The sequence below is a fragment of the Algibacter amylolyticus genome, from assembly GCF_014202225.1.
Lineage (GTDB): Bacteria > Bacteroidota > Bacteroidia > Flavobacteriales > Flavobacteriaceae > Algibacter_B > Algibacter_B amylolyticus.
On sequence record NZ_JACHGE010000003.1, the window covers coordinates 115,343 to 173,013 of the forward strand.

Here is a 57,671-nt window from a genome sequence, read left to right on the forward strand (position 1 = left end):
CCACGGTAGATAAACTTATTGTTGCTGCTAACGGTTATAAGCGCACCATATTCGAGGTGATGAAAAACATTGATAAAACCAATGTAAGCATTAATGCAGGAACAAAAACAAAGCTTAAAAACTTTGTAACGCTGGTAGAAAGTTTTCAAGTTCTTAATCAATCGGCTGATGTTTTTGAGCTTGCAGAACATGTTACCAGAACCACAGGAATCATTAAAGAATTCAATAAAGATGGCACGCCAGAAGGTGTTGCTAAAATGGAAAATATTGAAGAGCTTTTAAATGGTATGAAAGATTTTGTGGAAGGCCAGAAAGAAATTGCCGATACCACAGGATCTTTAGCAGAGTTTTTAGAAGACGTGGCTTTAGCCACTGATGCTGATGGCGATAAAGGTGATCCAGATCACGTGGCTTTAATGACCATTCACTTGGCAAAAGGACTAGAATTCTCCAATGTATTTGTAGTTGGTTTAGAAGAAGATTTATTCCCTAGTGCCATGAGTGGTAATACGCGTGCCGAATTAGAGGAAGAACGCCGTCTTTTTTATGTAGCTGTTACAAGAGCCGAAAAACAAGCGTATTTAACTTATGCCTTATCAAGATACCGTTGGGGTAAATTAGTAGATTCTGAACCTAGTCGTTTTATTTCAGAAATCGATGAGCAGTATTTAGAAATTGTAACGCCTATTGAAGAACGCCGTTTTAACCCGATGCTTTCTGCCGATATTTTTGGAGATGCAGAACCAAATATTAAGGCTAATCCAAATAAAATAAGATATAAACCAGCTAAAAAGCCCGTATTTAAAAAGGCTAATGCTGCTAAAAAAGAACCTGAGAAATTCCAAGTAACAACACCTAAAAACTTAAAGCCTGTTGCTAAAAGTGCGGGAGAAGCGAACTTGTTCGACAGTAAATTAACAGTAGGAAACCTTGTAAAACATTTACGTTTTGGCGTTGGTGAAGTTAAAAAAATTGAAGGTGTAGGCGCCGATACTAAAGCTGAAATTAATTTCCAACATGGAGGTGTTAAAAAGTTGTTGTTGCGTTTCGCAAAACTGGAAATTATTGGATAGGGTTTAGTTTTCAGTATACAGTTTTCAGTCTTTAGTTTGTAGTTGGCAGTTTTAAGTGTGCAGTTTACAGTCAGAAATTTTAGATCTTCGGTCAACCGTCTTCGGTCAACCGTCTTCGGTCAACGGTCTTCGGTCAACCGTCTTCGGTCAACGGTCTTCGGTCTTCCGTTTTCTGACTTCGGTCTTCCGGCTTCGGTCAATCAACTTTTGTCAATCAACTTCTTTCTTCCGACTTCTAACTTCCTTACATTTTCAAAAAAAAAAAACAGCGCAAGTTTATTTTAAATAAAGCATCTAAAACCTAATAAACAAATAATAAATACCTGTATGAAAATTTTTCTTTTATTACTATGTGCTTTAAGTTTTAGTGAGTCGCAAGCGCAACCTGGTGGTGGCGGTGGTCGTGGTGGTCGTACTATGGGAGGAGGTCAAGGTCAAGACCAAAGTGAACGCCAACGACCAAAAATGGTGGAGTTTAATGCCTCAAACATTGTTGGGACTTTTAATTATGATGATAATGAAGCGGTCGATAAAATTAAACTAAAAAGTAAAAAAGAAGCCGCCTTAATTTTAGATGTTCGTCAGGCTATAATGACATATAACCAAGCGGTAAATGAGATTGCGCTTAATAATAAGGATAATTTCGATACGCTAAATGTGTATATGAATGCACTCATGAAATCATCAAGACCACAAAGAGGTCAGCAAAGAGGTTCTGGTGATTATGGTATGCAGGAAGATAATCAAGATAACCCAATGCGACAAGCCAAAAGGCTAGCAGAAGAAAAAATGGAACCTGCTAAAAAAGGAATTCAAGAGGAAGAAGAAAAGCTTAATACAAAGCTAGAAGGCATATTAAATGAAAAGCAATTTAAAAAATGGCTTAAATATCAAATAGCTGTTAAAAAAGATTTAGAGCCACAAGCCGAATCAGAAAACAACAATAATAGGTCTCTTGGTGGCGGACAAGGAGGTTCGTCTCGAGGCGGTGGGCGAATGGGCTATTAAACCTAATTATAAAAGCACGATTTAAGTTTTAAATCGTGCTTTTTTTATATGTCTTATCTTTAGGGTTTAAATTATTTAAGGAATCACTTTAGCATACCAAAATAATATTTAAATTGTATACGTAAATTCACGAGATAAAAAATGGCTACTTTTCTAAAAATATATAATGAAAACCCAAATCCCAAAGCAATTGCGCAAGTTGTAGATGTTTTAAAAAAGGGTGGTTTAATTATTTACCCAACCGATACCGTTTATGGTTTAGGCTGCGATATTACTAACATTAAAGCCTTAGAGAAAGTAGCGAGAATTAAAGGTGTAAAACTCGAAAAATCTAATTTCTCATTCATTTGTCACGATTTAAGTAATTTAAGCGATTACGTAAAACAAATAGATACTTCCGTTTTTAAAATCTTAAAACGTGCACTTCCAGGAGCGTATACCTTTATTCTTCCAGGTTCAAAAACGTTACCAAATCCATTCAAGAAAAAGAAAACCGTTGGTATTCGTGTGCCTAACAATAATATAGCCCTAGAAATTGTAAAGCTATTAGGAAACCCAATTATTTCAACATCCATTCGCGACGACGATGAAGTTTTAGAGTACACTACAGATCCCGAATTAATTCTAGAAAAATGGGATAACCTAGTCGATTTGGTAATCGATGGTGGTTATGGCGATAATGAACCCTCAACGGTTATCGATTTATCAGAAGGCGAACCTATAGTAATTAGAGAAGGTAAGGGCAGCTTAGAGATTTTTTAAATCACCATATCAAACTAAATGTCAGTTCGAGTGATCTTGAATTTTTTCGAGATTGTATCGAGAACCGCTTTAAAACTAGTATTTCAATTCAAAATAAAACGCCATCTAGTTTTAAAAGATAGCTCACAAATTATCATAAATCAATTTATAAAGACTAAATGTCAGTTCGAGTGATCTCGAATTTTTTCGAGATTGTATCGAGAACCACTTTAAAATCAGTATTTCAATTCAAAATAAAACGCCATCTATTTCTTTAAAACTAGCATAACAAATTAATTTAAATTTCCAAACCGCAAAAATCAGAAATTAGCCCATGAATATATCAGAGATTAACAGCGATATACCCATTTTTGCTTCCGATACTATTATATTCGGTGTCCTTTGCATTACGCTAGCACTCATATTTCACACCTCCAGTTTACCAAGGTTTTCAAAGTTTTATAAAATTGTACCAGCGCTATTACTGTGTTACTTTTTACCATCGGTATTAAGTTCTGTAGGGTTAATAGCCGATAAATGGATAGACGTTACAGCAACAATAAAGCACTTACAAGCTCTTTATGGCAATCTAGAAGGAGTCAGCAATTTACACGACCTAAAAGTTTATATCGCCGCAAACCAAATAGATACTTCGGTGTATGCCCAGTTTATAGATGGTAGCAAGTTGTATTATGTGTCGTCGCGGTTTTTGTTACCCGCAGCCTTGGTGTTATTAACCATGAGTATCGATTTAAAAGGTGTTTTTAAATTAGGCTCCAAAGCCTTAATCATGTTTTTAACCGCAACCTTTGGGGTAATGATTGGTGGTCCGTTGGCTATTTTATTTTTTAGTTATGTAGCTCCAGATATTTTAATAGATGTAGAAGGCACCGAGCTATGGAAAGGACTATCAACCGTAGCTGGAAGCTGGATTGGTGGTGGCGCCAATCAACTCGCCATGAAAGAGCAGTGGGAGGTAAGCGACAGCCTGTTTAGTATCATGGCTGTAGTAGATGTTTTGGTGGCCGAAGTTTGGATGGCATTCCTATTATTAGGCGTTGCCAAATCCGATAAAATAGACGCTTATTTTAAAGCCGACAACTCCTCTATAACCGCATTAAAAAATAAAATGGAAACCTTTAGTTTAGAAACTGCAAGAATTCCATCCTTTAACGATTTAATAATCCTTTTAGGTATTGGTTTCGGTGTAACCTCATTAAGCCATTTTGTGGGCGATAATTTAAGCGTTTGGGTAATAGAAAACGCCCCGTTTTTGGTCGATTTCGGACTAGGTAGTGCCTTTTTCTGGTTAATAATTACCGCAACAACCGTTGGTGTTCTACTATCTTTTACCAAAATAAAAAGTTACGAAGGCGCAGGCGCAAGTAAAATAGGCACCGTGTTTATTTACATTTTGGTAGCCTCTATTGGTATGAAAATGAATTTAAATGCCATAGTAGAAAACATAAGCCTATTCGCCATTGGTTTCGTTTGGATGCTTATACATGTTGGTTTACTATTTGTAGTCGCTAAAATTATAAAAGCCCCATATTTCTTTTTGGCAGTAGGCTCTAAAGCTAATATTGGTGGTGCAGCTTCGGCACCTGTGGTGGCAGGAGCTTTTCATCCGTCGTTAGCACCTGTAGGTGTTTTGTTGGCGGTTTTAGGCTATGCTTTAGGCACGTATGCCGCATTTGCATGTGCTTTAATGATGAAGTGGGTAAGTTAGTTTTTTGAGTGCTATTTGGGCGCCTGTCTTAAGAGTAGTCGAAAGGTTACCACACCCTTCGTCTGCGCTCAGGGAAGGCGGTCAGGCTTTCACTACTCAATCCCTCCTATGTCGGGGATTTCAAACATGCCGTTCAATCCCTAACGCGGACTTTGTTAATAAGCACAGACCTTTCAGTTTAGCACGAACGCCCTATGTTTTTTATACATTGTTACCTACTGCCTTTTTCTATTCGGGTAACTCTTCACATTTAATGCCATTGTCGTTTAAAATTTCAATGGTCTTTTTTACAATATTAACTTGGCTATCAATCCGTAAAATATTGTCACAATCTTCAAGGTCAAAGTTCCAATTGGAATCTGCTAATAATTTGTTTAAATGTGGTGTTAGTAGTTTGATTGTTTTTTTAGAACTTATTGATGTTTTAAATACAAATACCATTATTATCTTTTTTTATCTGTTTATGTTGCGAAGGATTTTATAATCAATGTAGAAAGTGCCAAATGGAATAAAACAAGCGATAAGGATTTTCCAAGTTGTTTCTTTGAATTTCCACTGTTGTTCGATACTTACTTTTAAAGCATTTATTAAAAACAGTAAAAATAATGCACCGTGAATAGGCCCAAGAGATTTTGAAAGTGAAGAATTGTCATAATAATATTTTATTGGAACAGCTACAAAAACCAAAACAAGTAATGAAAATCCTTCTAAGAAAGCAAGAAGTCGTAAACGTCCGATTGTTGTTGTAAAATACTTTTTCATAATTAAAATTGTCTAAAATTAGGTCTACTTGATAGTGGTGAAAATGTCCAAGGAATTACAATAAAAATGATTAATAAAGCAATGGAATACCAAAGAAGCATTGTTTTAAATTTTTCTTTATCTGTTGGTTTTCTTTTTGCTTTTGCAGAACCAATTGTCAATACAACAATAGAAGTCAACATTAGAAAAATGTGTATTAAACCATAGAATGTCAAGTCCAAATTTTGTAAACCTATTTTGGTTTCTTTCCAAAAGTATTTTATTATCGGACTTTGTGTATAAAGTAATATACCAACCATTAACTGAATGTGTGCCATGGTTGCTGTCCAATGTCGAAAAGCATTATCTACTTTTGAAAATGATTTGTTTTTTGAGTATCCAATAAATGCTCTATAAATGGAATAAACCAAAAAAGCTAGAACAAACCAACGGATTAATGAGTGAATAGATAATAATGTTAAATACATTTTACATTGTGGTTTTTTAATTTTAATGTAAAAGTAAATAAAAACATACTAATTAGTATGTTTTTAAATAAAAAATTATTTTAAGCTATTGAGGTAATTTTTAAGTTGCTTTAAATAAGATAGATATGGTTTTTTACTGTTTTCTAATTTCCCAAAATTTCGTATACCCCAATAACCTGACATAATAAACATTGTTACCTGTTTTGCATTAACATTATTACGTACAAATTTGTTTTCCTTTCCTTTTTCAATGATAGCTGTCATTACTTTTATCCATTCTTGTGTTAGCTCGTTTAAAGCAATATTAAAGTCAGTATTCCAAGGAGTCATCTCTTGTGTAAAGTTTGATGCTGGACAACCATACTCAACTTTTAAAAACTCATTTTTCATTAAAAGGTTATCCATTAGATAATAAATAGCCTCCAATGGGTTTTCTTCTTTTTGTAGCGGTTGAATAAAATTGTTTGTAAATCTTGGTTTCAGAATTTCATTGATAATGGCAACTCCCATCTTGTCTTTGGTTTTAAAATGGTAATAAAAAGCTCCTTTTGTTACTTGTGTTGTAGCAATAATGTCATCAATACTTGTTGTTTGATAACTCTTAGTATAAATCAGTTCAAATGCTTTTTGTAGTATTGTCAGTCGTGTTGATTCTGCCTTTTTCATATAAGATACTATTCAGTATTTTTTATACAAAGAAACAATAAAATAGTTTTTGTTCAAAATTTCAATCTATTCGGCTATTTTCAGGTTGTAGGTAATGCAAAGATAAGTTTCCGTTTCAATGAAATTTATCGATTGTTAAACGAATTTAGGTGATTTTTCTGACAAATTCAAGTAGTATGCTAAAGCGATTATATAAATTTGATATTGAGTTTATAAGTTGCGTTAAGGATTGAACGGCATGTTTGAGCTCGCCGACATAGGAGGAAGCGAGTAGTGAAAGCCTGACCCTTTAGGGTGCGCCTTTCGACTTCGCTCAAGACAGGCTCCAAAAAAAATCTAAACAGTGGTGAGATTCACGTTTTCCCGGCCATAAAAAAAGCCCAATCTTTCGATTGAGCTTTTGGTATATATTTGTGAGCGGTATTAGTTGTTACCTGCTTCTAGGTTTTTCATTTCCTTTTCAATCATGTCGTAAAACTGATCGATTTTTGGAAGTATAACAACACGTGTACGTCTGTTTTTTGCTCTGTTTGCAGCAGTATCGTTATCGGCTAATGGCACGTAAGAACTACGACCTGCAGCGATTAACTGTCCTGGGTTAACATCTAACTCTTGTAATACTCTAATGATAGAAGTAGAACGTTTTACACTTAAATCCCAGTTATCTACTAACACACCTTTACTGTATGATTGGCTGTCTGTATGACCTTCGATCATAGCTTCGAAATCTGGTTTGCTGTTAATTACCTTAGCTACTTTTGCTAACACACCTTTTGCTTGAGAGGTTACATTGTAGCTTCCTGATTGGAATAATAATTTATCGGCGATAGAGATAAATACCACACCTTTTTCAACATTTACTTCAATATCTGGATCGTTAATTCCAACTTCACGCTTTAAGCTAGTTACTAAAGCTAATGTTACACTGTCTTTTCTAGAGATAGCGTCTTGTAAACGTGTAATTTTTAAATCTCTTTCTTGTAAAGACTCTAAAGATTTTTCAAGGTTTGTTGCGCCTTTAGATGTTAATTCTGTTAAATCTTGAGAACTTTTAATTAAAGCTGTATTGTTCTTTTTTAAATCGTCAAGCTGATCTTTCATAGCCTCTACACGTGCTGTAGCTGATGCTCTGTCCTCTAAACAAGAGTTAAGTTTTACAGTTGCTGAGTTAAGTAAGTCTTGAGTTTCTTTTTGTTTTGCTTCAAGGTCTGTGAACAATTTTTTTGATACACATGAACTTAATAAAAGCATTGCAGATGCACTTAGTAATAAAATTTTTCTCATGATTATTTTAAGGATTAATTTCTATAATTAACTACAAAAATATACAAAATTCGGTGGTTTTTAACATTTTAACAAAACTTTTGCTAATAGTCTTATAAACTGCGGTATTCTGTTTTTTTACATACGAAGTAATCGTACACAATAGATGTTGTAGAATAGTACTTTGTTTTGGTTTTTATGGCTTTTCGTTGCTTTAGTACTCGTGGTAATTGCTTGTAATAACTAAAGTGTGCTTTTAATATGGCTAGCATGTGTAACGGTTTTAATTGCAATAAAAACTTAATGGCTGCTGCACCATCTAATATAAGACGCACAAATATTTTACCAAATACAAAGCCATTGGCATTTTTGGTTAAGGTAATTAAGCTATTCCGGAAGTTTAAAAAGGTTTTCCTGGGGTTTGTACTTTTAAGCGTTGCTCCGCCTACATGATATATTGTAGATTGCCCAACATATTTTATGGTATGACCTAGGTTTTTTGCGCGCCAGCATAAATCGATTTCTTCCATGTGAGCGAAAAAATACTCATCAAGTCCATTTAATTGTTGGTAAACGTTGCTTCTTATAAATAAACAGGCGCCTGTTGCCCAAAATATTTCGGTAGTATCGTTATACTGTCCATGGTCTTTTTCGATGGTATCAAAAATACGACCTCTACAATACGGATAGCCATATTTATCTATAAAGCCTCCTGCAGCACCAGCATATTCAAAATACGCCTTGTTATTAAAATCTAATATTTTTGGCTGAATTATACTTGTATTAGCCTCGGTTTTAAAGGTGTTTATAATAGGTGTAAGCCAATTTGGAGTAACCTCGATATCGCTGTTTAGTAAGCAATAAACATCTGCCTTTACATGTTTTAATGCGTCGTTGTAGCCTTTGGCATATCCGCCATTGGTTTGGTTTTGTATTAGTGCTATATTGGGGTAATTGGTTTTTACAAAGGCAATGGAATTGTCGGTCGAGGCATTGTCTGCTACATAAATATCGGCACCTTGACTATGCTGTATTACCGATGGTAAAAACTGTTGTAATAGTTTTTGTCCGTTCCAGTTTAGTATAACGATTGCAATTTTCATGATTGGTATTCTGGAATATCTTTTAAAAATTGATAGCGTTCATTTTCAAAATCCATTTGGCAATAATAATGATTTAATCCGTTTGTTACCATTAAAAACGTGGCATTTAACTCTAGGTTATAACGTGCAATTTGATCGAAAGTAGATTGATTGATGCTTATTTTAGGGGCTTTACATTCTACAATTAAATGAATGCTGCCATTGGGATTATAAACCACAATATCGTAACGTTTTTTTAAATCGTTAATGATTATTTCTTTCTCAACATTTATTAGCGATAGCGGGTAGCCTTTTTCTTGTACTAAAAACTGAATGCAATGTTGGCGCACCCATTCTTCGGGCTGTAAAACGATAAATTTTTTGCGTATAGGATCGAAAATAGAAACTTTATTTTCGCTATTTTTGAAACGGAATTGATATGTAGGGAAATTTAAATTTTGCACCTCACAAATTTATCATTATTAAGTCACTTGTAGTGATTTTAATAAAAAATTTTAAAGACACTTTGGACGAAGTAAAACAGCTAGTTACCGATATTAAAAACAAAAACCTTAAGCCCATTTATTTTTTAATGGGTGAAGAGGCTTATTATATTGATAAAATTTCCGATTTTATTGAAAGCTCTGTACTAAGTGAAGAGGAGCGTGGTTTTAACCAAATGGTATTATATGGTAGAGATGTTACCATAGATGATATTGTTGGGCAAGCTAAACGTTTTCCTATGATGGCAGAGTACCAAGTGGTTATTGTTAAGGAAGCTCAAGATTTATCGCGCCATATTGAAAAACTAGCAGCCTATGCTAAAAATCCGCAACCCTCTACAGTACTTGTAATTAATTACAAATACAAAAAGATTGATAAGCGTAAAGGGTTATATAAAGCACTTAAACCGGATTGTGTGGTTTATGAAAGTAAAAAGCTTTATGACAACCAGGTACCCGATTGGATTAGGCGTGTATTATCGCCAAAAAACTATACCATTTCACCTAAAGCGGCGCATATGCTTGTTGAGTTTTTAGGGACCGATTTAAGTAAAATTAATAACGAGCTAGAAAAGCTTCAAATTATTTTAGCCGAAGGCACCCAAATTTCGCCAGATCATATTGAAGAAAATATAGGGATTAGTAAAGACTATAATAATTTTGAATTACGAAAGGCTATTGGCGAACGTAATGTGCTTAAAGCGCACAAAATAGTTAATTATTTTGGTGAAAACCCAAAGGATAACCCCATGGTGGTAACGGTTTCGTTATTGTTTAGTTATTTTTCGCAACTGCTTCATTTTCATGGGTTGAAAGATAAGTCGCCTAGAAGTGTGGCTTCTGCATTAAAGGTGAATCCTTATTTTGTAAACGATTATATTACTGCTGCTAGAAATTTTCCGATGCGAAAAGTTAGTGCCGTAGTATCGACGTTACGAGAGTTTGATGTAAAGGGTAAAGGTGTAGGATCTAACGCTGTGCCACAAGGCGATTTGCTTAAAGAGCTTTTGGTTAGAATACTTTCTTAAAAGGGTTTTGGAATTTTTTAAATTGAGTTACTAAAATTTTAATGGTACTAGAATGTGCGCTAGGGATAGTAGTGGATAGCCCACAGCCCGACGTAGGAGGTGCGAGGACTTGTAACGAATAGCCCGACCCTTGTGGTAGCGCCCAAATTATTCTATTATTTTATAAATAAACAGAAATTGTTAGCACAAGCATAGTAAAAATAAGTAGGATAATTACCAATGGTATAACGAATTTTAGCCATTTATTATAACCTACTTTTACGATGGCTAAAGATGCCAATATTAATCCTGTTGGGTTTATAAATGCGAATAAGCCCATGCCGTATTGGTAAGCGTTTACTATCATTTCTCTGCCTATACCAACGCCATCGGCAAGCGGCGATAGGATAGGCATAGTTAATACGGCCATTCCTGAAGATGATGGTATAAAAAAGGATAACCCTCCATAAATATAGAGCATAGCGTTAATAAAAACGCCTTTATTCATGCCGTTTGTGGTGTTGCTGGCGTAATATAAAAGGGTGTCGCTAATTTGGCCGTCGTTCATTATAATAGTGATGCCTCGTGCTATACCAATAATAATAGCTACACCTAGTAAATCGCCGGCGCCTTTTACAAAAACATCGACAAAGGTGTGTTCTTTTATTTTACCAATGATGCCTATGGCTATGGCGCCCACTAAAAAGGTAACGGTCATTTCTACAAACCACCAATCTAATTGCGATACACCATAAATCATGACTACAAAACAAGACATAAAAATGATTAGGATTAGGCGTAACCGAAAGGTTAATTTTATGGATGCATTGGTGCTGTTTCCGAAGTGCTTTTCGATGGCTTCCTTTTGATCGTAAATTATAGATTTTGTGGGGTCTTTTTTAACACGTTGTGCATACCTTATTATATATAGAATACAGATTAAGGTGCCTAAAAACAGCATGATAAAACGTCCTGTAATACCGGTGGTCCAATTAATTCCTGCCGCATCTGATGCTATAATTGCAGAAAACGGGTTTGTAGTGGAACACATGGTGCCAATACAAGAGCCTATATAAATACAGGCAAGCGGCACCATAGCATCGTATTTAGCGGCTAAAAATATGGGAATAAGTATGGGGTAAAAGGCTATGGTCTCTTCGGCTAAACCAAAGGTGGTTCCGCCAACGGCAATTAAGCTTGTTACCAATATAATAAGGATAAACTCATAACCTTTTAAGGTGTTGGCTAGCCATGATATACCAGCATCGAAAGCACTTGTGTAATTTATTATACCTATTAGACCACCTATAATTAGGACTAGAAAAATAATATCGGCACCTTCAATTATTCCCTTTATGGGCGATTTAATAAAAGGTATAATACCTTGAGGTTTGGCTTCAACTTGTTGGTATGTATTAGGAATGCTTATAGGTTTCCAAATATCGCCCGATGTAAATTTTTCTAATGGAATTTTTATACCAAGGGTGTTTAAGGTTTCTTGAGTAGCATCTAACTGCGTGATTTGCTCCAAACTTGTTTGCGTAAATTTGTTGCTAGATGAATTATAGGACAAGGAATCATATTTTCCAGAAGGCACAAACCAAGTTAAAATAGCTACTAATCCAGCTATAATGATTAATATGGTTTGGGCGGTTGGGAATTTAATTTTTTTCAAGGCTATAAATTTTTAATTAAACGAAAGATAGTACTATTTTAGTTTTTATTAAATATTAACTGAGAAATGAACATTGCAATCCACAAAAGTTGGCAACCTTATTTAAAAGAAGAATTTAGTAAACCTTATTTTTTGGACTTAATGCGTTTTGTTGAAACGGAATACAAAAACACGATATGCTATCCGCCAAAAGATCAAATTTTTAATGCTTTTAATTATTGTCATTTTGATGATGTAAAAGTGGTTATTCTTGGTCAAGATCCTTATCATGGCGAAGGGCAAGCTAATGGCTTATGTTTTTCTGTAAATGATGGTGTGGCGCATCCGCCGTCTTTAAAAAATATATTTAAAGAGCTCGAAACCAATTTAGATATACCGTATCCGGAAAGCGGAAACTTAATGCGTTGGGCAAACCAAGGGGTTTTATTATTGAATGCAACCTTAACCGTTAGAGCTCATGAAGCAGGAAGCCATCAGAAAAAAGGATGGGAGACTTTTACCGATACTGTAATAAAAACAATAAGCGATAAAAAGGAAAATATTGTGTTTTTGCTTTGGGGCGGATATGCGAAAAAGAAAATAAAATTAATTGATGTGGAAAAACATGAGGTGTTTACTTCTGGGCATCCATCGCCATTAAGTGCTAATAGAGGTTATTGGTTTGGTAATAAACATTTTTATTACACCAATACACATTTGGATAAAAGTGGGTTAGATCGAATTATTTGGTAAACAATTGGTTTTCGTTTTCTCTTTTATTTTTATACAAAATGTGTAAAAGAAAAAAGAATGCCAGTATTATTGAGGCAAATAATATAACTATAGATATAATGTTTAACATAATTTTTTGTGTTATAAGTTAGACACGAAAAATATATTTTGGTCACATATAACAAGTACAATTTTTTAACGCATACAATAAAAATTGTCTGTGTAGAAAGTTATTGAGCTGTTAGGTTGACGTTTAGAGTATTGCTAATGCTATATATCCATGTATTGTATAGCATAAATGTTTTTATGACTTTTATAAATAAGTGGTAAACATTAAAACATTAACTACCAGTAGCACCAAGGGTTTGAGTAGTAGGAGCAACGGTTAATCGGGTTCTTAATACAACAGGTTTTTTGTCTATTTTATTTTTTTTAATAGTCTTGTTACAACTTAGTTTAAGTAGCACAAGATTAAAGATTACAAGTCCAGTAAAAATTAGAGTAGTTGTTAGTAACATTGGCATTTAAGATTTTTAGTGAGACCCTAAGTTTATTTTTTGGTCACAATTACAATTAAAAAGCTTTATTGCTAACTAATTAAGATATATCTAATTATATGAGTTATAAAGGGTTAATAAAGGATATATAGAAGAGGCTTTTAGTCTCAATTTTTCCCTTTACGATGCGTTGAAATATTATAAAACGAAAGTATTGGAGTGAAAATAACGAGTAATAGAATAAAAAGTAATTAAAATATAAAGATTGATGTTAGTGAAAAGACAAAATTAACACCATAAAATAGCGTAAAGTGCTCTCGTTTAATTGTTAACGAGCTATTTAAAAAACAAAATACTTAGGGCCTTTAGAAGGTGAAAAGTGATAAAAACAAAACAGGCAATAAAATAAAAATATTTTATTGCCGTTGGTATATCAATCGCAAAAAATACTAGTATTAACTACCAGTAGCTGCAAGTGTTTGCGTAGTAGGAGCAACGGTTAAGCGTGTTCTTAAAACAACAGGTTTTTTGTCAACTTTTTGAGCTTTAATAGTCTTGTTACAACTTAATTTAAGTAGTAACAGATTAAAGATTACAAGACCAGAAAGAATTAGAGTAATTGTTAGTAACATAGGCATACAAGATTTAGAGTCCGACAATTTACATATTAATCCGCTAAACAGCAAGCAATTGTCAGTAAAATAATAATTTGTTTGTTGTTCGATACAAAATTAACAAATGTTTAGCATCTATCAATACTTAGTTGTACGTATTTTAGTATTTTTAAGATATAGTCAATTTCTTAAGTAAAAAATTGAGTTATCGTTATTTTGAGGTACTTTTTTTTGGTGACAATTCAATAAAACGCTTAAATAATATAACCATCTAAAAATCAACATATTCGCTATTTTTGTGCTATTTTTTTTAAATCGAAAGGGTGTTTTGCTTAAATAAATTTATTTTTGGGTAAAATTATAGTTAATTATGAATCAACCGGAATGGGTCGTAGCCAAAGAATACCAGGACATCACTTATAAAAAGTGTAATGGTGTTGCTAGAATAGCGTTTAATAGACCAAATGTTCGAAATGCATTTCGACCAAAAACAACAAGCGAATTATATGACGCTTTTTATGATGCAAACGAAGATGTTAATATTGGAGTTGTGTTATTATCTGCCGAAGGACCATCAACAAAAGATGGTGTGTATTCATTTTGTAGTGGAGGCGATCAAAAGGCAAGAGGAAAACAAGGTTATGTAGGGGAAGATGGGTATCATCGTTTAAATATACTAGAGGTTCAACGTTTAATTCGTTTTATGCCTATGGCTGTTATAGCTGTAGTTCCTGGTTGGGCTGTAGGTGGCGGACACAGTTTACATGTGGTTTGCGATTTAACTCTTGCAAGTAAAGAGCATGCTATTTTTAAACAAACCGATGCCGATGTAACAAGTTTTGATGGTGGATATGGATCGGCCTATTTAGCAAAAATGGTAGGGCAGAAAAAAGCAAGAGAGATATTTTTCTTAGGTCGTAACTACTCGGCTCAAGAAGCTTTTGAAATGGGAATGGTTAATGCTGTAGTACCTCATGATGAGCTAGAATCTACAGCATACGAATGGGCTCAAGAAATTCTTGGAAAATCGCCAACATCCATTAAAATGCTTAAGTTCGCTATGAATTTAACCGATGATGGTATGGTAGGGCAACAAGTTTTTGCTGGTGAAGCTACACGTTTAGTTTATATGACCGATGAAGCCAAAGAGGGCAGAAATGCCTTTCTAGAAAAACGTAAGCCTAATTTTGATAAAAAATGGATTCCTTAAATGGGAAATTTTTCGACTTGGATTTCTGCAATGCGGTTACGGACATTGCCACTTTCTATTGCCGGTATTATAATAGCAGGGTGTTTAGCCCATTATAATGGTGTTTTTAAATGGAATATTTTTATACTTGCTATTCTTACAACTTTAAGTTTTCAAATATTATCTAATCTTGCTAACGATTATGGTGATGGTATAAAAGGAACAGATAATGAAGATAGAATTGGTCCAGTTCGGGCTATTCAATCTGGGAATATAACTCCCGAAGAACTTTTTAATGGTATTAAATTAAATATTTTAATATCTATTATTCTAGCTTTTGCGCTTATCTTTTCGGCATTTGGAGTTAAACATTTTTTGCTAACCATATTCTTTTTTGGGTTAGCTATTGTCTCTGTTGTCGCTGCAATTCGTTATACCGTAGGTAATAGCGCTTATGGTTACAAGGGATTAGGAGACATTTTTGTTTTTGTTTTTTTTGGGTTAATTAGCGTTATCGGAGCTTATGTTTTATTTGCAAAACAAGTAGATCACGTTACCTTTTTACCCGCATTTACAATAGGTTTATTGAGTACAGGTGTATTAAACCTGAATAATATGCGAGATAGATTGTCTGATGCTAAGGCTAATAAAATTACGCTTGCGGTTAAATTGGGAGAGAAAAAAGTTAAACGCTACCATAACGTTTTGGTTTTAGGTGCCATTATCCTATCTGGGTTATTCGGGATACTGTATTATACATCTCCGTATAATTTAATTTTCATGATTACCTATGTGCCATTATTACTTCATTTAAAACGCGTTAATGCGAATAAGGAACCCAAACTTTTAGACCCAGAATTAAAAATACTAGCCTTAACAACAGTGTTATTAGCAATTTTATTAGGAATAGGACATTTACTTCCATTTTAGTATATTTAGTACTCATAAACTTATAATTTATTTTTAATGAAAATCACATTCTACGGTCATGCTAGTTTAGGAATTCAAATAAAGGATATCAACATTCTTGTAGATCCTTTTATTAGTCCCAACGAAAAAGCATCTCAAATAGATATTAATACGCTTAAAGCGGATTATATTTTGGTTACACATGCACATCAAGATCATATTGTAGATGTTGAAGCTATTGCAAAACGTACGGGCGCAGTTGTTATTTCAAACTATGAAATTGTTAATTATTTCGGTGCACTTGGTATCGATGGACATCCTATGAACCATGGTGGTAAATGGGATTTTGAGTTTGGTACCGTTAAGTACGTAAATGCCATACACACCTCGTCGTTTCCAGATGGAAGTTACGGTGGTCAACCTGGTGGATTTGTAATTGAAGGTGAGCATAAGAATATTTATATAGCCGGCGATACAGCCTTAACTTTCGATATGAAATTAATTCCGCTTCAAACCAAGTTAGATTTAGCAATTTTACCAATAGGCGATAATTTTACTATGGGTGTAGATGATGCTATTATAGCCAGCGATTTTATAGATTGTGATAAAGTAATGGGATATCATTATGATACTTTCGGTTACATTGAAATAGACCATGAAGTGGCAAAACGAAAATTCTTTGAAAGGGATAAAGATTTAATGCTTTTGGAAATTGGAGATTTTATTGAACTATAAATGATAAAAGCAACGTACAGCTCATACATTTTAAATTTTAAACAGGCTAGTGGCACGTCTCGAGGTGTTTTAAAAACTAAAGAAACTTGGTTTATAATATTAAATTCCGAGAATAAAAAGGGGATAGGTGAGTGTGGATTATTTAGAGGTTTATCCATTGATGATACTGCAGATTACGAAGACAAACTAAAATGGGTTTGTAATAATATTGCTTTGGGTCTAGACGAACTATTGATGCGTTTAAAGGAATTTCCAAGCATTCAATTTGGATTAGAAACCGCTTTTAAATCTTTAGAAAGTGATGATTCATTTAATTTAATACCTTCAGAATTTACTCGTGGTAACGATGCTATCCCTATAAATGGTTTAATTTGGATGGGATCTGAAGCTTTTATGAAACAGCAAATTAGGGATAAAATTGATGCGGGTTTCAGTTGTATTAAAATGAAAATTGGAGCTATTGATTTTATTTCAGAAATAAATCTTTTAAAATCTATTCGAAAACAATTTTCTTCAAAAGATATTGAATTGCGTGTGGATGCTAACGGCGCTTTTCATCCTTCTGAAGCTTTAGAGAAATTAAAAGTGTTATCAGATTTAGATTTACATTCTATTGAGCAACCAATAAAACAAGGGCAAATGGAGCAAATGGCTATACTTTGCGATAAAACACCTTTGCCAATTGCTTTAGATGAAGAATTAATTGGTGTGTTTTCTGTAACAAAAAAGCAAGAATTGCTACAAATGATTAAACCACAATATATTATTTTAAAACCAAGTTTGGTTGGTGGTTTTTCTGGGAGTAACGATTGGATTAATTTTGCAGAAAAACAACAAATAGGATGGTGGATAACAAGTGCTTTAGAGAGTAATATAGGTTTAAATGCAATTGCGCAATACACCTATTCAAAACACAGTAATATGCCACAGGGTTTAGGTACTGGCGGTTTATTTACTAATAATTTTGAAAGCCCTTTACAAGTAAAAAACGGTACATTGCAGTACAGTAATTTAAAACAGTGGAAATTTAATTTATAATATGGATTACATACAACAAACTTATAAAGGCTTACACGATTTTTGGCGTTATATAATTGGCGCATTTATTATATTTTTTGCGTGGCAATTAATAGGAATGATTCCTTTAGGAATTGCTTTAGCCGTTAAAATATTTGGAGATGCCTCAGTAGGTATGCCAACCGATATTCCTGAAATGAGCAAAGTTCTAGGGAGTAATTTGTTTTTGTTTCTTATGCTGTTGTCTTTTGCTGTTGGGCTTGTGGGTGTGTTTTTATCATCTAAGTTTTTACATAAGCAGTCCATAACGAGTTTAACTACAGCCCGAAAAAAAATAGATTGGAAACGCTTCTGGTTCATATTTATAGTATGGGGTGTCGTGTCTAGTGGCTTCGTGTTATTTGATTATTTTATGAGTCCGGAGGATTATCAGCTTAACTTTAATTTGCAACCTTTCTTAATTCTTGCAGTAATCGCTATTTTATTTATACCGTTGCAAACGAGTTTTGAAGAGTATTTTTTTAGAGGCTATTTAATGCAAGGTTTAGGGGTGCTTTTTAAAAACAAATGGGCGCCTTTATTAATTACATCTATAGGTTTTGGGTTAATGCATATTGCTAACCCAGAAGTAGAAAAATTAGGGCCAGTTATTATGGTATATTACATTGGAACAGGATTGTTTTTAGGTATCATAACACTTATGGACGATGGTTTAGAGTTGGCTTTAGGCTTTCATGCAGCTAATAACTTGTTTACTGCGTTATTGGTTACTGCCGATTGGACAGCGCTACAAACACATTCTATATTAAAAGATTTATCAGATCCATCAGAAATGGCTTTAGCAGAAATATTTGTTCCTGTTTTTGTTGTGTTTCCTATATTACTTTTTGTACTTTCCAAAAAATATAATTGGACTAATTGGAAAGATAAACTTTTAGGCCAAGTGGTAGAACCACCAAAAGAAGATTATAAAATTTTAGATTAAAAAATATGACACCGAATTACAAGAATGTACATTTAAAATTTAAGTTAGATAATTTAAATTATAAGTATGACGACCTTATGGAAGTAGCTTATAGCTATGTTAAGGAAGGATTACCATACCAACAAGAACTAGGAGAGTTTTTATTAGATTGGTTAGACGATAAAGATCATGTTATTGTAAAAACATCTGGATCTACAGGAAAACCTAAAAAAATTGAAATTAAAAAACAGGCTATGGTGAATTCGGCCATAGCAACCGGCGATTATTTTAATTTAAAACCGGGCGATAAAATTTTACATTGTTTACCATCAAACTTTATTGCTGGTAAAATGACTATTGTAAGAGCTATTGTTTTAGGTCTAGAACTAGATATGGTACAACCTGCAGCTTTACCGTTAATTGATTACGAAAAGGATTATACGTTCTGCGCTTTTACACCTATGCAGCTTAAAAACTTTGCTAAGTATTTAAAAAACATTAAAACAGTAATAGTTGGTGGTGGTCGAGTTTCTCAGGCTGTGGCACAACTTGTACAAGATAAAAAGCCCAATGTATATGAAACTTACGGCATGACAGAAACTGTATCTCATATCGCTGTTAAAAAATTAAATAATTTTACAGGCGCTAAAGATGAAGCCTTTTTTACAACGCTTCCAGGTATTAAAGTCTCTAAAGATAAAAGAGGATGCTTAACAATTAATGCACCTAAATTATCTGATGAAGTCATTGTAACTAACGATATTGTCGATATTATTTCAGACACTAGTTTTGAGTGGTTAGGGCGTTTTGATAATGTAATTAATTCTGGAGGTATTAAGTTATATCCAGAGCAAATTGAAAGTAAACTTCAAGATAAAATACTAGGTGAATTTTTTATTGCGTCAAGAGAAGATGATACTTTAGGCGATAAACTGATTTTAGTTGTTGAAGGAGAAAAAAGGGATATTGATAATGCCATTTTTAACGGCTTAGATAAATATGAAAAGCCAAAAGAAATTCATTTTGTATCTAAATTTAAAGAAACTAAATCTGGTAAAATTAATCGTAATAAAACTTTAGAATCTATACAGTTGGTTTAAGTAAATCTTAGCTTTATTGTAATTATTAAAAATTAAACCCATGAGTTTTATTCAACGTGTATTGTCTACCGTTACAGGCATTTTTGTGTTTTTAATTATTTGCTTTCTGTGCTTAGTCGTGTTAGGAGCTATTTTAGGTTCTGGATCCGATGATTTAGTAAAGGTAAAGTCTAATTCGGTTTTAGAATTAACTTTAGACTTTCCTATTAAAGATTATGGAGGCAAAATAGAATTTAAAGAATATCCCTTTTTAAACGAAAGTAGTAAAAAAGGACTTTTTAATATTATTGATGCTATAGATTATGCAGCAACAGACCCTAATATAAAAGGTATTTCAATTGATAATAATTTTATTAATGCAGGAATTTCTCAAACTAAAGCACTTCGGGGTGCTTTATTAAAGTTTAAGGAGTCTGGTAAATTTGTGGTGGCTTATGGCGATATGTATTCTCAAAAAGATTATTACTTAAGCTCAGTAGCCGATACCATTTATGTTAATCCTGCTGGGATGCTAGAATTTAAAGGTTTATCTACAGAGCAATTATATTTCAAAGATTTCCAAGAAAAAACAGGGTTTAAAATGGAAATTGTTAGACATGGAAAGTATAAAAGTGCCGTAGAACCTTTTCTAGAAAATGAAATGAGCGATAATAATAGAGTTCAAATCGAAGCCTATTTAAAGTCACTTTGGTTAGAAATAAGAAAAGATATTTCAATTAGCCGAAACATTTCTGTAGAACGTTTAAATACTATAGCAGATAGTTTGTTGGCTAGAAATCCAGAACTTGCTAAATCATCTAATTTAATAGATAAAGTAGCGTATCATGATGAATATATTAATGCTATGAAATTTGCCATAGGTTTAGATTCTAAAAAAGAGCTAAATAGAATTTCAATGGAAGACTATTCCGAGTATGCATCACGACATATGGGCGGAAAGTATAATAAGAATAAAATAGCAGTCATTTATGCTGAAGGCGATATTATTTATGGTGAAGGCGACGAAAATACTGTTGGTCAAGGTACCATGGAAAAGTCGCTACTAGAAGCCAGAACCAACCCAAATATTAAAGCTGTCGTTTTACGCGTTAATTCTCCAGGAGGAAGCGCGTTGGCGAGCGAACTTATTTGGCGAGAAATAGAATTAACTAAAAAAGTAAAACCTGTTATAGTATCAATGGGTAATTACGCTGCTTCTGGTGGTTATTATATTGCTAGTAATGCACATAAAATTATAGCAGAACCAACCACAATTACAGGTAGTATTGGTGTTTTTGGTATGTTGCCTAACGGAAAGCAGCTAGCAGAAAATATGGGCATTAATGCAGAACAAGTCATTACAAACCAAAACGCATTAACTTATAGTTTTTTTGAACCTTTAAGCGATAAACAACGAAAATACATAAAAGAAGGCGTTGTAAACGTTTACGAATTGTTTACTAATAGAGTAGCGCAAGGCAGAAAATTAACTAAGGCGCAAGTTGAAGAAATTGCACAGGGTCGAGTGTGGACAGGTGTAGATGCCTTAAAAATTGGGTTAGTTGATGAATTAGGAGGCTTAGATTTAGCATTAAAGTACGCGGCAGAAGCAGCAGAACTTCAAGAGTATTCAATAAGAGAGTTTCCTGTTTTTGAAAAAGACTTAGATAAAATGCTTGAAGATTTTGGCATAGTAAAAGCTAAAGAAACCATTTTAAACGAAGAACTAGGAGAGGAGAATTACAAAATTTTAAAAGAAATAAAATCAATGTCGCAGAAAAATGGCGTTCAGTTGTTATTCCCTTACAGTACAAATATTAAATAAATTCGGCCTTATAAAAAGGACTTTAAAGTAATTAAAAAGAGGTTTTCTATTAAGGAAGCCTCTTTTTTCGTTTAAAAACATATCATTTTTTAGAGTTATAAAATCGTTTTACATCTTTAGTTAATATAGATTTCTGTAGGTTGTTATTAATAGGTATCTCCATAGAAAAAACAGCTGAACTGCAGATAAATACCATTCGTCTACACTTAAGTTTTATTCATCTAATTGTATTTTAAAAGGACTTTTTCATACCTAATTTTGCCTTGAATTTAATAAATAAGTGTATTTCAACGATTAAATGTGACTTTTATCTGTGTGATGAGTCTTATTATTAGAAACGAATTTTTAATCAAATTATATAAGTGCAGTTAAAAACTAAAATATTATCATTAACATTAATCTTTATAGCCTTTCCGCTTTTAATGATCTCTCAAGTTAAAGTAGGTGATAATCCTTCTTTAATTAATTCAAATTCTATTCTAGAATTAGAAAGCAATAGCAAAGTTCTTGTTATTACGAGATTAAATGAAAGCGAAATAAATGCCTTAACACCTTTAGAAGGCGCATTGGTTTATAATACAGATGCCCAATGTGTTTTTGCTTTCGATGGTTTAATTTGGAAAAATTTATGCGATGAGCCAAATATTAGCGTTAGTGCAACCGGTCCATTAAATAATAAAATAGGTGATTTTTGGTTTAACAATGCTACAAATTTGGTAAGTATTTGGAATGGTAGTCAATGGCTTCCTATAAATATTAATCCACGTCGCGGCAGTGGTGCTCCTAATACGTCAATAGTAAACCCTTTAGCTGGAGATATCTATGTGGATCAAAATACAGGCGAAATTTACTCTTACAATGGTAGCGTTTGGGTATCGGTTAATAAAGACGTTAATGCCAACAACGGTATTTCTATAAACAGTAATACTCTGCAGCTAGGTGGTGCTTTAATAACACCAACTGTAATTACAACCAATGCTTTAAACACATTGGCTATTGAAGGGCTTCAGGATGTGAATTTTAGTAATTCATCAAATAGTATCGTAGTTGTAGATAATACTTCGGGAGTACTTAAAAAAGTATCTACTTCAAACCTTGTAAGGCAGCAACAAGTTATTGTAATGGCCAATAACGGTCAATCTCAATTTACAACGCCTTCAGAATTCACAGTAGTTGATGAGCTGGAAGTTTACAGAAATGGAGCTCGAATAACATTTGCTAGAGTAAATAGTACGACCATTGAAGTAGAACCAGAAGCCACATGTTATGATGGCGATGAAATAAGAATAGTTCAATTAAAATTAAACCCCATAAATAGTAATTAATAAACAAAGTAAAATGAAAAACAAATTTTTAAAATTAGGATTAGCATTAATAGCTGTAATGACATTTAGCTTAAGTAATGCTCAGCAAATAACAGGAGATGTTGGAGCTACTGAAAAAGTAGGAAAGTCTTCAGTTCTTAATGGTACAATACGTGTAATTGATAATAAGGGTACCAAAAAGTATTTACAAGTTAAAAATGGTTTAACACTTTTAACTGATGCTACACCAGATGGTGGTATTGTATCTACATGGCAACTAGGTGGCACACTTACTGATGATACAAACATTGCTACAGGTGATAAAGAGTTTAAAATTACATTAGATACAGGAGGTACTTTTGTCCTTGATGGTGTTTTACAAGAAACTGGAGTTGCAGCAACAGCAGGAACACTAGGTACATCTGGGTACACTATTTTAGTAAGAGATGAAGCAACAGGCGAAACAAGAAAAATATTAGCGACTGATCTGGTTCAAGCTGGACAATTAACAGCAACTGCAACTGCCGATGGTACTGCACCCACTTTAGCCGATGTTTCTATACCTGCTGTTTACCAGAAAGTATGGGTGTACAGAAACGGAGCTAAACTTTTAGCAAATGTAGATTATACGGTTGCTGCCGGAGCGGTTACTTTAGTGCCAAATGCTACTGCACCAAACGATTGGGCTATTTATGCTGATGATGTTTTCGAAGTTCAATGGATTAACTAAAATAAACCATGACAATTTCCCTAATGAATAAAAATTTTCTAATACTAACTTTGGCGTTGATTGTTTCAATAGCAATTAACGCCCAAGAAGTTAGGGTTATTGATAACAAAGGAACTCTTGAAACCATTAGAAACAATCAAGTTACCACGGCTGCAATTGCACCTGTAAACGCTCTTGAAGGTGATGTTTGGTTTGATACCAGTGGAACAACCAGTGTTACTAAAACATTTGACGGTACAAATTGGGTTTCAAATTCAGTAAATGTTTATAATGGCTTTTTTATTGTAACTGGAAGCGGTGTTACTACTGTGTCTGCTATACCGTTTCAGCCAAGTCAAGTAAGTTTTGTGGCGCATGCTAATGTTGAATCTTTAGATATCAATGAAGATAATGGCGTGGGTAATAATGCTAGAGGTATTAGTAACTCTCAAGGTAGTATGAATGGATTTGCCAGACTTAATAACGATAGTTCCATAACCCAACAAGTTATTTTTAGTGGTACTCACGGAAACTCTATTAACGATATATCAAGATTTTCTAGCAGTTCTAATTGTTTAGGGTTACGCTATGGAGATCAAAATGGAAGTAATTTAGGTGTTGTTACTGGCGCATTTACAGGTTTTACAACAGATGGTTTTACAATTAACGTTACTTATACAAACGGAGTAATAACTGCAAATAGCACAAATCCTGTTGTAAATGTTCAGCCAGCAGATGTTCAAGCCGAAGATGTTGTAGTACTATTTACGGCCTACAGATAAAAAATAATGAAGTTTATAATTTATATATGTTTAATGTTTGTAGGGAATTGCTATGCACAAGTAGCATTTCAAAACTATGGCAATGTCCAAATGCATGAAAATGCCGAGGTTGGATTTCATATAGATCTTGTAAACGATGGTACTTTTAACGAAAACCTTGGAATAGCAGGTTTTTATAGTGAAGATTATTCGCTATCTATATCCGGAACGGAAATTCCTCGATTTCATGATATGGAAGTAGATGTTGTTAATCATTTGTTTTTAGATATTAACACAGAAATTGTAAATAGCGTAAGTTATATTGTTGGCGATGTTATTACGCCTAGAGATAACCCAAACGTGTCATTAGATTATCTTACAGATTCTTTTTATGTATTGGAAGATGATGAAAGAAATACCGATGGTTATGCATCTTATCAAGGCGATTTAACCTTTAGTTTTCCTATTGGAGATCGCGATAAACTCCGACCTTTAATTACCACAAATACAGTTCCTAACACAACAGTAAAGGCGGCTTATTTTGATGAGGATCCTAATACGCCTTCTACATTTACAACTAGTTTTAACACAAATAGTTTAGAATCTATAGTTGGTGTTGTAAGTAATTTAGAGTTTTGGGACTTTAATGGCCCCGATAATTCTGTGGTTACCTTAACTTGGGATTCTGAAAGTGAAATTGATAATCTTGCAGAAGATTTAAGGGCTTTAAGAATAGTAGGTTGGCATATTCAAGATGAAGAGTGGAAAGACTTAGGAAATTCTGGTTTTTCTGGAACAACATCAGAAGGGACAATAAACTCTATTGTTTTCAATCCCTCCGAATATGAAGTACTCACTTTTGGAGCATTAATAACCGAAGATGATATCGATATTGCAAACCTAGTATCACCAAATGGCGATGGCATTAACGAAGTTTTCTACATTGAAGGTATCGAAGCCTTTGAAAATGAGTTAATCATCTTTAATAGATGGGGTTCTGTAGTTTATCAAGTGGATAATTATAAAAACAATTGGAGCGGTCTTGCTAACGTTAATAACGTTATAAAACGCCATAAAAAAGTTCCAACAGGTACTTATTATTATGTGCTTAAGCTAAAAGACTCCAACAAAAGTTCTGCAGGTTGGTTGTATATTACCTACTAATTACACTTGTATTATTCCTAAATTAAATGGTTTCTCAATAGGAGCGTGGTTTGCAGCTTCAATACCCATACTAATCCATGTTCTTGTATCTAAAGGATCTATAATTGCATCGGTCCAAAGTCTAGCCGCAGCATAATACGGAGACACCTGGTTGTCGTAGCGCTCTTTTATTTTATTATAAAGCTCGTCTTCCTTTTCTTTAGTAATTTTTTCACCTTGTTTTTCAAGTGATGCTTTTTCAATTTGTAATAACACTTTAGCAGCCGAATTACCACTCATTACAGCAAGTTCTGCACTTGGCCACGCAAAAATTAATCTTGGATCATAAGCTTTTCCGCACATAGCGTAATTACCAGCGCCATAACTATTACCTATTATAACTGTAAATTTAGGAACTACAGAGTTACTAACAGCATTTACCATTTTAGCACCATCTTTTATAATACCTGAGTGCTCGCTTTTACTACCAACCATAAAGCCTGTAACATCTTGTAAAAAGACTAAAGGTATTTTCTTTTGGTTACAATTGGCAATAAAACGTGTTGCCTTATCGGCAGAATCATTATAAATCACTCCGCCAAATTGCATTTCGGTAGGTTTCGTTTTAGAGCCTGTCGTTTTTACTAGTTTACGCTGGTTGGCAATAATACCAACAGCCCAACCATCAATTCTAGCATAGCATGTTATTATGGTTTGTCCGTAGCCAGCTTTATATTCGTCGTATTCCGAGTTATCAACCAAACGTTTAATAATTTCAAACATATCATACTGGTCGGCACGACTTTTTGGAAGAATCCCATAAATATCTTGAGGTTTTTCTTTTGGCTTTTTTGAATCCTTTCGGTTAAAACCAGCCTTATCGTAATCGCCAATTTTATCAATAATATTCTTAATGGTATCTAAAGCATCGGCATCATCTTTGGCTTTATAATCGGTAACTCCAGACACTTCACAATGTGTTGTTGCGCCTCCTAAAGTTTCATTGTCTATAGTTTCGCCAATAGCGGCTTTTACTAAGTAACTACCAGCTAGAAATATACTTCCTGTTTTATCTACAATTAAAGCTTCGTCGCTCATAATAGGCAGGTAAGCACCACCAGCAACGCAACTACCCATTACGGCAGCTATTTGAGTTATACCCATACTACTCATTAAGGCGTTATTTCTAAATATACGTCCAAAGTGTTCTTTGTCTGGAAATATGTCATCTTGTAGCGGAAGGTAAACACCTGCTGAATCCACTAAGTAAATGATAGGTAATTTGTTTTCAATAGCCAGTTCTTGCGCCCGTAAATTCTTCTTTCCAGTAATAGGAAACCAAGCACCTGCCTTAACCGTGGCATCATTAGCAACTACAATACATTGTTTTCCTTTTACATATCCAATCCTTACGACAACACCACCAGACGGACAACCACCATGTTCTTTATACATGTCTTCGCCTGCAAAAGCGCCTATTTCAATGGATTTAGCCTTAGGATCCAACAAGTAATCAACTCGCTCTCTAGCCGTCATTTTACCCTTGCTTTTATGTTTTTCAATACGCGATGCACCACCGCCAAGACTTACTTTTGCTAGCCTTCTTTTAAGTTCAGATACTAATAGTTTATTATGATCTTCGTTCTTATTGAAGTTGATATCCATACATGATTTTATTTGACACGAATTTACAAAACCTATTTTGGTATTTAAAGTGAATATTTTGTTAAATAATATTACATGGAAATATATTCCTAGGAAAATAAATATTTTAAACCTATCTTTGTATTATAATTAACAAATTGATTAATGAATAAAAATAAAATTATCTATTACATAGCCACAGTAGTGCTATCTATTGTAGTGCTATTTTCTGTAAGCATGTACTTTTTTAAACATGACATGATTAAGGGCGCTTTTACAAGTTTGGGGTATCCAACATACTTAATTTATCCTTACGCTATTTTAAAATTATTAGGATTGGTAGCGGTTTGGACACCAAGTTTTAAAATACTTAAAGAATGGGCGTATGCAGGGTTCTTTTACGCTTTTGTTTTAGCTTTTTTTGCCCATGTTATGGTAGAAGATGGCGCACAAGGAACAGCGTTGGTAGCAATTATTGCACTAGCCATTTCTTATATATTTAATAGACTAAAAAATAAACCATTAATAAAAACAGATAAATAATGAAAAATATACTAGTATTTGCCGGGAGTAACAGTAAAAACTCAATAAACAAGCAACTGGCCGAATTTACAGCAGGTTTGGTTGATAATGTAAAAACAACAGTATTAGATTTAAACGATTTCAATTTACCATTATACGGTATAGATTATGAAATTGAGTATGGAATTCCAGAAAACGCTCATAAGTTTTTAGAAGCTATTAAATCTTCCGATGGCATAATATTGTCTTTAGCCGAGCATAACGGCGCTTATTCAACCGTGTTTAAAAACCTGTTCGATTGGATGTCTAGAATAAATGGTAAATTATGGAGCGAGAAACCTATGCTTTTAATGGCTACATCTCCAGGCGCTAGAGGAGGTGCAACAGTTTTGGAAATCGCTAAAGGTCGTTTTCCTTTTATGGGCGGTCGTATTGTATCAGATTTCAGTTTTCCTTCTTTTAACGATAATTTTTCAGAAGGATCTATTACAAATCAAGATTTACACACAGCACTTAAAAATAAAGTAGCATTGTTTCAAAACGCATTATAAAATAGGATATGGGAGATTTATCAAAAGAAATTAATTCGAAGTTTGCCAATAATAAGGTAAAGGCTTTGCTGAATATTATTTATACAGCAAATTTGATTTCAACCCGTCAAAATGAGTTTTTTAAGCCTTTTGGAATTTCGCCTCAGCAGTATAATATTTTAAGAATTTTAAAGGGCGCTAAAGGTCCATTAAAAGTTCAAACTATAAAGGAAAGAATGTTAGAGCGTTCTCCAAATGCCACACGATTAATGGATAAGTTGTGCGCAAAGGGTTATATAGAGCGTTGCGCTTCTAAGGAGGATAGGCGTGTGGTTAAAATTACAATTACTAAGGCTGGATTAGATTTTTTAGAAACCATTCCTATACATTCTCATAGTGAATTTTTAAAAAATTTAACCGAAGAAGAAGCAGAACAGCTAAGTAATTTATTAGATAAAATGAGATAATTAAAAACAGTTTACAATGAAAACAGTAATTCATAAAGCAGAAAGTAGAGGATTTGCAAATCATGGTTGGTTACAAGCTAATCATTCATTTAGTTTTGCCAGTTATTTTGATAAGGAAAAAGTGCAATTTGGTGCTTTGCGTGTGCTTAATGATGATGTTATTGCGCCTAAAATGGGGTTTGGTACACATCCGCATAACAATATGGAAATTATTACTATTCCTTTATCTGGCGTGCTTAAACATAGAGATTCTATGCATAATGAATGGCAAGCTGTTTTACCAGGTGAAGTTCAAATTATGTCGGCAGGAATAGGCGTTGAACACTCTGAAATTAACGGGTCTAACACCGAGCATTTAAGTTTGTTTCAAATATGGGTTATTCCTAATAAAGAGGACGTTACTCCGCGATACGACCAAAAAACCTTTGACGCAGAAGGAAGAAAAAATAAGCTTCAGACTTTAGTGAGTTCGATAAATGAAACTCATGAAGGAAGTTTAAAAATTCATCAAGATGCTTTAATTTCTAGAATAGACCTAGATAAAGGTGAAACGTTCGAATATCAACTAAAAAGTGAAAATCATGGTGTTTATGTTATGACCATTTTTGGCAAGCATTCAATTAATGAAAATGAGCTTAATACTAGAGATGCTATGGGTATATCTGATACTTCTATTTTTAAAATTGAAACTATAGAAGACTCAGGGCTTTTATTTATTGAAGTTCCTATTAATTAATAAAATTTTATTAAAAGTTAAAAAGCATCCAATTTGGATGCTTTTTTTATTTAAAACTACGATATTTGCTTTTCAACTAACCAATTATAAATACGAAAAGATTATGGCGATGAATAAAAACACAGTTTTAGCTTGGGCTACATGGATAATGATTTCAATGGGGCTTTTGCTAATGGGACTAGGCGCATTTAGGTACGACGACGTTGCAGGATGGGGCTTTGGTGCTGTAGGTTTAGGCTTTTTTGCTGTGGCATGGGTGTTTAATGCATTAAAAGGTCGTGTATAGCGATGTTATTAAATTAATTAATTATTACAAATTACAATGAGTGACGATAAGAAAGTAATTTTTTCAATGTCTGGTTTAACCAAGACATTCCCTGGTGCCAATACACCAGTTTTAAAAAATATTTATTTAAGCTTTTTTTATGGAGCTAAAATTGGAATTTTAGGTCTTAATGGTTCTGGTAAATCAACCTTACTTAAAATTATTGCAGGTGTAGATAAAAATTTTCAAGGCGATGTAACCTTTTTGCAAGATTACTCGGTTGGTTATTTGGAACAAGAACCACAATTGGACGACGATAAAACGGTTATGGAAGTGGTTCGTGAAGGTGCAGCCGAAACCGTTGCTATTCTTGATGAATATAATAAAATTAACAACCAATTTGGTTTGGAAGAAGTATATTCTAACCCAGATAAAATGGAAAAGTTAATGGCTAGACAAGCCGAATTGCAAGATCAAATTGATGCTGCAGGGGCGTGGGAGTTAGATACCAAATTAGAAATTGCTATGGATGCGTTACGTACTCCAGATGGCGATAAAAAAATAGGAGTACTTTCTGGAGGTGAAAAGCGCCGTGTGGCTTTATGTCGTTTACTTTTAAAAGAACCAGATGTATTACTTTTAGATGAGCCTACCAATCACTTAGACGCAGAATCGGTACATTGGTTAGAGCATCATTTAGCACAGTATAAAGGAACTGTTATTGCTGTAACGCACGATAGATACTTTTTAGATAATGTTGCTGGATGGATTTTAGAGTTAGATAGAGGTGAAGGTATCCCATGGAAAGGGAATTACTCATCTTGGTTAGACCAAAAATCTAAACGTATGGCACAAGAAAGTAAAACAGCTTCTAAACGTCAAAAAACGTTAGAACGTGAGCTAGATTGGGTACGTCAAGGAGCCAAAGGACGTCAAACCAAGCAAAAAGCACGTTTAAAAAATTACGATAAGTTAATGAGTCAAGATCAAAAACAACTTGATGAAAAACTTGAAATATACATACCAAACGGACCGCGTTTAGGAACCAATGTAATTGAGGCCAAAGGAGTTGCCAAAGGGTATGATGATAAATTATTATACGACGATTTAAACTTTAATTTACCACAAGCAGGAATTGTTGGTGTTATTGGACCAAATGGTGCTGGTAAAACCACAATTTTTAGAATGATAATGGGAGAGGAAACGCCAGATAAAGGTGAGTTTACCGTTGGTGAAACAGCAAAACTAGCTTATGTGGATCAAAAGCATTCTAATATAGATCCAGAGAAAACCATTTGGCAAAACTTTAGTGATGAGCAAGAGTTGGTTATGATGGGAGGAAAAGAAGTAAATTCTAGAGCCTATTTAAGCAGATTTAACTTCTCTGGCGGCGAGCAAAATAAAAAAGTAAAATTACTTTCTGGTGGAGAACGTAACCGTTTGCATTTAGCTATGACGCTTAAAGAAGAAGGTAACGTATTACTTTTAGATGAGCCAACAAATGATCTTGATGTTAATACGTTAAGAGCTTTAGAAGAAGGTTTAGAAAACTTTGCAGGTTGTGCTGTAGTTATTAGTCACGACCGTTGGTTTTTAGATAGAATATGTACTCATATTTTAGCTTTTGAAGGCGATAGTCAGGTATATTTCTTCGAAGGTAGTTTTTCTGATTATGAAGAAAACAAAAAGAAACGTCTTGGTGGCGATTTAATGCCGAAGCGTATTAAATACAGAAAATTAGTAAGATAATTTTATTAGAAATATAAAAAAGGCTCACGTTTACGTGAGCCTTTTTTGTTTTGTAAATCCAACTAGTTTAATCTATCCAAATAGATTTAGTATTGGTAAATTCTCGAATTCCATAACCAGAAAGTTCTCTACCATAACCACTAGTTTTTATACCTCCAAAAGGCATTCTAGGATCCGAAACCACTAATTTATTTACAAAACTGTTTCCAGCTTCTAATTGTAGAGCTACTTTTTCGCCTCTAATATTATTTTTGGTTATAACACCAGAACCTAACCCGAATTTCGAATTATTTGCAAGTTCTATGGCATGTTTTTCGTCTTTTGCTTTTATTACAGATGCCACAGGGCCAAATAATTCTTCATCAAAAGCTTCCATGCCTGATTCTAGATTGGATATAATGGTGGCTGGGTAATAGGCACCGGTTCTGTCTGGTATGGTTCCTCCAAGTATTAATTTTCCGCCTTGGCTAATTGTTTTTTCTACTTGTTTGTGCAATTCGTCTCTTAAATCTACTCGTGCTAACGGACCGTAATAGGTATCTTCATCTGTTGGATCTCCCATTTTAGCCGCGTTCATTTTTTCTTTAAATAATTCTAGAAAATCGTTGTAAATAGCGTCTAAAACAATAAATCGTTTGGCTGCAATACAAGTTTGGCCATTGTTCTGTAATCGGCCATAAGTAGCTAAATCTGTAGCTTCTTCTAAATCGGCATCATCTAATATAATGTAAGCATCGCTACCACCTAATTCTAATACAGATTTCTTTAAGTTTTTACCTGCAATTGCTGCTACCGATTGTCCTGCAGGCGCACTTCCTGTTAAGGTTACTGCAACAATGTGCTTGTTTTCTATAATAGATTCAACATGATCTGAACTTACATTTAAATTACTAAAAATTGCTTTTGGAAATCCGGCTTCCTGTAATGCATTTTCTAGAGCAAAGGCGCAACCTTGTACATTCGAGGCGTGTTTTAAAACAGCTGTATTTCCTGCCATTAATGCAGGAGCTAAGAACCGTATAACCTGATAAAACGGAAAATTCCATGGCATAATGGCTAAAATAACGCCTATAGGTTGAAATGTGACGTAGCTTTTGCTAGCTTCGGTTTTAACGGGTTCATTGGCTAATAATGCTTCGGTATGTTCTGCATAGTAACGACAAATTTTAGCGCATTTTTCTATTTCTTTTCTAGCTTGTTCTATAGGTTTTCCCATTTCTTGGGTGGCCAACTGCGCATATTCTTCATGGCGTTTATCAAATACCTCGGCAAGTTTAGTCATGAGGTTACTACGCTCTGTAAACGATGTTTTTTTCCATGATTTAAATGCGGTACCGGCTTTTTCTAAGTGCTCTTCAGTTTCAGATACTGTTAAACGATTATATGTTTTTATAGGGGTTTCTGTAGCTGGATTTATTGTGGTTATTGTGCTCATTATTTTATGTTTTTTGAAAATTCTTTAAGTATTACATTCAGTATTTCATGGTTTAGCGAATAATCTACAGCTAAATCAATGACTTGAACGCCCTTGGCTGTTAATGCTTCTTCTAAATTAGAAGTAAATTCTTTAACCGATTTTGGCTGATAGCCTGTGGCTCCAAAGCTTTCAGCATATTTAACAAAATCAGGGTTTTTATAGTCTAATCCGTATTTAGGAAATCCTTCACCTTCTTGTTTCCATTGTATCATGCCGTAAGCATTGTCATTTAAAATAATAACAACCAAATCCAATTGTAATCTTACAGCAGTTTCAAGTTCTTGCGAGTTCATCATAAAACCGCCATCGCCATTAATTGAAATTACTTTTTTATCGGGATACAATTCTTTTGCCATTATAGCAGAAGGTAATCCTGCGCCCATAGTTGCTAAAGCATTATCTAAAATAAGACTATTTTGAACATATGCCGGATAATTTCTAGCAAACCAAATTTTATAAATACCATTATCTAAGGTCACAATGCCATCGTCTGGTAACGCATGTCTAACCAATTTTACTAAGCGTTGCGGTAAAATAGGGAAGCGGTCGTCATCTTCATATTTCATTAAATGTGCAGATACATTATCTCTAACCTTAAAAAACACTTCGTTATCCCACGATTTAGCATCTGGTTTTAAAGCTTCGGCAAGATTTTTAACGCTACCAGCAATATCACCAATAACATTATAATGCGGAAAATAAAGTTGATCTATTTCTGCTGCAAAATAGTTAACATGAATAACGTTTTGGTTGCTTGAATTTTCCATTATAAATGGTGGTTTTTCTATAGTATCATGACCAACATTAATTATTAAATCGGCTTTATGGATGGCTTCATGCAGAAAATCATCATCAGAAAGTGCAGCGGTACCTAAGTAAAGTGGATTACGCTCATCAATAATACCTTTTCCCATTTGTGTGTTAAAAAACGGAATTTGTAAGCTGTTAACAAAATGAGTTAATGCTTTACTTGCCCGTTTTCTGTTGGCACCAGCGCCAATAAGTAATAAGGGCATTTTCGCATTTCTTACCATGTTGGCGGCATGATTTATAACGGCTTTTCCAGCATAAGGAATTTTATAATCAACAACATCAAATATTTTAGGGTCTGTAACATCTTCTTGGGCAACATCTTCGGGCAACTCAATATGTACGGCTCCAGGGCGTTCTTCACCAGAAACTCTAAACGCCTCTCTAATTATGGCAGGAATGTGCTCGCCATAAGTAATTTGTTTTGTGTATTTGGTTAAAGGCTGCATCATTTCTACAACATCAATAATTTGAAACTTACCTTGTTTACTACTTTTAATAGGTTTTTGTCCGGTAATCATTACCATGGGCATTGCGCCTAATTGTCCGTAAGCAGCTGTGGTTACTAAATTGGTGGCTCCAGGGCCTAAGGTTGATAAACATACCCCAGGTTTTCCTGTTAATCGCCCATAAGTGGCTGCCATAAAACCGGCTCCTTGTTCGTGCCTAGTTAATACAAATTTTATTTTATCAGAGGTTCTAATAGATTCTAATATATCTAGATTTTCTTCACCAGGAAGGCCAAAAATATATTCTACACCTTCGTTTTCTAGTGCTTTAATAAACAAATCTGATGCTTTCATAAATCATTCTTTTTTTGCGTTCAATCAAAACTAAAGCAAAAGAAATTTTAAAGTTGACTTAATAAATAGAAACTTTAATGCATTTAGAAATTATAGCATTTTATTTAAGTAATAAAGTATAAGGGAATAGAAGGAAAAATGAATATGAAGGGTGTAAGAAGGCGTTTATTTTTGTTTATAAATATGGTCTGTACCCATTTTATAATCCAAATTAACCTCAATATTTTTAATGTTTTCAAAATTATCATTAAAGGTCTTTAACTCTTTTTTAATAGAGGCTTCATGTTCATTAACATATAAAAAACGCTTAGCCATTAATGCTATTAAAATAACAATAATTACAAAAATGGTAGTTAAAATATAAAAAAGCATTGCATATTAAGTTTTTAGTTACCGCCGTACATATGGCCATCGGTAAAATCTTTATACGAGTCGTCGGTATTCTCAGAACTCCTAGTACTCATAGCTTCTAAACGCTCATTTTCCTTTTTTAATTTATAAGATTTTCGCACACCAAGAAGTAAAAGTATTCCGAAAAATACCGTAATTACAACAAGTAGCATAACTATACTAGACTCACTAATTAAAGAGAAGGCTGCAAAATTGGTAAGTTTAATTTTTAGTAGCATTGTAATGCATCGAAAGCGTTAGGGTATTAACAAATATACTCTATTCTATTAAAATGTACGATATTTTTTATTAACTGTAACATTTTCATAACTTGGTATACTTATAAATAGAGCAAGAATAAAAAAAGTAATTTAAGGTGTTATAAATAGTTATTTACCCTTTTAAATTCAGAATTTTTAACGAAATTGCTTACTTAATACTAATGTTCAACCTAAAACACAAAATATAACATGTCTGATGATTTTGATTTATTAGAAACCAATTCAAACGAAAAAACCGAAAAAGTAGATGTTAATTGGGGGAAAGCCATTGACACAATGAAATCTAAATTGTCTCAAGAGGACGATCCAGAATCCAGGCAGAAAATATTAAATGCCACTTTGGACGATGTGGTACATATGGCCGAGAAAGACAGAACAACACTTTTAGATGCTATAAAAGACTTAACCGACTATCAAGATGAAGTTGGTATTATGTTCGAGAAATTTTCGGCATTAAATCCAACCGAGCAAAAGGTTATCGACGATGCACAAAAAGCCTTAGAGCGTGCACGAATAGAATTAGAGGATGCTAAAAACAAACCAGATACGTGGTGGAATAACCTTTGGGGGCGTAAAAGCAAAATTAAAAAAGAAGAAGCAGAGTTTGCCATAGCCGAAAAAACTAGAGCAGGAGCCGATAATAAGGCAAAAGCCATGTTTCAAGAACGTATAGAAAGTGCCGATGTACAAACGCTATTAAGCGAGTTATCATATAAATCGCAAGCAGCGGTTACCCGTTTAAAAAACCGTGAGGTAGAAATTAAAGAGGTAGAAGAAAAGCTTAAAGATGCCATTGTCGAGGCTTCAAAAAATCACACAAAAGCCTTAGCTAAAAAGAAAGAAGTAGAAGCAAAGCTGGAGGAAAACTACGCCTTATTAAAACAGTCGCGTCAAGCACTAGAGGATATCGCCGATAAACAATCTACCGAGTATTCCGAGGCTATTGGTAAAATGACGGCCCTAGAGCAAAAAGTAGAAGAATTAGAAGGTCTTAAAAACGCCTATACCACCTTAGCGGCAAGTAAAGATAGTTTTGTGCACAAACACAATTTAACCATAAAAGTACTTACATCTTTACGCAGTAATTTACAAACCCATCGTGCAAAATTAAAGTCGGATACCGAGGAGCGTCTTAAGTATTACGATGGTTACGTGGTGGCTTTAAAAGCACGTACCGATCAAGAATTTGCTGCAATTTTAGAGCATTTAGGTGTAAAAACAGACGAGCATATTGGCGAAACCCTAGCATCAATGCATACAGCAAGTGCTAAAGCACGTCAAGACATGATGGATAACATTCCGGTACACGAAAAAGTTATGCAAGGCGTTTACAGCAGTTATGCCGAGGCTTTACAAGAAATTCGTGCTAAAGATGGCGAAATCCAAAAGAATTTTGCAGAGCGTTACGGCATCGATATGAAAGAAATTTTCGAAGATTATTACAATGCCGAAAACACAACACCAAAAGGCGACGATGGTGGAGAACCAGCAGGAAAACCAACACCAAAACCAGAAACTAACGACGACGATTTATTAAGTTAATGTATAATTTCGAGTCCTGTCGGTTTTTATCCGTATGGCATCAAAAATATAAGGGCGTTACCCCGCGAAAAAGCGGGGTCAGGCTTTCACTACTCGCTCTCTGCGAGGAGCTCAAACATACCGTTCAATCCTTAACGCATACCCGACTAGCTTCAGGTTTGCAGCAAGCATTGTTAATTTTTTAATTAGTTATTTTTAATTAAAACATGTCCATTAACCATATAGTAACACCGTTAGATTCGGCTATTTTAGATTCAAAAGAGCAATACGTTTTTTACCATAAAATGGTAGATTTCGCTTTTAAAGAATTAATAGTGGCCGTTCAAAGAGAACAAATATGTAGCAAAATAGAAGTTCAGCTTTTTAAGCAATACTGCGATTTGCTGTTATATTCCATTGAGGCTATGCGTGTTAAATACATGTACGACGACGAGGATAATATGAAGGTAGATTTAACAGATTCTGGACTACCTAACTATTTAGAATTCCGTTACCTGTTTAACGATTTAGAGTTACGCGATGAGTATTTAGGCAAATTAACACCAGTAGAAACCCTTAAAGAGGAGTTTTTAGATACGCTAATGCGTAAAAAAGAGCCCATTAGTAAAAGTAAACTCTTTCAAGCATCATCTATAGTTTACTATACTTCGGTTAACAAACAGTATATATTTAACAAGTTTGTACAAGGTAAAATCTTAGAAATTCAAGATCAAGAGAACGCTAGCTTTTTAGTAAGCTGGAGTTTTTACGATGTGTCGCATAACCGACCTTTTATTTGTTTCATGTATTTTAATTACGATGGTAAAAAGGTTAACGATTATCGCGAAGATATTTATGAGGTTTTAAAAACAGTTGCCGATAGAGATATGTCTTTAGATACCATGGCATATACCATAGATAGAAAATTACCTAAAGTATCGCCAAAGCTAATTAAACGTATAGATTTAGGACCATTGCATAATGTATTTGCTAAAGACGAGCACAAAGTAACACACGCTATTTTAGAGAGTATTGGTAAAAAAGAAATCCCTTTAGAGTCGTATGCCTTTTCGTTACGCGTTAATGAAGTGGCATCAAAAAGTGAATTTAAAGAAGGTAGTTTTTTTAGCAAACAAACCTTACAACGTTGGGACGAGGTTTTTAAACAAAAGTACATTTTAGCGCCACATCGTATTATTCAAATGCTGTATAATAAAACACCAGAAATGATGAATAATTTGGCTAAAGCACCTATAGAAGTTGCGGGACTAAAAATAAAATAAAAAGAGTTTACAGTCGCAGTGTCAGTTTTCAGTACTGCGATATAAATAATAAAAATAAACAGTTTAAGATAAAGTAAGCAGAGTTGCATAAGTACTGTTAACTGTTACTGAATACTGCCAACCGAATACTAAATAATTGTCCATAACAGTGAGCACTGAAGACTGCAACTGAGGACTGAAGACTAAAATAAAATGGAGCACAATTCAACATTTCCAATAAAATTAACCGAACTCGATATGCTTCGCGATGAAGCTTCATCATACTTAAAAAGTATACAGTGGGAGCAAGGGTCTCGTGCAAAAAACAGAGATAAAGATGCAAAAGATGAATCTATTTTACTGTATTTATCTAGAGCTAATAATGGCAGTTCTACGAGTATAACTTCGGTTTCAAAAACCATTTTGGCGTTAAAAAAGCGTTTGTTGCCCGATTCTGTGGCGCTTCCTATTTATTTAAACCAAACGTTATATGCTGTTCAAGAAGGTATAACCTTAGGCATTTGGATTAAAGATAGCTATTACGATGCATCAGGATTATCTAGTTTAAACGAAAACAAATCGGCTCTAGATAATAACGGAAAACGTGAGTACGAAAGCAAAATGCATACCGCTACGGCGTTTATGCTATTTGCAACGGCTTATAAAATATTAAACGATTTAAAACCACATGCTTCCGACGATTTAAGCGTCATGAAACAGAAATTTGCTGGAATACCAGAATTGTCTTTAATGTCGCCGTTAAAAGGAATATCGTGTAGTTTATTTTACTTTGATAAATACCTAGACCACCCTGAAATTATAAAGTCCGATAAAGATGTTATTGATTTTACAGTGGTTTATTTTGAAGCTTTAATTGACGAAATTCAGTTAAGAAAAAGCAGTTTAGAGTACACCGAAACCATTGAAGATAGAACCTATAAACTTGAAAAATCTGAATTTGCTATTTCTGGTTGGAATAATGTGTTTCAAGGTACCGCAAAAAGTATTGAGTTTAATAAAATTAAGTTCGAGCAAATAGTAGGTAATCGAGATGCAAAGCATTTTGCGCGTCGTTTAACAGAGCGTATGTTGAGTTACGATTTTACTGCCAAAAAGAATCCGTTTCAAGAGCTTGGTGGTTTTATGCCAGTGTTTATGGGGTATGGAATTCCAGGAACAGGAAAAAGTATGTTAATTGCTGCTATTGCTACTAGACTTAAAGAGCATTGCGATACTTTAGATATCCCGTTTTTATTTCATCCCATGCCAGATACCTTAATTTCGACATTTCAAGGCGGGTCTGCCGAAAAAATGGTAGAATGGATGAAACCCATGCAAGATCCAACAAAATTAATTTTCGCACCTATTGACGATGCCGAAAATAACTTGCAAGAACGTACTGCTCAAGGTGTTTCGGCAGGTGTTAAAGAAGTTATTGGTGTGTTTTTAAGATATACCGAAGGTGCTTATGCTGTTAATTACGGTAACAGTTCTATAGGCTTATTTACTAACCTACCAGAAATGTTGGACAAAGCGGTAATTTCTCGTGTACAAGGACGATTCAAAATTGATGGGGCAAGAACAGAACACGATTTTTTAGATCAAGATCACATTTGGTGGCGTAAATTGGACGATACTATGCCAGACTTTGTGAACATGCAAGGTCCAGAAAACTATGCCTATTTACAAGATCAAGGTTTAGCTAAAAACATGGGCGATATTTTAAGCAATGTCGATAAGCCAACAGAAGCACGCGTTCACGACGTTTATAGTAAAGTAGAAAAGCAGTTTAAAACCAATCAGCATTTATTTTATGCTAATTTGTATAAGGAAATGCAGGCTGTGTTTCCGTTCTTTTCTTCACGAGATGTACGTAATATTCAATCGGCAATTTCATTACGATTAACCGATTTCGATTTGGAAGAAGATTGGTTTGAGAACCCAGAAATCTATTTCAAACAAGATTACGACACCAAGTTTAATATGCTTCAAGAATTGATGCGTGGCAATATGAAAGGCTTAGATTTTTCTGAAATTAGACGACAAGAAGTGGTGCGTTATTTAGATAATGTGGCAACCATTGCAGACACCGATTTTAAACGAAAAGTCGATGCCCGAGTGAAACAATTAAATATAGAAACTAAAGCAAGAAGTACTTTTGAAAATGAGCGATAAGCATATAAAAAATATTGAAACCAAGTTACTTTCAGATAACTATTACATTTTAAATAGAGTCACTTTCGATTATTTAATGTCTAACGGCGAATGGGTAAACCAAATGCGAGAGGTTTACGATAGAGGCGATGGTGCAGGAATACTGTTGTATAACAAAGCGAAACAAACCGTTATCCTAACCAAACAATTTAGAATGCCAACGTATTTAAATGATAATAAGGATGGCTTTTTAGTGGAGGTTGCAGCTGGTATGCTGGATAAAGATAACCCCGAAGCTTGTATTATTAGAGAAACCGAAGAAGAAGTTGGTTATCGTTTAAAATCCGTTAAAAAAATATATGAAGCGTATTCATCGCCTGGGGTAATGACCGAGAAAATGCACTTTTTTATTGGAGAATATACCGATGATATGAAGGTAAATGAAGGCGGTGGTGTTGATACAGAACATGAAGATATTGAAGTGCTAGAAATGCCTTTTAAAAATGCCGTAAAAATGTTGAATAATGGCGAAATTGTTGATACGCGAACAATTGTGTTGTTACAGTATGCAATTATTCATAAGTTATTAGAATAAATGGACAAACTAAAACAAGCAAACTTATACAGAAGCGAACTCATTCCCGTTAGCGGAAAACTCGTTGGGCGTTACAACAAATGCTTAGTAAAACTTGGTTTTTCTAAAACAAAGCTAAAAACCTTTCACATTGATGGTATAGGTTGGAGTCCAGAAGTTGCTGAAGAAAAAGGAGCCCTAAATTATTTAAATAATGGTGAAGCAAATCCGCATGGAATCATTATTTCACCGCTTCAAAAAGGCAAACCGGTGTATTTACCGTTTCATTCGTTCGATAGGGACATGATGAAGTTTGTGTTTAAAATTCACGACCAAAAGATTAAAGATATTACAAGAGATTGTGCCATATGTTTAGATTTCGATCAAGGCATAGACGCTTTTTACGAACCTTTAGATGTTTTAAAATATAATAAAGTCGCCATCAATTTTCATCTTATCGATAACTTGAAGCATGTTCAAAAAGAACAATTACAACTTGTTGAGACCTTTAAACGCGCTAATAATTTTATAGATGAAACCTTGCATCAGCAAATTCTAGATTCTGCTAAAACCTTTGGCGATTTAAGAACCAGGAATTTAGATTTACACGAATTACAATTTGCAACCGATTCATTTTACACCAGAGCCTTTGGAGGCGTATATGTTTTAAGAGATTTTATAAAACCTATTGTAGTCTTTGAGGATGAAACATGGCATAAAGAAGCTATAAAGGACACTAACTACGATGTTTTAATTTATCATATTGAGCAGCCAGAACTTATGGATAAACTGCGCGATCATGTTATTATAGAATACGATTTAGAAAAAGCAATTACCACGAAACGTTACGAACGTATCAAGAAATTTGAAATGGCTCAGCATTTAAAAAATGTGAATCACCTGGTAAAAGATATTCTAAACGATCCTATATTATTTAAAAGTTACTTAAATAAACTTGATATAAAGGCAAGGAAAAAAGTAATGAGCGTAGAACGCTATTTAGAGAAATTAGAAACCAGTAACCAATACAAAATAGCCGATATTGTTGACGAAAAACTATTTGAAGCGCTGCATAAACCGCATTCTTCATTAGATGCTAAACACCAAGATTTAATCTGGAAATTATTGGTAAATATTTCATCAAAAGATATTTTATTTTGGTATTGGTATGATAAAGAGGCGTTTTATACTAATTTTAAAACTTGGGATGATTCCCTTAAGGATTGGGCAGTTGAAACGATTAGTAACAATATTTAAAGCTTGAAGCACGAAGTAAGAAGTTGGGAGTTTCCTATCTTTATGAATAAAGTTTGACTATGAAATTTAAATTTGAAGATTTAATTATTTGGCAAAAAGGAATGGATTTAGGCGAAGACATGAACACGTTGTCTCGCACTTTTCCTAAAGAAGAACTTTATAATTTGTCTTCTCAATTAAAAAGAGCAGCAGATTCTATTGCTTTAAATATTTCAGAAGGTTCAATTTTACAATCAGGTCCAGAGTATAGAAAGTTTTTAGGGTATTCTATTCGTTCGGTAGCCGAAGTTGTTACGTGTTTACATAAAGCAAAAAGAAGAAACTATTTAAAAGAAGAAGATTTTCAAAAATATTACAAAGACTGTTTTGATATTATGAATATGACTATAGCCTTTAGAAACAAGATAAAACATTAAAAAAAAACAGGTATAAGGATGAGTATGCAACTTCAAGCTTCCAACTCCTTGCTACAAACTATTTAATTATGACACTAGAACTCATCGTATTTATTGGCGCTATACTATTCGGAATCTTCTTGTATTGGAGAGAGTCCAAAGGCAATGGATTATACCGTTTTTTTAATAAAATAATTAACTCGAAAGAACTTCAAATGAAACCTCATGATAAAACGGGTTTTGTGTATCAGCAAACGTTTTTATTACGACTCGTTTTTGTTGGCTTCCTGTTTTTAATAGGCATTGTAATTGTTCGTTTTTTAATACCTATCGATATAGCTACGATATCCATTTTTGCATCCATGATTGTTGGTACTTTAATAGGTACGTATTTAGCAAATTTCATTTTTAAATCTAGCGCGGTAATCGATGAAAAAAGTGACTCGATTGAAGATATGGTTCAAGAGACATTCGAAAAGGGAAAAGACTTTATTGAAGATTTAAAAAACGAAAAACCAAAAGTAATTAAAGAGGCTAAAAAAGAAATTGCTAACGAGCCAAAAGTAGAGGAGAAGAGTGCGAGAGAGCGTTTAAAGGATAAAGGATTGCTTTAAGTTGGCAGTATACAGTTTCAAGCAATAAGAGTTAAGAATAAAAAAAATAAGTTTAATTAATAAAATACAGTTGCCCTAACTGTTTGTTTGCTCCCTTTGGGAGGATTAAGGAGGGTCTCATTATGATTAAAAACTACTGGAATAAAGGAAAGAAACAAAAAACAATAACCATTATTGGAGCATTAGTTTTATTAATAGCGTTGTTTGTTTTAAGAGACGACTATCAACCTGCTTTATTATTTGTTAGAAAATTTATTTTTATCATTCTACTTAGTGGTATTGTTTTGTTTTTAGGGTTACGAAAATTCAGGAATTCACCAACAACAGGAGGTCGATTAGGTATTTTAGTCGTGTTACTTGTATTTTTTGGAATTTTTTACGCTGTAGGTTGGCATTTTAAAATGTACGATTACATGAAAACTTACAATGTATTTAATAACCTAAATAAAACAGAAATTCACGAGTTACCATTAACGCAAAACGAGCGCATCCAACCGCTTCGTAATGTGTTTTCTATGGCTAACGAAAGTGTAGGAGAAACTAAAGATGTATCCTTACCACATTTAGTTAGAATTGGAAACGAGAATAAATGGACCATGGCCATTCAGCCTACAGAAAAATATATGTGGCAAGGAATGACAGATAATACCGAAGAAGTTTTTGCCGTATCGAGCACCACTCCTTTTCCTAGATTTTCTAGCGAGAATCGCATTCCGGTAACATTTTCTATTGGCGAATCTTTAAAATTTAGTCGAAATACATATAACGCCGTAGTGCAACGTTTCAACTTTTTTCAACTGTTTAGCATGGAACCTAGCGATACCTATTACATGAAAAATGATTCTGGTAAATGGGTGCAAGTAGTGAGTTTAATAAAATGGAAGGGCTTCCTTTTTCCTTATCCAACCTTTGGTGGTGTTATGGTAATTGATAGTGGCGAGCACGATTTTAATGACTATATTGAGCGTATTTTAATTGGAAAAGGAACCTATGTTAGTCCAGAAGACATGAATAAGTATCCATTTTTAATTGGACAAAATACACTAGCCGAAAAAGTATCAAGATTACAAGCCGAATCCTTAAAATTCTTAGGCGGATTTAGCGATCCATTACCATGGAATATGGAGACCGCCGTTAAAATTCCAAACTTGGCAGACGATCAAAACCAGCAACCTTTTGTAACCGATTTTAATTTTACAGATACCAATACAAACGCCTATAGTGGATTGTACCACTGGTTTGGTTTAGAGCCTGTTGGAAACGAAAGAACAAGTTTAACTTACAGTGTATTTGTGCCCGCCGACGGAAGTAACAATTTTTACTATTACGACCATGCATCAAAAAAAGAAGGCTATGCAGGTGTTTCTGCTATGCCTTTAAAAGTTATTGAATCTCGTAAAGAATTTGATTGGTCGGTTAACAAACCGGTAGAATTTAGACCCTATATAAAAGATATTGCAGGTAGAAAACGATTGTTTTTTCTAGGAACAATTTCTGCAATTCGCGAAGGCTCAGATAATTTTGATGGTTCGGCAACTCCAGATTTGGCTTTAGTTGATAGCGAATATCGAGATGTGGTTTGGATTGATGTTAAACACCCAAGTCAATGGGATAAAACAGTGTACGATCAATTAAATGAAGCATGGCGTTCCAGCGAAAAAATCGGGTATTATTATGCCGAAGAAACAAAAACTATCGATATGGTTGAGCAGCCTAAAGATACCATAAATGTTATACCTCAAATAGATAAAAAAGCCGAAGAAATAGCGAGATTACAAAGACAACTTGATTCTTTGAGGGCGTCTAATAATTAGCATGTCACTCTATTCATTTTTCTATTCAAAGAATATAACTTCTAGGGCGTTTATAGAAATAGACCCTATGAATTTTCATTGTGACGATATTGGACTTTATACATTTACTAAATATCATGATTTTGAATATAATCATGTATCGCTTACAAATAAAGTGTCTTGGGAAGAGTTACTTTATGAAACATTGGATGTAACCCTATTAACTTTACTTTCCAAAAGAGAAATTATTGTAGAAGTTGTTAATTATAATGAGATATTCTGGTCAGGCTTTTACAAGCATAAAAAACGAAAGTTTTTAGTTAAAAAAGGAGTTGATATTAAAGAAGCCGATTTCTTTTCTAAATTAATTTTAAATGCATTAACTAAACTATTAAAAAGAACTCAAGAAGAAGTGCTTTTTCATGAACTTATAACCGAAATTTTTAATGATATTATTGGGCAATACGAAAGATATTTAAAACCAGATAAAAACATGTTGCTTCAAATTTTAAATCTTTATACTAAAAAATATGAATGGTTAAGATTTAAAGAAGACTTTAATATGTTTGGTCCTTTGTCTAAATATAAAATAGAAATTGAAACGATATATATTCCGAAATTAAAAATGCAATTTGATGATGTGAGGACGTTTAGAAATACATCCTTAAAAGGTAACGTACCATATGCTCAATTAAGACGAAGATTAAGGGATGTTATAGCGTTTAATAAGACCATTAGATATAGCTTATATAGTGGAGGAGATACTAGATATAATAATGGATTTAATTTTGTTATTCCTACAAACTATTAAAATGTTAAGCGTCAAAAAATCACATATTTTGTGGTGTTATTTTTCGTACCTTCATAGCTCTAAATTTAGGTATTATGAAAAGCACTCTTTTTATTTTTTTGTCTCTCTTTATTTTATTGTCTTCATGTAAAGATAACGAACCTCTAAAACCACATGTTTCGCTTGAAGCGCCCGTGGCTAAAAAAGTTCCTAAGGAATTAACGGTTCATGATCACACACGTATTGATGATTATTTTTGGATGCGTTTAAGTGATGACCAAAAAAATGCTGAAACACCAGACGCTCAAACTCAGGATGTATTAGATTATTTAAATGCAGAGAATAATTACCTAAAAAAAGCCATGGCACATACCAATGGCTTACAGGAAAAGTTATACGATGAAATTGTTGGTAGAATTAAGAAGGATGACGAGTCGGTTCCTGTAAAGGATAATGGTTATTCCTATTACAGAAAGTTTCAGGAAGGTGGTGATTACCCATTATTTTGCAGAAAAAAACTTGAAGATGGTGACAATGAAGAAATTATGCTTAATGGTCCAGAACTTGCTAAAGGGCATTCGTATTTTGGGTTTGGTTCGCAGTCCGTAAGTCCAGACAATAAAATGCTTGTATTTGGTATTGATACGGTTTCAAGACGACAATACACACTTCATTTTAAAAATTTAGAAACAGGAGCGCTTTTAAAGGATAAGCTTGATAATACTGGAGGTAGTGCGGTTTGGGCGAATGATAATAAAACCATTTTTTATACTACTAAAGATCCTAAAACGTTGCGTCAAAACAAAATTGTAAAGCATGTTATTGGTACTAATCAATCTGAAGACGAAGTGGTTTTTGAAGAAAAAGACGATACATTTGCCTGCGCTGTTTCTAAAACCAAATCTAAAGCCTATTTAGCAATAGTAAGTTATCAAACTTTATCGACAGAGTTTAGAGTATTGGATGCTAATTCGCCCAATGGTAAGTGGAAGGTTGTTCAGCCAAGAGAAAAGAATTTAGAGTATAATTTAGAACATTACGGAGATCATTTTTACATTAGAACAAATAAGGATGCAAAAAACTTTAAATTAGTTAAAACACCGGTAAATAAAACAGAAAAGGAACATTGGGTAGATGTAATACCGCATAGGGAAGACGTGTTTCTTCAAGGGGTGGAAATTTTTAAAGATTTTTTGGTTATTGAAGAGCTTAAAGGTGGTTTAAGGCATATTGGAGTAAAAGAATGGAATGGTAACGAGCACTACTTAGCATTTAATGATCCTGCTTATCTAGCCTATACAACTTCTAACCTCGATTTCGATACCAATTTATTGCGTTATAATTATAGCTCATTAACGACACCCAATAGTACCTATGAATATAATATGAAAACGAAAGAACAAGTGTTACTAAAACGAGAAGAAGTTTTAGATGATTCGTTTTCTACTGAAAATTATATCTCCGAGCGTTTAGAAGCTACCGCAAAAGATGGAACCAAAATACCGGTATCTATAGTGTATAAAAAGGGCATAAAAAAGAATGGACAAAACCCGCTATTGCTTTATGCCTATGGATCTTATGGTAGTAGTACAGAAGCATCATTTAATTCATCGCGTTTAAGTTTGTTAGATAGAGGTTTTATTTATGCTATTGCTCATGTTAGAGGCGGGCAAGAAATGGGTAGAGACTGGTATGAAAACGGTAAATTATTAAAAAAGAAAAACACATTTACAGATTTTATTGATGTTGGAAAATATTTAATCAAAGAACAATACACAGAAAGTAAACATTTATATGCTTTAGGTGGATCGGCAGGAGGATTGTTAATGGGAGCCGTTTTAAATATGGAGCCTAATTTATGGAATGGCGTAGTAGCAGCAGTTCCTTTTGTTGATGTCGTTTCTACAATGCTAGATGAAAGTATACCGTTAACTACTTTTGAATTTGATGAATGGGGAAACCCAAAGGAAAAAGAATATTATGATTATATGCTTTCCTATTCGCCTTACGACAATGTTAAGCCTGTTAACTATCCAAACATTTTAATTATTACGGGCTATTGGGATAGTCAAGTACAATATTGGGAACCAGCAAAGTGGATTGCTAAGTTACGAGACTTAAAAACAGACAACAATTTATTGGTTATGGATTGCGATATGGAAACTGGTCATGGTGGTGCTTCCGGTCGTTTTCAACGGTATAAAATGCTAGCCTTATATTATGCATTTATGTTAGATTTAGAGGGCGTTACGGAATAGTTACAACACAAGTTCCATTTTAATATCGCAACGTTTATAAGGACAATTAGGTTCTACCGGAATTTCTTTAAACCCATACTTTTTGTAAATATAAATAGCGTTTTCAAGCTTTCTACTAGAATATATAATAAGTTTTGGTATGTTGTTTTGTTTTGCAAAATTAATGCAATGTTGCATGAGTTGCTGTCCAATTTTTTGCCCACGATAATTTGGAGATACGGCCATTTTTGTTAATTCGAAGCTATCACTATTTTCAATGGGCATTAAGGCTACAGTTCCTATAATTGCATTATTAGCTTTAGCAAAAAATATATGTCCGCCTTTGTTTATAATGTATTTTTCTGGGTTACTTAACACCTCTTCATCGTAAGGTTCAACATAAAAAAAGGTTTTTAGCCATTCTATATTTAAAGTATAAAAATCTTTAGCATATTGATTTTTAAAAGGTATAATGGTATGCATTGTATTTTGTTTTTATCAAATTAGGTTTTGGGCAATACACGTTTTGTTATGCTAAAAGTAATCTTTTCTGGCATTGCTTCATAGCTATTTCCACTTCATAAAAGGATTAAACACATTAATTATTAAATCGATTTTAAAATTCACCAAACATGTATTATTAATATAATTATGGTAATTAATGGTTTAACAAAATTTTAAGTTTACATGTTAAAGTCTTGTAAAATAAGGATTTGGATTCTTTAAAAGCATAAAATAATGCCTATGTTTTTAGCATTTCATTTTAAGCAACATCTAAACGAACTAAGTAATCGTATATCTAACAAATGCAGGTTATCATATTAATATGTTAGCTTATTAAGGACTAAAAACAGGATTTGTTTAATAACATAATTAGAGTAGTTTTGTTAAGTAGAACCTAGATTAGCCTTATAAAATGAATTTTGAATATTGAATGTACATCATAATTTATTTTAGGCATTTTAAAGCAAATTAAAATAGACTTAAAAACATTAAAACAAGAATTTATGGAAAATAACAAAAGTAATACAGGACTTAAAGTAGGTTTAGGAATAGCGCTAGTTTTATTTTTAGCGACGGGTTTTTATACTATGAATTTATATAGCAGTAGCAAAAAAGTTCAGAATGAACTATCTGAAGAAAAGCAGTTAGTTATGAACGATTTAAATGCAATGGCAAAGCAATATGACGATGCTATTGGCGAGAACGAAATTTCTAATGGTAATTTAGTTGAAGCAAGAGCACGTATACAAGGTTTAATTGATTCTTTAAAAATATCTGAAACCAACGTAAAGAGCTTGTGGAGATATAAAAATAAATATGCATCATTACAGAAAGAAATGGACGTATTGTTGGCTCAAAATGATTCCTTAAAAGTTGAAAATTCATATTTGGCAACATCTTTAGATAGCACACGTGTTCGTTTAGAAGAGCGTACTATTTTTACAGATTCATTATTAGTTCAAAATAATGCATTAGCGGAAGTGGTATCTAACGCAGCAATTTTAAATACTGTAGGTTTAAAAGGCTTTGGAGTTATTGAAAGAACTTCTGGAAAATTAATACCAACTGAAAGAGCAAGAAGAGCAGATAAAATTAGAGTATGTTTTACAGTAGCTAAAAATACTTTAGTACAAGCTGGAGACGAAGAATTATATGTACAAGTTATAGATCCTAAAAGCAATATTTTAGGTTTAAACGAGCAAATTACTTTTGGTGAGAAAACTTTAAACTACAGTATAGTTAGCAAGTTTAACTATGAAAATGCTAGTCTCAATGTTTGTGAGTTTGTTACTTCTAGCACAGATTTTGAAAAAGGACGTTACATAGTAAACGTTTTTAATGAAAAAGATTTAGTGTCTAGCTCAGAGTTTACTTTAAAATAATCCATTGCATCCCTATAAAGTGAAAAAGCCTCAAACGTAAAGTTTGAGGCTTTTTTTATTCAATAATGTTTATATATATTTGAGGCATATTCTTTTTAATAAAAGGATAGTTAACTAACCAACCAAAAAAGACAGGAGAATTAATTCACCTGTCTTTTTTTATGAGATTAAAGTATTCTATTTATTATTTAAGTCCGCCAACCATATCTTCTGGTTTTACCCAAGCATCATAATCTTCGGCAGTAACATAGCCTAAATTAACAGCTTCTTCTTTTAATGTTGTACCATTTTTATGAGCAGTATTAGCAATTTCTGCAGCTTTATAATACCCAATTTTTGTGTTTAATGCGGTAACAAGCATTAAAGAGTTGTTTAAAAGTTTGGTAATCACTTCTTGGTTAGGTTCTATTCCAGCAGCACAGTGTTCTTCAAAACTAGCGCAGGCATCACCAATTAGTTGTGCAGATTGTAAAACATTAGCAGCCATAACAGGTTTAAAAACGTTAAGCTCATAATGTCCTTGCATACCACCAACCGAAACAGCTACATCATTACCCATAACTTGAGCGCAAACCATAGTTAAAGCTTCACATTGTGTCGGGTTTACTTTTCCTGGCATAATAGAACTTCCTGGTTCGTTAGCAGGAATAATAATTTCACCAATACCAGAACGTGGTCCAGAAGCCATCATTCTAATATCATTCGCTATTTTATTTAATGACACAGCCAATTGCTTTAAAGCACCATGAGTTTCTACTAAAGCATCATGTGCCGCTAAAGCTTCAAACTTATTGGGAGCCGTAATAAAAGGTAACCCTGTAAATTCTGCTATGTATTCTGCAACACGCTTACTATATCCTTTAGGCGTATTTAAACCTGTACCTACAGCAGTTCCACCAAGTGCCAATTCACTTAAATGTGCTAAAGTGTTTTCAAGAGCTTTTAAGCCATGATCTAATTGTGCTACATAACCAGACAACTCTTGACCAAGTGTAAGTGGCGTGGCATCCATAAGGTGCGTTCTACCAATTTTCACAACGTTTTTAAAAGCTTCAGATTTACTTTTTAAAGTATTTCGCAATTTTTTTACGCCCGGAATAGTAGTTTCAACAATTTTCTTGTAAGCTGCAATGTGCATACCTGTTGGAAATGTATCGTTAGACGATTGCGATTTATTTACATCATCATTAGGTTGAATTGTTTTTTCGCCTTCACCTATAACTTTACCAGCTATTTGGTGTGCTCTATTAGCAACAACCTCGTTAACATTCATGTTACTTTGCGTTCCCGAACCCGTTTGCCAAATTACTAAAGGGAATTGGTCGTCATGCTTACCTTCTAAAATTTCATCACACACTTGTGCAATTAAATCGCGCTTTTCTATTGCCAATGCACCTAATTCGCAATTGGTATAAGCAGCAGCTTTTTTTAGGTATGCAAAACCATAAACTATTTCTAGTGGCATGGATGCTGAAGGACCTATTTTAAAATTATTTCTAGAGCGTTCAGTCTGTGCTCCCCAAAGTTTATCGGCAGGCACTTTAACCTCGCCCATAGTGTCTTTTTCAATTCTGTAACTCATTTTAATAATGCTTAAATTATGAAATGCTAAGGTAATTCATTTATGGTATTTTTAAAGCTGATTTTTGTTAGTTTTTAACATATAAATAACGAATTTAATTATCTAATAAGGTTTAAATCTATTAATTTAGTAGGATTAAAAATTAAGTTTAAATTTAAAACATAAATAATATGGCAACAATTAGATTAGGAGATGAAGCTCCAAATTTTACGGCACAAACCTCTGAAGGTGAAATTAATTTTCATAAATGGCTGGGGGATAGCTGGGGTATTTTATTTTCTCACCCAGCAGATTATACGCCTGTTTGTACAACAGAATTAGGTACTGTTGCGAAGTATACCGAAGAATTTAATAAGCGAAATGTTAAAGTAATGGCGTTAAGTGTTGATGGTGTAGAGTCTCACCATGGCTGGATTAAGGATATTAATGAAACTCAAAATACGACTGTTAATTTTCCAATTATAGCAGATGAAGACGGAAAAGTTTCTGAACTTTATGACATGATTCATCCAAATGCTGATAGTAAACTAACGGTACGCTCTGTTTTTGTAATAGGTAACGATAAAAAAGTTAAATTAATAATTACTTATCCGGCATCTACGGGTAGAAATTTTGATGAGTTATTACGTGTTATTGACTCTTTACAATTAACGGCCTATCATAAAGTAGCTACACCAGCTAACTGGAAACATGGTGAAGATGTGGTAATTAGTCCTGCCATTTCAACTGCTGATGCTAAAAACATCTTTACTAAAGGGGTTAACGAAATTAAGCCTTACTTACGTATGACGCCTCAACCTAATTTAGATTAGTTAAAAACTCTGTTAATAATTTTCAACTTGATATTGTTTAAAACAAACCTTTGCATTATCTTTGTCAGGTATTTATAAAAGACAATTACAATTATGTTTGATTTTGACCAGTATTTAGGCTTTTTAGCATTTTTAGGCATTTTAACTTTAGGGTTTTGGTTAATGATTTTTTTATTAACTTTTGTTATTCCTTATTGGATAGGAGGTTCTATAATTGAAAGATTAAAGGAAATTAGAGAAGAAAAGAAGGCTAAGCGTCATGCTTAAAACATTAAATTAATATATAAAAAAAAGGGAAACTAATTTAGTTTCCCTTTTTTTATGCCTTGTCTTTTTATAATTAAAAATCCATATCGTCATCTCCGTCATTGTTTCTGCGCTCGTTACGCATTTTTTGTTGATTGAATCTATATCTAAATGATAAATTTATTTGACGTTGTCTGTATTGTGATTCATTATAGCGTTCAAAAAACTCGGTAGTTGTTAAAGTTTTTCTTTTTCTTGAATTAAACACATCTCTTGCGTTTAACGAGATAGTAGCATTATCATTAAGTATTTCTTTACTAAACGCTAAGTCTAAGCTAAAAATACCTTTGTTGTACGATTGGGCATCTTGACTAGCACCACGGTAGTTGGCATTGGTTTGCCAATCGATTTTTCCTGGTAAAGTAACCTTGCTACTAAAACGAGCAAACCAACTTGTGTTTTTAGCTCCATAATCTACACCATTAAATTCTCCTATAGTTTTAAATTGAAAAACATTGAAACTACTATTTAATCTTAACCACTTATTTGGGTTATATAATACCCCAAATTCTCCACCAGTTCTCGCATTAGAAGATAAATTTACAGGTATGGTTCTTATTATATCAATACCATCGGTGGTTTGTTGGCCTGTGTTTTCTTCAACGCGCTCAAAAGAATCAGTTTCATATTGATAATAAATAGAAGAAGTTAAAGTTAACTTATCCCATCGTTTTAAGTAACCAATATCGAAAGCACTTGCAAATGCTGGACGAAGGTTAGGGTTTCCTTGAAATACATTGGTTCTACTAGAACGCGAAGGAAATGGATTTATAAAATAGCCTCTTGGTCTATTTATACGTCTGTTGTAGCCTAATGTAATGCTTTCTTCTGTTTCAGAATCGCTTTCACCAATGTTATATATTAAGTTTAGGGTAGGGAATAGGCCAAAGTAATTGTTGTTAAAATCGGTGTCAATAGGAAAACCAAAAGCTTCCTGTAGCTCAGTATCACTTAATCTAGAATTAATATTACCCTTAAGTTGTGTGTTTTCTAAACGTAAGCCAAGAAGAAAAGAAAACTTACCATACTTAGTACCATATTGAGAATATAATGCATTTATGTTTTCGGAGTAATCAAATACATTTGTGATGGTATCGTTTATAAAATAAGTGCCATCGCTAATGTCTTCTTGTTCTAAAATATAATCTTTGATTTCGTTTTTAAAGTTACCTCTATAACCTGCTTCAAATCTTGCGTTTTCCCCGATTGGAAGCACGTAATCTAACTGTAATAAATATTCTTTTTCGTCTTCAATCTCATTTACTATTTCTTCCTGTATAGCGTCTGGATTGGTTTGGTTGGTTAAAAGATAATCTTCGTTTATGCTTGTTAATTGTTCTTCTGAACCTTTTTCGTATTGTAAATCGGCTGTTAATTCGTGGCCTGCATCATTAAATTTAGTAATGTAGTTTAATGCCAGTTGGTAGTTATTACCTGCCTCATCTTGTTTCTCTTTTCTGAGGGTTTGCTCTAGGAGATTATCATTTTTATATCTGTCACTAAAGTTTTCAGATAAATCGGCATCTTCACCATATCTATAAAAAACACTTCCTGTTAACGACGTTTTTTTAGATAGAAAATATTCCATACCTAAACTTGCATTATAATAACGGTTAATACGAGTAACATCTTGATCTTCTATAATTCTTTCAAATTCTGGGGCAACGGTATTGCCATCAACTAATTTATCAAAATACTCCGTATCATTAAAACTGTTTCTAGGGGAGTCGTAATATCTAAATCCTAGGTTTGAAAATAAATTAAACTTTTCTGTACGGTAGTTTATATTTGCCGAAACTCCCGCTGTTTCAGGGATTCCTGCTGTTAAATTTAAAGAACCATTAAAACCTAAGGTTTCTTTTTGACGTAGAATAATATTTAAGATTCCTGCGGTACCTTCGGCATCATATCTGGCTGATGGTGACGTTATAACTTCAACACGCTCTATGGCTTCTGCTGGTAATTGGCTTAAAACGTTGGTGTCTCCAAAGCCTGCCATAGCAGATGGTTTTCCGTTAATTAAAACCCTTACATTTTCGTTTCCTCTTAAACTAATTGAGCCTTCAATATCAACAGCAACCGAGGGTACATTATTTAAGGCATCACTTACTGTTCCGCCAGCAGTTGTAAGGTCTTTACCTATGTTGTATATTTTTTTGTCGAGTTTTATTTCAACCGTGGTACGTTCCGCAATAATTTCTACTTCACCTAAAGATTCAGCGTCAATTTCAAGCAGAAAACGTCCAATATTTTCATGTTTTGTTATTTGCCTATCGGTTAACGTTATTGTTTTATAAGAAATATATTCAATAGAGATATCATATACTCCCGTTGGTACAGGTATTTTAAAACTTCCTTTAGTATCTGTAATGCCACCAGTTACTATTTTGTTTTCAGTTTTACTAAAAAAGGCTAATGTTGCATATTCTAGTGGGAGGTTTGTTTCTTTATCTAGAATAACTCCAGAGATGTTAACATCTTTTCCTTCTGATTTTTGAGCAAATGAAAATTGGGTGAAAAATAGTACTGATATTAGTAGTAAATAGTTTTTGAGCATGAGTTACCTTTAGAAAATTTGACTACAAATTTAACTTAAGGTTTAATGGTAATAGGTTAAAGTTATGTTAATGCTCTTACAGATTTAGTCTATAAAATAGTTGAAATTAATTCTGTTGGTCTGCCAATAACTGCTTTATCTCCATTAATTACTATTGGGCGCTCTATTAGCTTAGGAAATTGCACCATGGCAGCAATTATTTCTGAATCACTTAGGTCTTTATTTTTAAAATTTTCTTTCCAGATAGCTTCGTTTTTTCTAACTAAATCTATGGGTTTGATATTAAGTAACTTAATGATGTTTTTTAACTCTGAAACAGTTGGAACATTGTCAAGATATTTAACAACTTCAAAAGGTTTTCCAGATTCTTCTAAAAGGACTAATCCGTTACGCGACTTGCTACATCGGTTATTGTGATATATTTTTATCATTATATATTTATATTAAAGGTTTTTAATTGGTGAAGAAGTTTTTCTGGAGTTTCAAAATGAATGCCATGAATTCCTAATGTTTTGGCGGCTTCAATATTTCTTAGATTATCGTCTATAAATACAGACTTTTCAGCACTAATGTTAAAACGCTCTAAAGTTAAGGTATAAATATCCTTAAAAGGTTTTCTAGTTTTTTCTTCTCCGGAAACTAAAATGCCTTCAAACCATTGTAAAAACTCAAAACGCTTTAAAGCAATAGGGAAGGTTTCAGCACTCCAATTAGTTAAAGCTACTACTTTATAATCATTAGACGCTATACATTTTTTTAGGATGTCTACAGTACCCTCAATGGCACCACCTAACATGTCTGGCCAACGCCCATAAAATAAACGAATTTCTTTCTCGTATTCAGGAAAAAGTGCAACTCTATCTTCGGTAGCTTGAGCAGTAGGATAGCCAGCATCTTGATTTTCGTTCCAATCGCTAGAGCAAATGTTATCTAAAAACCATTTTGTTTTCTCTTGATTGTTATTAAAAACATCTAAAAAGACATATTCTGGATTCCAGTCAATTAAAACTCCACCAAGATCGAAAATTATAGTATCTATTTTACTCATAATTGGTTATCGTCTTCAACTTTTTGCCCCATAGCCATAAGATAAGCCTTTAAAAAGGCGTCTATATTGCCATCCATAACAGCATCAACATTTCCAGTTTCGTGAGCCGTACGCACATCTTTCACTAATTTATAAGGATGCATCACGTAGTTTCTAATTTGACTACCCCATTCAATCTTCATTTTTCCGGCTTCGATATCCTCACGTTGTGATAGTTGTTTTTGTAACTCAATTTCATACAACTGCGATTTAAGCATTTGCATAGCTCTAGACCTATTGTCGTGCTGAGAACGGGTTTCGGAACATGAAATTTGAATACCAGAAGGTTTGTGGGTAAGTTGTACTTTGGTTTCTACCTTGTTTACATTTTGTCCGCCGGCACCACTTGAACGTGCTGTTGTAATCTCAATATCTGCAGGGTTAATTTCAATTTCTATAGTATCGTCTACTAACGGGTAAACATATACCGATGCAAAACTTGTATGGCGTTTTGCATTACTATCAAAAGGGGAGATGCGCACTAAACGATGTACACCATTTTCTCCTTTTAGCCAACCAAAGGCAAAATCGCCTTCAATTTCTAGGGTTACCGTTTTTATGCCGGCAACATCACCTTCTTGAAAGTTTAATTCTTTTACTTTAAAACCGCTTTTTTCTGCATACATTAAATACATACGCATTAGCATACTTGCCCAATCGCAACTTTCGGTTCCACCTGCACCAGCAGTAATTTGCAAAACGGCACTTAAGCTATCGCCTTCTTCAGAAAGCATGTTTCTAAATTCGATATCTTCAAGTAATTCTAAGGCTTTATTGTATCGCTTTTCAACGTCTTCTAATGTTGCTTCATCTTCTTTGAAAAACTCGTAGATGACTTCAAGGTCTTCAATAAACGTTTTTAAGTCTTTGTAATCTTGCACCCATTTTTTCTTCACACGAAGTGATTTCATAATAGCCTCAGCAGCTTTTGAATCATTCCAGAAATTAGGGTCGAAGGTTTGTTCTTCTTCGTTTTGTATTTCTATAAGTTTAGCATCTATGTCAAAGATAGTGCCTAAGTTTGTCGAGGCGGGTGTTTAGATCTTTAATTTGATCTGTTGTTATCATGTTTTTTTATTTTAAACAAAAATAGAAAATAAGGTGACAATTTATTGAATAAAGCAAAATGAATTCTGTTTTTACAGATAAAAGAAATTAATAACCCTTTGAAGAATATTTTTGATAACGGGTAAATAAAGATGCAAGTTTGTAGGCGCAGATAACTCTTGTATATCGTATTATTGCCCATTATTAATAAGCTTTATATTTACTGATTAAAACGATGTTTTTTTTCGTAATAACTTAACCTGAATATTTTATAATTACTATGAGTTTTAAAGAAAATAGAGATTTCTTTTTTGACCTTTTTGAAAGTCAGGTAATTCCGGAACCTATAGATAATATTGTGCATGTAGAGCAGCAAGATAAAGTGCTTTTAAGTAATATTGATTCAAATGAATTAATAAAGCAAAAGGGGTATTTTTCTTTAAAATCGATTCCAAGGTATTTAGTTCCGTCATTTAATGTTCATTATAAAACGAAACGAATAACTCAATTTCATCAAGGTTATTCTATCAAAATTGATGGAGATTATACTTCTGTTGATCCTTATGTTACGGCTCAATTTAAGAAAAAAGCTAGAGAAATTAGGCGCTATGTTAAACGCTTAGAAATGTGTTTTGACATTAATTATAAGATGCATGTTGGTACGATTTCGAAAAAGGAATATAATCAATT

General features: G+C 33.6%; 57 protein-coding genes (2 of these 57 running past the window's edge). 37 read left to right on the forward strand and 20 right to left on the reverse strand.

All coding sequences use genetic code 11. The features are described from left to right. The 4 genes from HNQ90_RS08170 to HNQ90_RS08185 form a co-directional block, all read left to right on the forward strand. On the forward strand, nt 1-1,073 hold the end of the coding sequence (locus HNQ90_RS08170; protein ID WP_144116011.1) for an ATP-dependent helicase. It extends 1,279 nt beyond the left edge of the window; the window shows 1,073 of its 2,352 coding nt (coding positions 1,280-2,352); its start codon lies beyond the left edge, outside the window; its stop codon occupies nt 1,071-1,073. A 327-nt stretch (nt 1,074-1,400) separates the two neighbouring features. Further along, nucleotides 1,401-2,081: a hypothetical protein gene (locus tag HNQ90_RS08175; protein ID WP_144116010.1), complete on the forward strand. Its 681-nt coding sequence runs from the start codon at nt 1,401-1,403 to the stop codon at nt 2,079-2,081. A 141-nt stretch (nt 2,082-2,222) separates the two neighbouring features. Beyond that, nucleotides 2,223-2,843: an L-threonylcarbamoyladenylate synthase gene (locus tag HNQ90_RS08180; RefSeq protein WP_144116009.1), complete on the forward strand. Its 621-nt coding sequence runs from the start codon at nt 2,223-2,225 to the stop codon at nt 2,841-2,843. A 313-nt stretch (nt 2,844-3,156) separates the two neighbouring features. After that, the gene (locus HNQ90_RS08185) at nt 3,157-4,551 is read left to right on the forward strand and encodes a DUF819 family protein (protein ID WP_144116008.1); all 1,395 of its coding nucleotides are present in this window, start codon (nt 3,157-3,159) and stop codon (nt 4,549-4,551) included. A 228-nt stretch (nt 4,552-4,779) separates the two neighbouring features. Here HNQ90_RS08185 and HNQ90_RS08190 read toward each other — a convergent pair whose 3' ends face one another. The 7 genes from HNQ90_RS08190 to HNQ90_RS08220 form a co-directional block, all read right to left on the reverse strand. Beyond that, entirely contained in the window at nt 4,780-4,992 is a 213-nt protein-coding gene (locus tag HNQ90_RS08190) for a hypothetical protein (RefSeq protein WP_144116007.1), read from the reverse strand. 12 nt (nt 4,993-5,004) lie between these two features. Beyond that, nucleotides 5,005-5,313 (reverse strand): DUF3817 domain-containing protein, encoded by a 309-nt coding sequence (locus tag HNQ90_RS08195; RefSeq protein WP_144116006.1) that lies wholly within the window; start codon nt 5,311-5,313, stop codon nt 5,005-5,007. A 2-nt stretch (nt 5,314-5,315) separates the two neighbouring features. Then, on the reverse strand, nt 5,316-5,780 hold the full coding sequence (locus HNQ90_RS08200) for a hypothetical protein (RefSeq protein ID WP_144116005.1): 465 nt from the start codon (nt 5,778-5,780) through the stop codon (nt 5,316-5,318). 75 nt (nt 5,781-5,855) lie between these two features. Further along, nucleotides 5,856-6,446, reverse strand: a complete 591-nt coding sequence (locus tag HNQ90_RS08205; RefSeq protein WP_144116004.1) for a TetR/AcrR family transcriptional regulator — start codon at nt 6,444-6,446, stop codon at nt 5,856-5,858. Between the two features lie 423 nt (nt 6,447-6,869). Further along, nucleotides 6,870-7,730, reverse strand: coding sequence for an OmpA/MotB family protein (locus tag HNQ90_RS08210; protein ID WP_144116003.1), 861 nt, complete (start codon nt 7,728-7,730; stop codon nt 6,870-6,872). 92 nt (nt 7,731-7,822) lie between these two features. Then, nucleotides 7,823-8,812 (reverse strand): glycosyltransferase family 2 protein, encoded by a 990-nt coding sequence (locus tag HNQ90_RS08215; protein ID WP_172625842.1) that lies wholly within the window; start codon nt 8,810-8,812, stop codon nt 7,823-7,825. Further along, complete coding sequence (locus HNQ90_RS08220; RefSeq protein WP_144116001.1) at nt 8,809-9,255, reverse strand: type I restriction enzyme HsdR N-terminal domain-containing protein; 447 nt, start codon at nt 9,253-9,255, stop codon at nt 8,809-8,811. The genes HNQ90_RS08215 and HNQ90_RS08220 overlap by 4 nt, the downstream gene beginning before the upstream one ends. A gap of 62 nt (nt 9,256-9,317) precedes the next feature. On the opposite strand from HNQ90_RS08220, the gene holA reads away from it, so the two are divergent. Then, a complete protein-coding gene (holA, locus tag HNQ90_RS08225; protein WP_144116094.1) occupies nt 9,318-10,322 on the forward strand; it encodes a DNA polymerase III subunit delta in 1,005 nt (334 codons plus the stop codon). A gap of 160 nt (nt 10,323-10,482) precedes the next feature. Here holA and HNQ90_RS08230 read toward each other — a convergent pair whose 3' ends face one another. Continuing rightward, nucleotides 10,483-11,976, reverse strand: coding sequence for a YfcC family protein (locus HNQ90_RS08230; protein ID WP_144116000.1), 1,494 nt, complete (start codon nt 11,974-11,976; stop codon nt 10,483-10,485). A 66-nt stretch (nt 11,977-12,042) separates the two neighbouring features. Between HNQ90_RS08230 and ung the strand changes: the two genes are divergently transcribed. Then, complete coding sequence (ung, locus tag HNQ90_RS08235; protein ID WP_144115999.1) at nt 12,043-12,708, forward strand: uracil-DNA glycosylase; 666 nt, start codon at nt 12,043-12,045, stop codon at nt 12,706-12,708. Nucleotides 12,709-13,639: 931 nt separating this feature from the next. On the opposite strand, the gene HNQ90_RS08240 is transcribed toward ung, so the two are convergent. Next, complete coding sequence (locus tag HNQ90_RS08240) at nt 13,640-13,816, reverse strand: hypothetical protein (protein ID WP_172625841.1); 177 nt, start codon at nt 13,814-13,816, stop codon at nt 13,640-13,642. Nucleotides 13,817-14,168: 352 nt separating this feature from the next. Here HNQ90_RS08240 and HNQ90_RS08245 point away from each other — a divergent pair, with 352 nt between their 5' ends. From HNQ90_RS08245 to HNQ90_RS08295, 11 genes are all read left to right on the forward strand, one after another. Beyond that, entirely contained in the window at nt 14,169-15,008 is an 840-nt protein-coding gene (locus HNQ90_RS08245) for a 1,4-dihydroxy-2-naphthoyl-CoA synthase (protein WP_144115998.1), read from the forward strand. Next, on the forward strand, nt 15,009-15,917 hold the full coding sequence (menA, locus tag HNQ90_RS08250; RefSeq protein ID WP_144115997.1) for a 1,4-dihydroxy-2-naphthoate octaprenyltransferase: 909 nt from the start codon (nt 15,009-15,011) through the stop codon (nt 15,915-15,917). A 36-nt stretch (nt 15,918-15,953) separates the two neighbouring features. Next, a complete protein-coding gene (locus tag HNQ90_RS08255) occupies nt 15,954-16,631 on the forward strand; it encodes a metal-dependent hydrolase (RefSeq protein WP_144115996.1) in 678 nt (225 codons plus the stop codon). Beyond that, complete coding sequence (locus HNQ90_RS08260) at nt 16,632-17,669, forward strand: o-succinylbenzoate synthase (protein WP_144115995.1); 1,038 nt, start codon at nt 16,632-16,634, stop codon at nt 17,667-17,669. A gap of 1 nt (nt 17,670) precedes the next feature. Beyond that, nucleotides 17,671-18,633, forward strand: coding sequence for a CPBP family intramembrane glutamic endopeptidase (locus tag HNQ90_RS08265; RefSeq protein ID WP_144115994.1), 963 nt, complete (start codon nt 17,671-17,673; stop codon nt 18,631-18,633). Nucleotides 18,634-18,638: 5 nt separating this feature from the next. Continuing rightward, nucleotides 18,639-19,712 carry an AMP-binding protein gene (locus tag HNQ90_RS08270; protein ID WP_144115993.1) on the forward strand — a complete coding sequence of 358 codons (1,074 nt, stop codon included), beginning with the start codon at nt 18,639-18,641 and terminating at the stop codon, nt 19,710-19,712. Nucleotides 19,713-19,752: 40 nt separating this feature from the next. After that, nucleotides 19,753-21,516 (forward strand): signal peptide peptidase SppA, encoded by a 1,764-nt coding sequence (gene sppA / locus HNQ90_RS08275; RefSeq protein WP_144115992.1) that lies wholly within the window; start codon nt 19,753-19,755, stop codon nt 21,514-21,516. 362 nt (nt 21,517-21,878) lie between these two features. Further along, the gene (locus tag HNQ90_RS08280) at nt 21,879-22,841 is read left to right on the forward strand and encodes a hypothetical protein (RefSeq protein WP_144115991.1); all 963 of its coding nucleotides are present in this window, start codon (nt 21,879-21,881) and stop codon (nt 22,839-22,841) included. Between the two features lie 13 nt (nt 22,842-22,854). Beyond that, complete coding sequence (locus HNQ90_RS08285) at nt 22,855-23,550, forward strand: hypothetical protein (protein ID WP_144115990.1); 696 nt, start codon at nt 22,855-22,857, stop codon at nt 23,548-23,550. 23 nt (nt 23,551-23,573) lie between these two features. Beyond that, nucleotides 23,574-24,311, forward strand: a complete 738-nt coding sequence (locus tag HNQ90_RS08290) for a hypothetical protein (RefSeq protein WP_144115989.1) — start codon at nt 23,574-23,576, stop codon at nt 24,309-24,311. 6 nt (nt 24,312-24,317) lie between these two features. Continuing rightward, nucleotides 24,318-25,454, forward strand: coding sequence for a T9SS type B sorting domain-containing protein (locus HNQ90_RS08295; RefSeq protein WP_144115988.1), 1,137 nt, complete (start codon nt 24,318-24,320; stop codon nt 25,452-25,454). Here the strand turns inward: HNQ90_RS08295 and HNQ90_RS08300 are convergent, their stop codons facing one another. Then, nucleotides 25,455-27,098, reverse strand: coding sequence for an acyl-CoA carboxylase subunit beta (locus tag HNQ90_RS08300; protein WP_144115987.1), 1,644 nt, complete (start codon nt 27,096-27,098; stop codon nt 25,455-25,457). 144 nt (nt 27,099-27,242) lie between these two features. Between HNQ90_RS08300 and HNQ90_RS08305 the strand changes: the two genes are divergently transcribed. From HNQ90_RS08305 to ettA, 6 genes are all read left to right on the forward strand, one after another. Further along, entirely contained in the window at nt 27,243-27,620 is a 378-nt protein-coding gene (locus HNQ90_RS08305) for a DoxX family protein (RefSeq protein ID WP_144115986.1), read from the forward strand. Further along, entirely contained in the window at nt 27,620-28,150 is a 531-nt protein-coding gene (locus tag HNQ90_RS08310; protein WP_144115985.1) for an NADPH-dependent FMN reductase, read from the forward strand. The genes HNQ90_RS08305 and HNQ90_RS08310 overlap by 1 nt, the downstream gene beginning before the upstream one ends. Nucleotides 28,151-28,158: 8 nt before the next feature. Further along, nucleotides 28,159-28,596, forward strand: a complete 438-nt coding sequence (locus tag HNQ90_RS08315) for a MarR family winged helix-turn-helix transcriptional regulator (protein WP_144115984.1) — start codon at nt 28,159-28,161, stop codon at nt 28,594-28,596. 16 nt (nt 28,597-28,612) lie between these two features. After that, a complete protein-coding gene (locus HNQ90_RS08320; protein WP_144115983.1) occupies nt 28,613-29,332 on the forward strand; it encodes a pirin family protein in 720 nt (239 codons plus the stop codon). A gap of 109 nt (nt 29,333-29,441) precedes the next feature. Further along, nucleotides 29,442-29,618 (forward strand): CAL67264 family membrane protein, encoded by a 177-nt coding sequence (locus HNQ90_RS08325; RefSeq protein ID WP_241678341.1) that lies wholly within the window; start codon nt 29,442-29,444, stop codon nt 29,616-29,618. A gap of 36 nt (nt 29,619-29,654) precedes the next feature. Further along, nucleotides 29,655-31,346 (forward strand): energy-dependent translational throttle protein EttA, encoded by a 1,692-nt coding sequence (gene ettA, locus HNQ90_RS08330; protein ID WP_144115982.1) that lies wholly within the window; start codon nt 29,655-29,657, stop codon nt 31,344-31,346. Nucleotides 31,347-31,413: 67 nt separating this feature from the next. On the opposite strand, the gene HNQ90_RS08335 is transcribed toward ettA, so the two are convergent. The 4 genes from HNQ90_RS08335 to HNQ90_RS08350 form a co-directional block, all read right to left on the reverse strand. After that, nucleotides 31,414-32,781, reverse strand: a complete 1,368-nt coding sequence (locus tag HNQ90_RS08335) for an NAD-dependent succinate-semialdehyde dehydrogenase (protein WP_144115981.1) — start codon at nt 32,779-32,781, stop codon at nt 31,414-31,416. Beyond that, nucleotides 32,781-34,436: an acetolactate synthase large subunit gene (locus tag HNQ90_RS08340; RefSeq protein WP_144115980.1), complete on the reverse strand. Its 1,656-nt coding sequence runs from the start codon at nt 34,434-34,436 to the stop codon at nt 32,781-32,783. The genes HNQ90_RS08335 and HNQ90_RS08340 overlap by 1 nt, the downstream gene beginning before the upstream one ends. Nucleotides 34,437-34,601: 165 nt before the next feature. After that, nucleotides 34,602-34,808, reverse strand: a complete 207-nt coding sequence (locus HNQ90_RS08345) for a hypothetical protein (protein ID WP_144115979.1) — start codon at nt 34,806-34,808, stop codon at nt 34,602-34,604. A gap of 14 nt (nt 34,809-34,822) precedes the next feature. Continuing rightward, nucleotides 34,823-35,065 carry a hypothetical protein gene (locus tag HNQ90_RS08350; RefSeq protein ID WP_144115978.1) on the reverse strand — a complete coding sequence of 81 codons (243 nt, stop codon included), beginning with the start codon at nt 35,063-35,065 and terminating at the stop codon, nt 34,823-34,825. A 231-nt stretch (nt 35,066-35,296) separates the two neighbouring features. Between HNQ90_RS08350 and HNQ90_RS08355 the strand changes: the two genes are divergently transcribed. From HNQ90_RS08355 to HNQ90_RS08400, 10 genes are all read left to right on the forward strand, one after another. Continuing rightward, nucleotides 35,297-36,649, forward strand: a complete 1,353-nt coding sequence (locus tag HNQ90_RS08355) for a coiled-coil domain-containing protein (RefSeq protein ID WP_144115977.1) — start codon at nt 35,297-35,299, stop codon at nt 36,647-36,649. 206 nt (nt 36,650-36,855) lie between these two features. After that, complete coding sequence (locus HNQ90_RS08360; RefSeq protein WP_144115976.1) at nt 36,856-37,911, forward strand: hypothetical protein; 1,056 nt, start codon at nt 36,856-36,858, stop codon at nt 37,909-37,911. Between the two features lie 192 nt (nt 37,912-38,103). Further along, nucleotides 38,104-40,065, forward strand: coding sequence for an AAA family ATPase (locus HNQ90_RS08365; RefSeq protein WP_144115975.1), 1,962 nt, complete (start codon nt 38,104-38,106; stop codon nt 40,063-40,065). Next, the gene (locus tag HNQ90_RS08370; RefSeq protein ID WP_092850633.1) at nt 40,055-40,639 is read left to right on the forward strand and encodes an NUDIX domain-containing protein; all 585 of its coding nucleotides are present in this window, start codon (nt 40,055-40,057) and stop codon (nt 40,637-40,639) included. Before HNQ90_RS08365 ends, HNQ90_RS08370 begins: the two co-directional genes overlap by 11 nt. Next, on the forward strand, nt 40,640-41,875 hold the full coding sequence (locus tag HNQ90_RS08375; protein WP_144115974.1) for a DUF6638 family protein: 1,236 nt from the start codon (nt 40,640-40,642) through the stop codon (nt 41,873-41,875). A gap of 59 nt (nt 41,876-41,934) precedes the next feature. Then, nucleotides 41,935-42,291, forward strand: a complete 357-nt coding sequence (locus HNQ90_RS08380) for a four helix bundle protein (protein WP_144115973.1) — start codon at nt 41,935-41,937, stop codon at nt 42,289-42,291. Between the two features lie 68 nt (nt 42,292-42,359). Further along, nucleotides 42,360-42,884 carry a hypothetical protein gene (locus HNQ90_RS08385; protein ID WP_144115972.1) on the forward strand — a complete coding sequence of 175 codons (525 nt, stop codon included), beginning with the start codon at nt 42,360-42,362 and terminating at the stop codon, nt 42,882-42,884. A gap of 122 nt (nt 42,885-43,006) precedes the next feature. Then, the gene (locus HNQ90_RS08390) at nt 43,007-44,698 is read left to right on the forward strand and encodes an energy-coupling factor transporter transmembrane component T family protein (protein WP_144115971.1); all 1,692 of its coding nucleotides are present in this window, start codon (nt 43,007-43,009) and stop codon (nt 44,696-44,698) included. 67 nt (nt 44,699-44,765) lie between these two features. Then, the gene (locus HNQ90_RS08395; protein WP_144115970.1) at nt 44,766-45,488 is read left to right on the forward strand and encodes a hypothetical protein; all 723 of its coding nucleotides are present in this window, start codon (nt 44,766-44,768) and stop codon (nt 45,486-45,488) included. Between the two features lie 74 nt (nt 45,489-45,562). Beyond that, nucleotides 45,563-47,725 carry a S9 family peptidase gene (locus HNQ90_RS08400; protein WP_144115969.1) on the forward strand — a complete coding sequence of 721 codons (2,163 nt, stop codon included), beginning with the start codon at nt 45,563-45,565 and terminating at the stop codon, nt 47,723-47,725. Here the strand turns inward: HNQ90_RS08400 and HNQ90_RS08405 are convergent, their stop codons facing one another. Further along, the gene (locus tag HNQ90_RS08405) at nt 47,726-48,187 is read right to left on the reverse strand and encodes a GNAT family N-acetyltransferase (RefSeq protein WP_144115968.1); all 462 of its coding nucleotides are present in this window, start codon (nt 48,185-48,187) and stop codon (nt 47,726-47,728) included. Nucleotides 48,188-48,711: 524 nt separating this feature from the next. Between HNQ90_RS08405 and HNQ90_RS08410 the strand changes: the two genes are divergently transcribed. Further along, the gene (locus HNQ90_RS08410; RefSeq protein ID WP_144115967.1) at nt 48,712-49,590 is read left to right on the forward strand and encodes a chromosome partitioning protein ParA; all 879 of its coding nucleotides are present in this window, start codon (nt 48,712-48,714) and stop codon (nt 49,588-49,590) included. 184 nt (nt 49,591-49,774) lie between these two features. Here HNQ90_RS08410 and fumC read toward each other — a convergent pair whose 3' ends face one another. After that, nucleotides 49,775-51,172 carry a class II fumarate hydratase gene (gene fumC, locus HNQ90_RS08415; protein ID WP_144115966.1) on the reverse strand — a complete coding sequence of 466 codons (1,398 nt, stop codon included), beginning with the start codon at nt 51,170-51,172 and terminating at the stop codon, nt 49,775-49,777. A gap of 170 nt (nt 51,173-51,342) precedes the next feature. Between fumC and HNQ90_RS08420 the strand changes: the two genes are divergently transcribed. Further along, nucleotides 51,343-51,984 carry a peroxiredoxin gene (locus HNQ90_RS08420; RefSeq protein WP_144115965.1) on the forward strand — a complete coding sequence of 214 codons (642 nt, stop codon included), beginning with the start codon at nt 51,343-51,345 and terminating at the stop codon, nt 51,982-51,984. 93 nt (nt 51,985-52,077) lie between these two features. After that, nucleotides 52,078-52,251 carry a hypothetical protein gene (locus tag HNQ90_RS08425; protein ID WP_172625840.1) on the forward strand — a complete coding sequence of 58 codons (174 nt, stop codon included), beginning with the start codon at nt 52,078-52,080 and terminating at the stop codon, nt 52,249-52,251. Nucleotides 52,252-52,324: 73 nt separating this feature from the next. Here the strand turns inward: HNQ90_RS08425 and HNQ90_RS08430 are convergent, their stop codons facing one another. The 4 genes from HNQ90_RS08430 to prfB all read right to left on the reverse strand — a co-directional run bounded on the left by HNQ90_RS08430 (nt 52,325) and on the right by prfB (nt 57,002). Next, on the reverse strand, nt 52,325-54,847 hold the full coding sequence (locus HNQ90_RS08430) for a TonB-dependent receptor (RefSeq protein WP_144115964.1): 2,523 nt from the start codon (nt 54,845-54,847) through the stop codon (nt 52,325-52,327). An 89-nt stretch (nt 54,848-54,936) separates the two neighbouring features. Beyond that, complete coding sequence (arsC, locus tag HNQ90_RS08435; RefSeq protein ID WP_144115963.1) at nt 54,937-55,278, reverse strand: arsenate reductase (glutaredoxin); 342 nt, start codon at nt 55,276-55,278, stop codon at nt 54,937-54,939. Beyond that, nucleotides 55,278-55,895, reverse strand: a complete 618-nt coding sequence (locus HNQ90_RS08440) for an HAD family hydrolase (RefSeq protein WP_144115962.1) — start codon at nt 55,893-55,895, stop codon at nt 55,278-55,280. Before HNQ90_RS08440 ends, arsC begins: the two co-directional genes overlap by 1 nt. Further along, nucleotides 55,892-57,002, reverse strand: a protein-coding gene (gene prfB, locus HNQ90_RS08445) for a peptide chain release factor 2 (protein ID WP_144115961.1) whose coding sequence is annotated in 2 segments (ribosomal slippage) — nt 55,892-56,938 and nt 56,940-57,002 — 1,110 coding nt in all. Because the reading frame shifts where the segments join, the coding sequence is not laid out codon by codon here. Before prfB ends, HNQ90_RS08440 begins: the two co-directional genes overlap by 4 nt. A 259-nt stretch (nt 57,003-57,261) precedes the next feature. Here prfB and HNQ90_RS08450 point away from each other — a divergent pair. Beyond that, nucleotides 57,262-57,671, forward strand: partial view of a GNAT family N-acetyltransferase gene (locus HNQ90_RS08450; RefSeq protein WP_144115960.1) — the 5' portion only. 754 nt of this gene lie beyond the right edge of the window; only the first 410 of its 1,164 coding nucleotides appear in the window; it begins with the start codon at nt 57,262-57,264; the stop codon falls past the right edge of the window.

Bases quoted from the DNA above. Each gene is read 5' to 3' on its own strand.
- HNQ90_RS08175 (WP_144116010.1), top strand. From the start codon at position 1,401: ATGAAAATTTTTCTTTTATTACTATGTGCTTTAAGTTTTAGTGAGTCG.
- HNQ90_RS08180 (WP_144116009.1), top strand. From the start codon at position 2,223: ATGGCTACTTTTCTAAAAATATATAATGAAAACCCAAATCCCAAAGCA.
- HNQ90_RS08185 (WP_144116008.1), top strand. From the start codon at position 3,157: ATGAATATATCAGAGATTAACAGCGATATACCCATTTTTGCTTCCGAT.
- HNQ90_RS08190 (WP_144116007.1), bottom strand. From the start codon at position 4,992: ATGGTATTTGTATTTAAAACATCAATAAGTTCTAAAAAAACAATCAAA.
- HNQ90_RS08195 (WP_144116006.1), bottom strand. From the start codon at position 5,313: ATGAAAAAGTATTTTACAACAACAATCGGACGTTTACGACTTCTTGCT.
- HNQ90_RS08200 (WP_144116005.1), bottom strand. From the start codon at position 5,780: ATGTATTTAACATTATTATCTATTCACTCATTAATCCGTTGGTTTGTT.
- HNQ90_RS08205 (WP_144116004.1), bottom strand. From the start codon at position 6,446: ATGAAAAAGGCAGAATCAACACGACTGACAATACTACAAAAAGCATTT.
- HNQ90_RS08210 (WP_144116003.1), bottom strand. From the start codon at position 7,730: ATGAGAAAAATTTTATTACTAAGTGCATCTGCAATGCTTTTATTAAGT.
- HNQ90_RS08215 (WP_172625842.1), bottom strand. From the start codon at position 8,812: ATGAAAATTGCAATCGTTATACTAAACTGGAACGGACAAAAACTATTA.
- ung (WP_144115999.1), top strand. From the start codon at position 12,043: ATGAACATTGCAATCCACAAAAGTTGGCAACCTTATTTAAAAGAAGAA.
- HNQ90_RS08240 (WP_172625841.1), bottom strand. From the start codon at position 13,816: ATGTTACTAACAATTACTCTAATTCTTTCTGGTCTTGTAATCTTTAAT.
- HNQ90_RS08245 (WP_144115998.1), top strand. From the start codon at position 14,169: ATGAATCAACCGGAATGGGTCGTAGCCAAAGAATACCAGGACATCACT.
- menA (WP_144115997.1), top strand. From the start codon at position 15,009: ATGGGAAATTTTTCGACTTGGATTTCTGCAATGCGGTTACGGACATTG.
- HNQ90_RS08255 (WP_144115996.1), top strand. From the start codon at position 15,954: ATGAAAATCACATTCTACGGTCATGCTAGTTTAGGAATTCAAATAAAG.
- HNQ90_RS08260 (WP_144115995.1), top strand. From the start codon at position 16,632: ATGATAAAAGCAACGTACAGCTCATACATTTTAAATTTTAAACAGGCT.
- HNQ90_RS08265 (WP_144115994.1), top strand. From the start codon at position 17,671: ATGGATTACATACAACAAACTTATAAAGGCTTACACGATTTTTGGCGT.
- HNQ90_RS08270 (WP_144115993.1), top strand. From the start codon at position 18,639: ATGACACCGAATTACAAGAATGTACATTTAAAATTTAAGTTAGATAAT.
- sppA (WP_144115992.1), top strand. From the start codon at position 19,753: ATGAGTTTTATTCAACGTGTATTGTCTACCGTTACAGGCATTTTTGTG.
- HNQ90_RS08285 (WP_144115990.1), top strand. From the start codon at position 22,855: ATGAAAAACAAATTTTTAAAATTAGGATTAGCATTAATAGCTGTAATG.
- HNQ90_RS08290 (WP_144115989.1), top strand. From the start codon at position 23,574: ATGAATAAAAATTTTCTAATACTAACTTTGGCGTTGATTGTTTCAATA.
- HNQ90_RS08295 (WP_144115988.1), top strand. From the start codon at position 24,318: ATGAAGTTTATAATTTATATATGTTTAATGTTTGTAGGGAATTGCTAT.
- HNQ90_RS08300 (WP_144115987.1), bottom strand. From the start codon at position 27,098: ATGGATATCAACTTCAATAAGAACGAAGATCATAATAAACTATTAGTA.
- HNQ90_RS08305 (WP_144115986.1), top strand. From the start codon at position 27,243: ATGAATAAAAATAAAATTATCTATTACATAGCCACAGTAGTGCTATCT.
- HNQ90_RS08310 (WP_144115985.1), top strand. From the start codon at position 27,620: ATGAAAAATATACTAGTATTTGCCGGGAGTAACAGTAAAAACTCAATA.
- HNQ90_RS08315 (WP_144115984.1), top strand. From the start codon at position 28,159: ATGGGAGATTTATCAAAAGAAATTAATTCGAAGTTTGCCAATAATAAG.
- HNQ90_RS08320 (WP_144115983.1), top strand. From the start codon at position 28,613: ATGAAAACAGTAATTCATAAAGCAGAAAGTAGAGGATTTGCAAATCAT.
- HNQ90_RS08325 (WP_241678341.1), top strand. From the start codon at position 29,442: ATGAATAAAAACACAGTTTTAGCTTGGGCTACATGGATAATGATTTCA.
- ettA (WP_144115982.1), top strand. From the start codon at position 29,655: ATGAGTGACGATAAGAAAGTAATTTTTTCAATGTCTGGTTTAACCAAG.
- HNQ90_RS08335 (WP_144115981.1), bottom strand. From the start codon at position 32,781: ATGAGCACAATAACCACAATAAATCCAGCTACAGAAACCCCTATAAAA.
- HNQ90_RS08340 (WP_144115980.1), bottom strand. From the start codon at position 34,436: ATGAAAGCATCAGATTTGTTTATTAAAGCACTAGAAAACGAAGGTGTA.
- HNQ90_RS08345 (WP_144115979.1), bottom strand. From the start codon at position 34,808: ATGCTTTTTTATATTTTAACTACCATTTTTGTAATTATTGTTATTTTA.
- HNQ90_RS08350 (WP_144115978.1), bottom strand. From the start codon at position 35,065: ATGCTACTAAAAATTAAACTTACCAATTTTGCAGCCTTCTCTTTAATT.
- HNQ90_RS08355 (WP_144115977.1), top strand. From the start codon at position 35,297: ATGTCTGATGATTTTGATTTATTAGAAACCAATTCAAACGAAAAAACC.
- HNQ90_RS08360 (WP_144115976.1), top strand. From the start codon at position 36,856: ATGTCCATTAACCATATAGTAACACCGTTAGATTCGGCTATTTTAGAT.
- HNQ90_RS08365 (WP_144115975.1), top strand. From the start codon at position 38,104: ATGGAGCACAATTCAACATTTCCAATAAAATTAACCGAACTCGATATG.
- HNQ90_RS08370 (WP_092850633.1), top strand. From the start codon at position 40,055: ATGAGCGATAAGCATATAAAAAATATTGAAACCAAGTTACTTTCAGAT.
- HNQ90_RS08375 (WP_144115974.1), top strand. From the start codon at position 40,640: ATGGACAAACTAAAACAAGCAAACTTATACAGAAGCGAACTCATTCCC.
- HNQ90_RS08380 (WP_144115973.1), top strand. From the start codon at position 41,935: ATGAAATTTAAATTTGAAGATTTAATTATTTGGCAAAAAGGAATGGAT.
- HNQ90_RS08385 (WP_144115972.1), top strand. From the start codon at position 42,360: ATGACACTAGAACTCATCGTATTTATTGGCGCTATACTATTCGGAATC.
- HNQ90_RS08390 (WP_144115971.1), top strand. From the start codon at position 43,007: ATGATTAAAAACTACTGGAATAAAGGAAAGAAACAAAAAACAATAACC.
- HNQ90_RS08395 (WP_144115970.1), top strand. From the start codon at position 44,766: ATGAATTTTCATTGTGACGATATTGGACTTTATACATTTACTAAATAT.
- HNQ90_RS08400 (WP_144115969.1), top strand. From the start codon at position 45,563: ATGAAAAGCACTCTTTTTATTTTTTTGTCTCTCTTTATTTTATTGTCT.
- HNQ90_RS08405 (WP_144115968.1), bottom strand. From the start codon at position 48,187: ATGCATACCATTATACCTTTTAAAAATCAATATGCTAAAGATTTTTAT.
- HNQ90_RS08410 (WP_144115967.1), top strand. From the start codon at position 48,712: ATGGAAAATAACAAAAGTAATACAGGACTTAAAGTAGGTTTAGGAATA.
- fumC (WP_144115966.1), bottom strand. From the start codon at position 51,172: ATGAGTTACAGAATTGAAAAAGACACTATGGGCGAGGTTAAAGTGCCT.
- HNQ90_RS08420 (WP_144115965.1), top strand. From the start codon at position 51,343: ATGGCAACAATTAGATTAGGAGATGAAGCTCCAAATTTTACGGCACAA.
- HNQ90_RS08425 (WP_172625840.1), top strand. From the start codon at position 52,078: ATGTTTGATTTTGACCAGTATTTAGGCTTTTTAGCATTTTTAGGCATT.
- HNQ90_RS08430 (WP_144115964.1), bottom strand. From the start codon at position 54,847: ATGCTCAAAAACTATTTACTACTAATATCAGTACTATTTTTCACCCAA.
- arsC (WP_144115963.1), bottom strand. From the start codon at position 55,278: ATGATAAAAATATATCACAATAACCGATGTAGCAAGTCGCGTAACGGA.
- HNQ90_RS08440 (WP_144115962.1), bottom strand. From the start codon at position 55,895: ATGAGTAAAATAGATACTATAATTTTCGATCTTGGTGGAGTTTTAATT.